Annotated in this window: 52 protein-coding genes (2 of these 52 running past the window's edge); 27 read left to right on the top strand and 25 right to left on the bottom strand. The window is 55.0% G+C overall.

Annotated features, from left to right (window positions below; genetic code table 11):
• Positions 1–677 carry the 5' portion of a nucleotidyltransferase domain-containing protein gene (locus tag ACP9M6_RS05830; RefSeq protein ID WP_427454355.1) on the bottom strand. Its footprint begins 139 nt before the window's first position, so only the first 677 of its 816 coding nucleotides appear in the window; the start codon lies at positions 675–677; its stop codon lies beyond the left edge, outside the window.
• Between the two features lie 47 nt (positions 678–724).
• Here ACP9M6_RS05830 and coaBC point away from each other — a divergent pair, with 47 nt between their 5' ends.
• From coaBC to ACP9M6_RS05800, 6 genes are read left to right on the top strand one after another with little or no spacing between them, the layout of a single operon-like run.
• Positions 725–1,936, top strand: a complete 1,212-nt coding sequence (gene coaBC / locus ACP9M6_RS05825; protein WP_427454353.1) for a bifunctional phosphopantothenoylcysteine decarboxylase/phosphopantothenate--cysteine ligase CoaBC — start codon at positions 725–727, stop codon at positions 1,934–1,936.
• Positions 1,933–2,625: a hypothetical protein gene (locus ACP9M6_RS05820; RefSeq protein WP_427454351.1), complete on the top strand. Its 693-nt coding sequence runs from the start codon at positions 1,933–1,935 to the stop codon at positions 2,623–2,625. Before coaBC ends, ACP9M6_RS05820 begins: the two co-directional genes overlap by 4 nt.
• Positions 2,622–3,077 carry a dUTP diphosphatase gene (gene dut / locus ACP9M6_RS05815; RefSeq protein ID WP_427454349.1) on the top strand — a complete coding sequence of 152 codons (456 nt, stop codon included), beginning with the start codon at positions 2,622–2,624 and terminating at the stop codon, positions 3,075–3,077. Before ACP9M6_RS05820 ends, dut begins: the two co-directional genes overlap by 4 nt.
• 17 nt (positions 3,078–3,094) lie before the next feature.
• The gene (locus ACP9M6_RS05810) at positions 3,095–4,084 is read left to right on the top strand and encodes a glycoside hydrolase family 5 protein (RefSeq protein WP_427454347.1); all 990 of its coding nucleotides are present in this window, start codon (positions 3,095–3,097) and stop codon (positions 4,082–4,084) included.
• Between the two features lie 51 nt (positions 4,085–4,135).
• A complete protein-coding gene (cysK, locus tag ACP9M6_RS05805) occupies positions 4,136–5,119 on the top strand; it encodes a cysteine synthase A (protein WP_427454345.1) in 984 nt (327 codons plus the stop codon).
• Between the two features lie 10 nt (positions 5,120–5,129).
• Positions 5,130–5,873, top strand: coding sequence for a HesA/MoeB/ThiF family protein (locus ACP9M6_RS05800; RefSeq protein WP_427454343.1), 744 nt, complete (start codon positions 5,130–5,132; stop codon positions 5,871–5,873).
• Here ACP9M6_RS05800 and ACP9M6_RS05795 read toward each other — a convergent pair.
• The 5 genes from ACP9M6_RS05795 to ACP9M6_RS05775 form a co-directional block, all read right to left on the bottom strand.
• Positions 5,870–6,277, bottom strand: a complete 408-nt coding sequence (locus ACP9M6_RS05795; protein WP_427454341.1) for a hypothetical protein — start codon at positions 6,275–6,277, stop codon at positions 5,870–5,872. The genes ACP9M6_RS05800 and ACP9M6_RS05795 overlap by 4 nt on opposite strands.
• 92 nt (positions 6,278–6,369) lie before the next feature.
• A complete protein-coding gene (locus tag ACP9M6_RS05790) occupies positions 6,370–7,071 on the bottom strand; it encodes an HAD family hydrolase (RefSeq protein WP_427454339.1) in 702 nt (233 codons plus the stop codon).
• Entirely contained in the window at positions 7,068–7,982 is a 915-nt protein-coding gene (locus ACP9M6_RS05785; protein WP_427454337.1) for an aminotransferase class IV, read from the bottom strand. The genes ACP9M6_RS05790 and ACP9M6_RS05785 overlap by 4 nt, the downstream gene beginning before the upstream one ends.
• A 4-nt stretch (positions 7,983–7,986) precedes the next feature.
• Positions 7,987–8,910, bottom strand: a complete 924-nt coding sequence (locus tag ACP9M6_RS05780; RefSeq protein ID WP_427454335.1) for an MBL fold metallo-hydrolase — start codon at positions 8,908–8,910, stop codon at positions 7,987–7,989.
• A gap of 12 nt (positions 8,911–8,922) precedes the next feature.
• Entirely contained in the window at positions 8,923–9,924 is a 1,002-nt protein-coding gene (locus ACP9M6_RS05775; protein ID WP_427454333.1) for a 2-hydroxyacid dehydrogenase, read from the bottom strand.
• A 93-nt stretch (positions 9,925–10,017) separates the two neighbouring features.
• Between ACP9M6_RS05775 and ACP9M6_RS05770 the strand changes: the two genes are divergently transcribed.
• Entirely contained in the window at positions 10,018–10,569 is a 552-nt protein-coding gene (locus ACP9M6_RS05770; protein WP_427454331.1) for an SH3 domain-containing protein, read from the top strand.
• 97 nt (positions 10,570–10,666) lie between these two features.
• Here ACP9M6_RS05770 and ACP9M6_RS05765 read toward each other — a convergent pair whose 3' ends face one another.
• From ACP9M6_RS05765 to petA (ACP9M6_RS05740), 6 genes are all read right to left on the bottom strand, one after another.
• A complete protein-coding gene (locus tag ACP9M6_RS05765; RefSeq protein ID WP_427454329.1) occupies positions 10,667–11,575 on the bottom strand; it encodes an S-methyl-5'-thioadenosine phosphorylase in 909 nt (302 codons plus the stop codon).
• 38 nt (positions 11,576–11,613) lie between these two features.
• A complete protein-coding gene (locus ACP9M6_RS05760) occupies positions 11,614–12,132 on the bottom strand; it encodes a CBS domain-containing protein (protein WP_427454327.1) in 519 nt (172 codons plus the stop codon).
• A gap of 127 nt (positions 12,133–12,259) precedes the next feature.
• Positions 12,260–13,123 (bottom strand): cytochrome c1, encoded by an 864-nt coding sequence (locus ACP9M6_RS05755; RefSeq protein WP_427454326.1) that lies wholly within the window; start codon positions 13,121–13,123, stop codon positions 12,260–12,262.
• Between the two features lie 33 nt (positions 13,124–13,156).
• Positions 13,157–14,443: a cytochrome b gene (locus tag ACP9M6_RS05750; RefSeq protein ID WP_427454325.1), complete on the bottom strand. Its 1,287-nt coding sequence runs from the start codon at positions 14,441–14,443 to the stop codon at positions 13,157–13,159.
• A 3-nt stretch (positions 14,444–14,446) separates the two neighbouring features.
• Positions 14,447–14,986 carry a ubiquinol-cytochrome c reductase iron-sulfur subunit gene (petA, locus tag ACP9M6_RS05745; RefSeq protein WP_427454324.1) on the bottom strand — a complete coding sequence of 180 codons (540 nt, stop codon included), beginning with the start codon at positions 14,984–14,986 and terminating at the stop codon, positions 14,447–14,449.
• A gap of 164 nt (positions 14,987–15,150) precedes the next feature.
• The gene (petA, locus tag ACP9M6_RS05740; protein WP_427454322.1) at positions 15,151–15,681 is read right to left on the bottom strand and encodes a ubiquinol-cytochrome c reductase iron-sulfur subunit; all 531 of its coding nucleotides are present in this window, start codon (positions 15,679–15,681) and stop codon (positions 15,151–15,153) included.
• A 77-nt stretch (positions 15,682–15,758) separates the two neighbouring features.
• On the opposite strand from petA (ACP9M6_RS05740), the gene ACP9M6_RS05735 reads away from it, so the two are divergent.
• The 4 genes from ACP9M6_RS05735 to hemF are packed head-to-tail and all read left to right on the top strand — an operon-like array spanning position 15,759 to position 18,834.
• Entirely contained in the window at positions 15,759–16,205 is a 447-nt protein-coding gene (locus ACP9M6_RS05735) for a tRNA (cytidine(34)-2'-O)-methyltransferase (RefSeq protein WP_427454320.1), read from the top strand.
• Positions 16,206–16,212: 7 nt separating this feature from the next.
• Complete coding sequence (locus ACP9M6_RS05730) at positions 16,213–17,352, top strand: DUF2891 domain-containing protein (RefSeq protein WP_427454318.1); 1,140 nt, start codon at positions 16,213–16,215, stop codon at positions 17,350–17,352.
• A complete protein-coding gene (locus tag ACP9M6_RS05725) occupies positions 17,345–17,965 on the top strand; it encodes a hypothetical protein (protein WP_427454316.1) in 621 nt (206 codons plus the stop codon). The genes ACP9M6_RS05730 and ACP9M6_RS05725 overlap by 8 nt, the downstream gene beginning before the upstream one ends.
• Positions 17,962–18,834, top strand: coding sequence for an oxygen-dependent coproporphyrinogen oxidase (hemF, locus tag ACP9M6_RS05720; protein WP_427454314.1), 873 nt, complete (start codon positions 17,962–17,964; stop codon positions 18,832–18,834). The genes ACP9M6_RS05725 and hemF overlap by 4 nt, the downstream gene beginning before the upstream one ends.
• Before the next feature lie 816 nt (positions 18,835–19,650).
• Here the strand turns inward: hemF and ACP9M6_RS05715 are convergent.
• The 4 genes from ACP9M6_RS05715 to ACP9M6_RS05700 form a co-directional block, all read right to left on the bottom strand.
• Positions 19,651–20,511 (bottom strand): class I SAM-dependent methyltransferase, encoded by an 861-nt coding sequence (locus ACP9M6_RS05715; RefSeq protein WP_427454312.1) that lies wholly within the window; start codon positions 20,509–20,511, stop codon positions 19,651–19,653.
• Positions 20,512–20,628: 117 nt separating this feature from the next.
• Positions 20,629–21,606, bottom strand: coding sequence for a complex I NDUFA9 subunit family protein (locus ACP9M6_RS05710; RefSeq protein ID WP_427454310.1), 978 nt, complete (start codon positions 21,604–21,606; stop codon positions 20,629–20,631).
• 74 nt (positions 21,607–21,680) lie between these two features.
• Positions 21,681–23,267 carry a tetratricopeptide repeat protein gene (locus tag ACP9M6_RS05705; RefSeq protein ID WP_427454308.1) on the bottom strand — a complete coding sequence of 529 codons (1,587 nt, stop codon included), beginning with the start codon at positions 23,265–23,267 and terminating at the stop codon, positions 21,681–21,683.
• Positions 23,268–23,282: 15 nt separating this feature from the next.
• Positions 23,283–23,726 carry a low molecular weight protein-tyrosine-phosphatase gene (locus tag ACP9M6_RS05700; RefSeq protein ID WP_427454306.1) on the bottom strand — a complete coding sequence of 148 codons (444 nt, stop codon included), beginning with the start codon at positions 23,724–23,726 and terminating at the stop codon, positions 23,283–23,285.
• Positions 23,727–23,734: 8 nt separating this feature from the next.
• Here ACP9M6_RS05700 and ACP9M6_RS05695 point away from each other — a divergent pair, with 8 nt between their 5' ends.
• Complete coding sequence (locus ACP9M6_RS05695) at positions 23,735–24,436, top strand: NAD-dependent deacylase (protein WP_427454305.1); 702 nt, start codon at positions 23,735–23,737, stop codon at positions 24,434–24,436.
• Here ACP9M6_RS05695 and ACP9M6_RS05690 read toward each other — a convergent pair.
• A complete protein-coding gene (locus ACP9M6_RS05690; protein ID WP_427454303.1) occupies positions 24,433–25,677 on the bottom strand; it encodes an MFS transporter in 1,245 nt (414 codons plus the stop codon). The genes ACP9M6_RS05695 and ACP9M6_RS05690 overlap by 4 nt on opposite strands.
• A 36-nt stretch (positions 25,678–25,713) precedes the next feature.
• Positions 25,714–26,373 (bottom strand): thioredoxin family protein, encoded by a 660-nt coding sequence (locus ACP9M6_RS05685; RefSeq protein WP_427454301.1) that lies wholly within the window; start codon positions 26,371–26,373, stop codon positions 25,714–25,716.
• Positions 26,374–26,449: 76 nt separating this feature from the next.
• On the opposite strand from ACP9M6_RS05685, the gene ACP9M6_RS05680 reads away from it, so the two are divergent.
• The 4 genes from ACP9M6_RS05680 (at position 26,450) to ACP9M6_RS05665 (ending at position 29,801) form a co-directional block, all read left to right on the top strand.
• The gene (locus ACP9M6_RS05680; RefSeq protein ID WP_427454300.1) at positions 26,450–26,896 is read left to right on the top strand and encodes a YaiI/YqxD family protein; all 447 of its coding nucleotides are present in this window, start codon (positions 26,450–26,452) and stop codon (positions 26,894–26,896) included.
• Entirely contained in the window at positions 26,893–27,696 is an 804-nt protein-coding gene (locus ACP9M6_RS05675) for a hypothetical protein (RefSeq protein WP_427454298.1), read from the top strand. Before ACP9M6_RS05680 ends, ACP9M6_RS05675 begins: the two co-directional genes overlap by 4 nt.
• 65 nt (positions 27,697–27,761) lie before the next feature.
• Complete coding sequence (gene dapD / locus ACP9M6_RS05670; RefSeq protein ID WP_427454296.1) at positions 27,762–28,592, top strand: 2,3,4,5-tetrahydropyridine-2,6-dicarboxylate N-succinyltransferase; 831 nt, start codon at positions 27,762–27,764, stop codon at positions 28,590–28,592.
• Between the two features lie 72 nt (positions 28,593–28,664).
• Positions 28,665–29,801: a DegT/DnrJ/EryC1/StrS family aminotransferase gene (locus ACP9M6_RS05665; protein ID WP_427454294.1), complete on the top strand. Its 1,137-nt coding sequence runs from the start codon at positions 28,665–28,667 to the stop codon at positions 29,799–29,801.
• Here ACP9M6_RS05665 and ACP9M6_RS05660 read toward each other — a convergent pair.
• Together ACP9M6_RS05660 and ACP9M6_RS05655 are read right to left on the bottom strand one after the other, a co-directional pair.
• A complete protein-coding gene (locus tag ACP9M6_RS05660; protein ID WP_427454292.1) occupies positions 29,782–30,966 on the bottom strand; it encodes a serine hydrolase domain-containing protein in 1,185 nt (394 codons plus the stop codon). The two genes, ACP9M6_RS05665 and ACP9M6_RS05660, sit on opposite strands and share 20 nt — an antisense overlap.
• Before the next feature lie 64 nt (positions 30,967–31,030).
• Positions 31,031–31,843: an undecaprenyl-diphosphate phosphatase gene (locus tag ACP9M6_RS05655; RefSeq protein ID WP_427454287.1), complete on the bottom strand. Its 813-nt coding sequence runs from the start codon at positions 31,841–31,843 to the stop codon at positions 31,031–31,033.
• 863 nt (positions 31,844–32,706) lie between these two features.
• Here ACP9M6_RS05655 and ACP9M6_RS05650 point away from each other — a divergent pair.
• The 3 genes from ACP9M6_RS05650 to gltB are packed head-to-tail and all read left to right on the top strand — an operon-like array spanning position 32,707 to position 39,130.
• Positions 32,707–34,164, top strand: coding sequence for an NAD(P)-dependent oxidoreductase (locus tag ACP9M6_RS05650; protein ID WP_427454284.1), 1,458 nt, complete (start codon positions 32,707–32,709; stop codon positions 34,162–34,164).
• Positions 34,161–34,616 carry a GFA family protein gene (locus tag ACP9M6_RS05645; RefSeq protein ID WP_427454283.1) on the top strand — a complete coding sequence of 152 codons (456 nt, stop codon included), beginning with the start codon at positions 34,161–34,163 and terminating at the stop codon, positions 34,614–34,616. The genes ACP9M6_RS05650 and ACP9M6_RS05645 overlap by 4 nt, the downstream gene beginning before the upstream one ends.
• Complete coding sequence (gene gltB, locus ACP9M6_RS05640; protein ID WP_427454281.1) at positions 34,613–39,130, top strand: glutamate synthase large subunit; 4,518 nt, start codon at positions 34,613–34,615, stop codon at positions 39,128–39,130. Before ACP9M6_RS05645 ends, gltB begins: the two co-directional genes overlap by 4 nt.
• A 37-nt stretch (positions 39,131–39,167) precedes the next feature.
• Here the strand turns inward: gltB and ACP9M6_RS05635 are convergent, their stop codons facing one another.
• Positions 39,168–39,323, bottom strand: coding sequence for a hypothetical protein (locus tag ACP9M6_RS05635; protein WP_427454279.1), 156 nt, complete (start codon positions 39,321–39,323; stop codon positions 39,168–39,170).
• A 257-nt stretch (positions 39,324–39,580) separates the two neighbouring features.
• On the opposite strand from ACP9M6_RS05635, the gene ACP9M6_RS05630 reads away from it, so the two are divergent.
• Both ACP9M6_RS05630 and ACP9M6_RS05625 read left to right on the top strand, forming a co-directional pair.
• Positions 39,581–40,303 carry a gluconate 2-dehydrogenase subunit 3 family protein gene (locus ACP9M6_RS05630; protein WP_427454277.1) on the top strand — a complete coding sequence of 241 codons (723 nt, stop codon included), beginning with the start codon at positions 39,581–39,583 and terminating at the stop codon, positions 40,301–40,303.
• Positions 40,300–42,003, top strand: coding sequence for a GMC oxidoreductase (locus ACP9M6_RS05625; protein WP_427454275.1), 1,704 nt, complete (start codon positions 40,300–40,302; stop codon positions 42,001–42,003). Before ACP9M6_RS05630 ends, ACP9M6_RS05625 begins: the two co-directional genes overlap by 4 nt.
• A gap of 5 nt (positions 42,004–42,008) precedes the next feature.
• Here ACP9M6_RS05625 and ACP9M6_RS05620 read toward each other — a convergent pair whose 3' ends face one another.
• A complete protein-coding gene (locus tag ACP9M6_RS05620; protein WP_427454273.1) occupies positions 42,009–44,759 on the bottom strand; it encodes a M1 family metallopeptidase in 2,751 nt (916 codons plus the stop codon).
• 130 nt (positions 44,760–44,889) lie between these two features.
• Between ACP9M6_RS05620 and ACP9M6_RS05615 the strand changes: the two genes are divergently transcribed.
• The 6 genes from ACP9M6_RS05615 (at position 44,890) to ACP9M6_RS05590 (ending at position 50,514) form a co-directional block, all read left to right on the top strand.
• On the top strand, positions 44,890–45,909 hold the full coding sequence (locus ACP9M6_RS05615) for a cation diffusion facilitator family transporter (protein ID WP_427454271.1): 1,020 nt from the start codon (positions 44,890–44,892) through the stop codon (positions 45,907–45,909).
• A 60-nt stretch (positions 45,910–45,969) separates the two neighbouring features.
• Positions 45,970–46,662 (top strand): glutathione S-transferase family protein, encoded by a 693-nt coding sequence (locus ACP9M6_RS05610; RefSeq protein WP_427454269.1) that lies wholly within the window; start codon positions 45,970–45,972, stop codon positions 46,660–46,662.
• 59 nt (positions 46,663–46,721) lie between these two features.
• Entirely contained in the window at positions 46,722–47,765 is a 1,044-nt protein-coding gene (locus tag ACP9M6_RS05605; protein WP_427454267.1) for a hypothetical protein, read from the top strand.
• A 2-nt stretch (positions 47,766–47,767) separates the two neighbouring features.
• Positions 47,768–48,817, top strand: coding sequence for a tRNA epoxyqueuosine(34) reductase QueG (gene queG / locus ACP9M6_RS05600; protein ID WP_427454266.1), 1,050 nt, complete (start codon positions 47,768–47,770; stop codon positions 48,815–48,817).
• Positions 48,818–48,878: 61 nt separating this feature from the next.
• Entirely contained in the window at positions 48,879–50,327 is a 1,449-nt protein-coding gene (locus ACP9M6_RS05595) for a glycosyltransferase family 2 protein (protein WP_427454264.1), read from the top strand.
• Positions 50,299–50,514, top strand: a complete 216-nt coding sequence (locus ACP9M6_RS05590; RefSeq protein ID WP_427454262.1) for a hypothetical protein — start codon at positions 50,299–50,301, stop codon at positions 50,512–50,514. The genes ACP9M6_RS05595 and ACP9M6_RS05590 overlap by 29 nt, the downstream gene beginning before the upstream one ends.
• Here the strand turns inward: ACP9M6_RS05590 and ACP9M6_RS05585 are convergent.
• The 3 genes from ACP9M6_RS05585 to ACP9M6_RS05575 all read right to left on the bottom strand — a co-directional run.
• Positions 50,511–51,992: a sodium:solute symporter family transporter gene (locus ACP9M6_RS05585; RefSeq protein ID WP_427454260.1), complete on the bottom strand. Its 1,482-nt coding sequence runs from the start codon at positions 51,990–51,992 to the stop codon at positions 50,511–50,513. The two genes, ACP9M6_RS05590 and ACP9M6_RS05585, sit on opposite strands and share 4 nt — an antisense overlap.
• Before the next feature lie 44 nt (positions 51,993–52,036).
• Positions 52,037–54,256: an alpha-galactosidase gene (locus ACP9M6_RS05580; RefSeq protein ID WP_427454258.1), complete on the bottom strand. Its 2,220-nt coding sequence runs from the start codon at positions 54,254–54,256 to the stop codon at positions 52,037–52,039.
• A gap of 86 nt (positions 54,257–54,342) precedes the next feature.
• On the bottom strand, positions 54,343–56,781 hold the 3' portion of the coding sequence (locus ACP9M6_RS05575) for a TonB-dependent receptor (RefSeq protein WP_427454256.1). 420 nt of this gene lie beyond the right edge of the window; 2,439 of the gene's 2,859 nt are visible here — the last part of the coding sequence; its start codon lies off the right edge, out of view — the gene reads right to left on this strand; its stop codon occupies positions 54,343–54,345.

The raw sequence follows: 56,781 nt of genomic DNA, 5'->3' as shown, positions 1-56,781 counted from the left end.
ACAGTCACGCGTGGCGCAAGGCCGATTTCCTTTGCTCGACTTTTTGCTTCAATCAGTGCTTGAATTTCGGACTTCAGTTCGTTGGTAAGGTCGAGACCGTTCATCAAAGCTTGAAAATTCATAGGCGGAATAATGTCGGGATGAGTCCTCAACCAACAAATATTCATGGCAGGGCGAGTTGCATAAAAATACTTTTTCAATTTCACATTGGATTGGCCTTCAATGTGCTTCTCCCATTGCTGCAACGTTAAACTGAGATAGTGATTGAGACAGGCCGTCTCGTGCGAAACTCCGCGGGAGAAGTCTTCAAGTTTCCCGCATATTTCAGAACTCCATCTGTATCGAATGGGACTCGACAACCATTCAAGCATCACCGGATTCGGTTTCAACATAAGATTCAAGGCTTTCCGAATATCCCAGCCATTTATGTCCAGCTCATCATCAATTGGTAGTTCGATAACATCTCGACCCGGCGTTAATGAGAGATACCAATCCGGATCGTGAGCATAAACAAATCTCACATCATAATCGCTATCAGGCGAAGGAAACCCCCATGCCCGACTGCCGCTTTCAACCGCGAATAAAATTTCTACTTTGTGATCTCTTTCAATCCCCTCAAGTTGCGAGAGGATTTCTGTCCGAACAGAGTCAGAGATAGAGGATTTGAATTCGGCCATGGGACATATAGCTTTGCACAAGGTTATTGAGCGCGTAAACCACCTCTATGACCAAACACGTTCTCCTCATCATCGGTGGCGGCATTGCCGCTTATAAATCGCTGCTCCTCATCCGGGAGCTCGCGCGGCGTGGGATTTCTTCGCAAATCATCCTGACCAAGGGCGGGACGGAATTCGTCACAGCGCTTTCCGCCGGAGCGCTGTCGGGCAAGCCCGTTTATACTGATCTTTGGGAATTGGATGAGCAGGCCGAGATGGGTCATATTGAGCTGTCCCGCTCCGCCGATATGATTGTTGTCGCGCCCGCAACCGCGAACCTCATGTCCCGTGCGGCGCATGGGGTGGCGGATGATTTGGCCACGACGACGCTGCTCGCCACAGATAAACGCGTGCTCTACGCCCCCGCGATGAATGTCCGCATGTGGGAAGCGTCGGCGACGCAGCGCAATGTCGAGACGCTCCGGCAAGACGGTGCCCTCTTCATAGGACCGGATGTCGGCGATATGGCCTGCGGCGAATTTGGTGCAGGCCGTATGGCCGAACCCGATGCGATTGCCGATGCCGTCCAAGGCGCGTTAATGGGGGATATGACGCTGGACGGATTGCGCGGGGACAAACCGCTTAAGGGTCGCAAAGCCCTCGTCACAGCGGGCCCGACCCGCGAACCAATTGACCCCGTCCGCTATATTTCTAACCATTCCAGCGGCAAGCAAGGCTATGCCATTGCGCAGGCGCTGGCTGATCAGGGCGCAGAGGTCACGCTCATCTCCGGCCCGACCGCCTTGCCAGCGCCGCAGGGTGTGACACGTGTGGATGTCGAAACCGCGCGGGAAATGTTGAGTGCGTCTGAGTCCGTTCTGCCCGCAGACATTTTTGTCTCCGTCGCCGCCGTCGCAGATTGGCGTCCCGCGAAGTCTTATGACAAGAAAGCGCCGAAACCCGTCGGCAAAACGCCTGCACTTGAGATGGCGGAAAACCCCGATATCCTCGCGACGATTTGCAACTCTGACCGGCGCCCAATCCTCTGTATCGGTTTTGCCGCGCAAACACATGACGTGGTCGAACTGGCCCGCGCCAAACGCCTCCGCAAAGGCTGCGACTGGATTGTCGCCAATGATGTGTCGGGCGACGTGATGGGCGGAGACAAAAATGCTGTCACGATTGTAATGCAAAAGGGTGAAACACAGTGGCCGCAAGCGTCTAAAAGCGCGATAGCCCGCAAGCTCGCGCGGGAAATTGCAAAGGTGTTTTCATCATGAAGAACTTAGCCCGTTTTATCGCCCTCACCGGATTGCTCTGCGCCGGAACAGCTGTGGCCAACGACCTTCCGGATAATCTCGCAGATTGCGAAGTCCTGATGATGCGCTTTGTGGCGGATGAAGCGGGCAATGGCGGGATGCAGGTTTCGACCTATGGCCCGGCCGAAGACTATATTGCGTCTGTTTATGATGACGAAGACGGACATTTGAAAAAGCTCATGGGCGACCCGATCCGCGCGCTGCTCTGTGAACGCGATGATGTCATTCCCGTCGAGACAGATTACGCCCTCATGGCAACGGGCATTCCATTTATCCTCTCGCAGGATTTCGACGATACCGAAACGGACAGTCTGACAATCTATTGGCGACACGACCATTTTGATTATGTCTATAAAGGATACCCGCTTTCAGAAGACACGGAAGGCTTGCTCAAAGATCGACTCGCCGATTTCGCAGGACGCGATCACGGATTGAACGTGAAAAAGAAAAAAGGACCGGACGTGATTTCCACCCAATCCGTTCGGCTTGATGAAGAACCTGACCTCAAAAACGCTGAACCTCAGCCTGAAACGGTTGAAAAAGATGTCGGAAACAGCGCGTCTGCGCTGGAAGCCATGGACATTAAAACGGACGACAGTCTGGTAGACGCAGAAGACACGGAACTTGATACGGAAGAATCCAAAAAATGACCCTGACCCTTGAATTCAAAGCATTGGATCATTTCGAAGGCCTGCAACTTCCTGCCTATGAAACCGAACTTGCGGCGGGTGCAGACCTCCGCGCAGCGGTTGCGGAAGATGCGCCGCTCAAACTCTCCCCCGGACATCGGGCCCTCGTCCCGACGGGACTCTGCATGGCAATCCCTGCCGGCTATGAGGTGCAAATCCGGCCACGTTCGGGTTTGGCATATAAACACGGCATCACCTGTCTCAACACGCCGGGAACCATCGACGCGGATTATCGCGGCGAGGTCAAAGTCCTGCTGATCAATCACGGGCATGATGATTTCATCATCCGACGGGGTGAACGCATCGCACAAATGATCGTCGCCCCGATTACGCAGCCAACATTCAAACTCGTCGAAGAATTGGATGACACCGCACGTGGTGCGGGTGGCTTTGGCTCGACGGGAACGACATAACTTTAAATTAAATAATTATGACACACCTCTTTCGAATTCTTATATTGATTCTACTCGCCGCAATTCCGACGGCGGCCCACGCCCAAGACCGTCCCATCACACCCGTCTCAGAACACGGACAGCTCTCCGTTTCCGGCCCTCATATCACGGATCAAAGCGACAATATCATCTCCCTCGCAGGGCCGAGCTTTTTCTGGTCCAACACGGGTTGGCAGCAAGAGCGGTTTTACACCAAAGGCACAGTGGCGACTTTCGCCAAAGATTGGAACGCCGGCATCATTCGCGTCGCAATGGGCGCACAGGGCAATGGAAGTTACCTCGACGATGAGGACGGAAATATTGACCGTGTCGTAACGGTCGTGAACGCCGCAATCAAAAACGGGCTCTATGTCATTGTCGATTGGCATTCCCATCAAGCGGAGCAGGATATTGAGGAGGCCAAGCTCTTCTTCACGGCCCTTGCGGAAGCTTACGGCGAAACACCAAACCTGATTTATGAAATCTATAATGAGCCGCTGGACACAACGGATTGGGACACAGTCGTCAAACCCTATGCTGAGGAGCTCATAGAAACGATCCGTGCGGTGGACCCGGACAACCTCATCATTGTCGGCACGCAGAGCTGGGCACAGGATGTCGATAAGGCGGCGGACAATCCAATCACCGGCCACGCCAACATTCTCTACGCGCTCCACTTCTACGCGGCGTCACATAAGGCAGAGCTGCGTAAGAAAGCGCAATATGCGATTGATAAAGGTCTGCCGCTCATCATCTCGGAATGGGGGACGGTGACCTATAATGGTGATGGGTATATGGATGCTAAATCGACCCGAAAATGGATGGAATTCGCCAAGAAGAATAATCTCAGCCATCTCAACTGGTCCGTCAGTGACAAGAATGAGACCGCCTCTATGTTTAAACCCGGAGCCTCTTCTGAGGGCGGTTGGACGGATGAGGATCTAACACCTTCAGGGTTGCTCGCCCGAGATATTATGCGCGACTGGTAGAAACCCGTTCATAAAACGCCTACATGAGGGCGACATTTATCGGAGTTTACCATGACAGATCTTATTCGCGGTCGCATCTACGACAATATCGCCCAGACCATGGGGAACACACCCCTCGTGCGCTTTCCACGGATTAGCGAAGGCGTTCCGGCGGACCTCTGTTTCAAGCTGGAATTTTTCAACCCCATCGCTTCCGTGAAGGACCGTATCGGCCTCGCCATGATCGAAGACCTTGAGCGCTCCGGAAAGCTTAAACCCGGCGGAACCATTGTCGAACCGACCTCCGGCAATACGGGTATCGGTGTCGCATTCGCAGCCGCGGCCAAGGGTTATAAAGCTATCCTCGTCATGCCGGAACAAATGTCGATGGAACGACGCAAAATGATGAAACTCCTCGGCGCGGAACTCGTCCTGACCGAAGCGTCCGGCGGTATTCCACTCGCCATTGAAGTCGCGAATGAGATCGTCGCGGAAACGCCCGGCGCAGTACAGGCGGGGCAATTCGTCAATCCCGCCAATCCACAAATTCATTATGATACGACGGGACCTGAAATCTGGAATGATTGCGGCGGTCAAGTCGATGCCTTTATCGCGGGCGTTGGGACGGGCGGAACGCTCTCCGGTGCCGGTAAGTTCCTGAAAGAGAAAAATCCCGATTGTCAGATCATAGCTGTCGAACCCATTGGCTCGCCCATGATTTCCAAAGGCGAAAAAGGCCCGCATAAAATCCAAGGCATTGGGGCAGGCTTCATCCCTGACAATTTGGATACAGACCTCGTCGACGACGTCGTAACAATTGATAATGACGCCGCCTTTGGCACAGCTAAACATGTCGCAGCAGAAGACGGCGTTCCGATTGGTATTTCGTCAGGTGCGGCGGTTGCGGCCGCGCTTCTCGTCGGTGCACGCCCGAATATGCGCGGCAAACGCATCGTCACGATCATTCCGAGCTTCGCGGAACGCTATCTTTCCACGCCATTATTTGATGGGGACTACGCACCGGAAGTGCGCGGGAAAACGGTTACGGCACCCTAGCCTCAACCTAATGCCCCTCACCCCCAATCAAGTTCAACGCTATGCCCGTCATATCGTCCTGCGCGAGGTCGGTGGCCCCGGACAAAACGCTTTGCTGTCGGCCAGTGTCGCCATCATTGGCGCGGGCGGATTAGGTGGTCCTGCTGCAATGTATCTTGCCGCGGCGGGCGTAGGACAGTTGACGATCATTGATGATGACGCGGTAGAAATATCCAATCTGCAAAGGCAGGTTCAGTTTGTTGATGCTGATATCGAAAAAGGCAAAGCCCAAACCTTGGCCGACCGATTACAGGCCCAAAACCCTGACTGTGATGTGACCGTTCACAATCTGCGCTTAACCGAAGAAAATGCGGAAGCTCGCCTCGCCTCGCATGACGTCATTCTGGATGGAACGGACAATTTCGCGACGCGCCTGACCGTCAATAAAGCGTCGTATGCGTTGAAAACACCGCTCATCTCCGGAGCTTTGGGTCGCTTTGATATGCAACTTGGCGTGTTTAACACGGGTGCAGAAAGCCCCTGTTACCGTTGTTTTGTTGGCGATGTCCCGGATACGGATCGAAACTGCGCAACGGAAGGCGTTCTCGGCGCGTTGGCAGGCATGTGCGGTTCAATGATGGCGATGGAGGCTGTGAAATCAATCACGGGCGCGGGCGAGCCTTTATCGGGAAGGCTCTATATGTACGACGCTCTTCGCGCTGAAGGACGAACGCTACGCCTGAATAAAGACCCGGCCTGTCCCGTTTGCGCTTAGTGTAACGTGCGGACGGTCACGGGCCGTGCCAATTGGAAGCCCCCGCCGTAAAACCCGTTACTAAATCCATAGCCTCTGGCAATCCGCAACCGGCGCGCATTTTCGATCCGGTTGCGATAGCGCTCATTCTCGATTTCCTGACGCCGCAATTCAGCCTGTTCAGCCTGCCCCTGACGGTCCGCCGCAATTCGTTGTTGCGCGGTTTGCTGACGCAGTTTCGCGATTTCGAGTTGGATCTGCGCAGAAGTCGGACCTGCAGGTAGAGAGGACGGCGCATTATGGCGGAAGACTTTGACGCCACTTTCACAGGTCACGGCAAAGCTACCCTGTGTCGCGCCGCAATGGGCGCTCGCAACGCCCGGCAGGGCTAAAATCGCAAGTGTTAGAATTCCGGCACGGATCATGGCAAACTCCTGTTAGGTCTTTACCTTTGATTAACCATACGAAATTCGCAATGCCTTACAAGTGCGACGCGAAAACCTCCGAAAGGCTACCCCTAAATTTGTAAGGCAGACCCAGCCAGCCCCATGTAATCCGGCAGGCAGGCGTCGAGCATGGCGTGATAGTGCGGCGCAATCTCCGGCATCGCTTTCGGCGGCGCACCAAACCCGGTCGAGGCCCAAACGCCCTTATACCACCACGGTGCCCAAGGACCATCTTCCGGTCGTTTACCCGCTTCCCAGGACAGCATGGCGGGGTCGAAGGGAATGTCTATCGCCGCGCAGAGTGCTCGGAGTGCCGCACTAGGATTTTGCAGGATTGTTTCACTATGAATGACGGGCGGACGACCTAAATCTTCCCAAAGCCGTCTTTGCGGTGCGAAGCCCAAATCTCCCACCTCAAAATCACCGCGCTCTTTGGCATAGCTCGCGATGACCCGTTGCGGATGACGGATGAGCAAGAAATGCTTTGCATCTTTCGCCCAATCCATCGGAAAGCCGTCCAACATGTGATGCGGCATATGTTTCTGAAAGAAATAGTCCTGCGCAACTGGGGCTGTGCAGAGTTCTGCAACCCTGTCCGGATCGGTCTCATTCTGCGCCAAAGTCTCTTTTCGCCCCGGATGAGGTTTACCGGATACAGCCAGATAGGGGGCAAAAAACGGCTCGTCCATCACGGTGCAATCCGCCCGCGACCCGAAGCTGCGCATCATGGCCGTGGACAGGTTCCGCGGCCCCGACCACATTGCGATGATCATGCAGACGTGTCTTTATGGATGAGATCGAGATAGAGCTTTTGCAGACGCTCAACCATCGGCCCGCGTTTACCGTCACCAATCTTGCGGCCGTCAATGTCACCGACAGGTGCGAGGCCTGCAAAGGTCCCCGTCGTAAAGGCCTCATCCGCGCTGTAACATTTCATCAGGCTGAAATTTTTCTCAAAAACCGGAATATCATTGGCTTTGCAAAGGTCGACGATCTTGCCGCGTGTAATCCCGCCGAGGCAGTAATCGCCCGACGAGGTCCAGACTTCGCCTTTGCGCACGATGAAGAAATGCGTGGAGTTGCAGGTCGCCACAAACCCCTGCGGGTCGAGCATGAGTCCTTCATCCGCACCCGCCTTGATCGCCTGAATACAGGCCGTGACGCAGTTGATTTTCGAATGCGAGTTCAGGCCCGGATCCTGCACGTCGGATCGACCGCGCCGTACGGAAACGGTATAGAGGCGGAGCGGGTTGACGGCTGTCGCGGGATTGGCTTTTTTAAATTCCGGCGCAATGACGATGGTCGCATCAGAGATAATGACACGCGGGTCTTGGTACGGTGTCGAGCGTAATCCGCGTGTCAGCATGAGTCGGATATGGACATCTTCCACCATCTCATTGGCAGACAGCGTCTCGTAAATTCGCGTCGTGAGCGCGGCCTTCGTCAAGCCAATATCAATGTCGAGCGCGGCTGCGCCTTCCCAGAGGCGCTCGAGATGATCGTCTAGAAAAGCAACCCGTCCGCCATGGACCCGCAGACCTTCCCACACGCCGTCGCCCAACATGAAACCCGAATCGAAAACATTCACGACGGCTTTATCCCGCCGGACCAACTCACCATTTACATTAAAGAGAACTGAGGCGTTCCGATCATCAGGTACGTAAGCGTGAGAGCCATAGGACATAGAGTTAGATATCGCCGCCAAGCGAACGCCATGTCGCCATGATAATCGCGTCTTTTGTGATGAAGCTTTCGAGATCCGTCATATCGGCCAGTGGGTCTGCTGCTGTGATTGCGGCCAGACTCTCGCCTGCATCTTTCCGTGCTTTCACACGATCATGGATAGCCTGCAGACGTTTGATACTCTCACCCAATTCAGCTTTCGTTGTCGTGGCTGCACCGTGTCCCGGAATAATCACGGTCTCCGCATCCGCCCCATCATAAGCTATCTGTTGCGCGGCAATCATACCTTGGATGGACCCACCGGAATCGACATCAACAAAGGGCAGCATGTTATAGAAAAAATTATCACCCAAATGCATGATATTCGCGCCTACGAAATGAACAATCGTATCCCCATCCGTATGCCCGGATGGCACATGGATGGCGCGAACCTCGTCGCCATTAAACCAGAGCGTCATATTCTCGGAATAAGTCAGGGTCGGCCAAAGCGAGGCATCCCGCGCATCCTGCTGGCGACCAAAGGCCTCATTCATATATGTGATGCCCATTCTTTTTCGGACATTTTCATGCGCCATAATCGTGGCGCCAACGGCCTTCATTTCGGCATTTGCGCCCGTATGGTCGCCGTGATGATGCGTGTTCAAGACATAGGTAATGGGCTGGTCAGAAAGCGTCCCGATAACATCAATAATCTCCTGACCAAATCGTGCAAATTTATCATCAATCACATAAACGCCGTCTTCGCCCGTACTGACGCCAATATTGCCGCCAGGCCCGAGAAGAACATAGATCCCACCGCCCAAATCCTGACTCGTAATATTGGGCTTGGCCGGAGCTTCCGCCGCATCCTGTGGCGCAGCATTAGCGTCAATTTCAGCCTGTGAACACGCCGCGAGGAGAAGTGTAGAGGCGAGTAAAATACGTTTCATGTTGGCAATCCTTTAAGAGGCAATTTGAAATGACGCGCCGGGCGGCAGCACGCGATTAGGGCAAGCGTGATGATCCATCATCGCGCGAATATTGATCAGCACGAGTTCCCCCATCTCGCGACGGGACTCGAACGTGGCGGACCCGATATGGGGCGCCAGGATCACATTCGGCAAATTCAGCAAAGCCGGATGAGGTGACGGTTCATCTTCATACACGTCCAGACCTGCGCCTGAAATCGTACCCGCCTGTAATGCAGTGGCGAGGGCGGCTTCGTCAATGATTTCGCCGCGCGCCGTGTTCACAATATAGCTATCAGGCCGCATCAATTTCAGACGATCCGCATTGATGAGATGATGCGTATCAGGCGTGGACGGACAATGGAGCGAGACAAAATTCACTTGCCCCAACATCTCGTCGAGATTTTCATGCCATGTCGCGCCGAGGCTGTCCTCAATCCCCTTCGGGATGCGGCGACGGTTGTGATAATGGACATCGAGACCAAAAGCATGCGCGCGTCTTGCGAGCGCCTGACCAATGCGGCCCATGCCGACAATCCCGAGTGCCCCGCCGCGCACACGGTGGCCCAGCATATGGGTTGGGCTCCAGCCTTTGAACTCCCCCGCCCGTAAACGGCGATCACCTTCGACGAGACGGCGCGGGACGGCGAGCAGCAAAGCCATGGCGAGATCTGCCGTATCCTCGGTCAGCACACCCGGCGTATTGGAAACGGCGATGCCTTTCTTATGGGCAGCGGCCACATCAATGTGATCGGTCCCCGCGCCGAAATTCGCGATGAGCTTTAGCCGCGGAGACGCCGCCGCAATGATTTCCGCATCAATTCTATCCGTCACCGTCGGGACGAAGACATCGCAATCGGCAATGGCGGTCAAGAGTTGTTCCCGCGTCGCATGCAAATCATCCGTGCGCAATTCCGTCTCGAACAAATCCGTCAGACGGCTTTCAATCTCGGCGGGGAGACGACGGGTGACGACAACTTTGGGACTCTTCTTCATAAAGCGTTGATGCGGGAATCTTTGCACAAAAGCAATGCGCGACGCGCCCTGTATTAGGAATGGATTAACCAAATCGCGTGCACATCAAGGCCTATGCGCAAACTCTCTATCTCTCTTCTCATTTCCGTTCTTTTCGTGAGCCCGGCTCTGGCTCAGGACCGCACGACGCGTGTTGTTGAACCCTTACCCGCGGCGGCGTCCATTCAAAATCTTTACCGCGTGAGTGCGGACCAGACGCCGTCAGGCTTTATCGTGCCCCGTTTTGTCTCGCTGAAATTTACCAAGGTCAATGCGCGGACGGGTCCGAGTCGCGATCACGCCATTGCTTATCAATATCAACGTCGGGGATTACCGCTGCTCATCGTGGCGGAAACCGAAATGTGGCGGAAAGTCCGGGATATTTCCGGGGACGAAGCCTGGGTCCGCAAGCCTGCCCTGTCCGGTGCGAGAACCGTCATCGCCCTGCGCGAGACGAGCCTGCGCAGTAAACCAAAACCCGAAGCTCGCGAAGTCGCGCGCACGGACGTCCAAGCCGTCATGCGGCTGGAGAGCTGCGACGGGAATGGCTGGTGTCAGGTGAAGGCGGAAAACGGACTGAAAGGTTGGGCCAAAAAACAAGACCTGTGGGGCGCTTCGCGCCCGTGAGGGGTCCGGGGAACCCATCGCAGCGAAGCGCCGAACCGCGATAGCGGTGAGGATGCGATGATTGTAATTTGATACCTCTCCTCGGGGAGAGGTGTTTTTATGTCTTCAAAACCCGACCCGCCACTGCATCCAACATCCTCATACGCTTTGGGTCCCGCGCCTCAGGCGGCGTGATTATTGCGACATCAAGATTTGTCTCAATTCCGCTGGGACACGGCGTCCGGTCCATCTCGGCCAATCTCTCGACCAGCCCCAAAACCGCCTTCGCCGCAACGGCTGAATTCTGGCGCATGATCGCAATTACACTCGCGACATCGACACTGCCGTGACCGTCATGCCAGCAATCATAATCCGTCACCATGGCCATGGTCGCGTAAGGCAGTTCGGCTTCACGGGCGAGTTTGGCTTCGGGCATATTTGTCATCCCAATGACATCGCATCCCCAGCCGCGATACATATGCGACTCTGATTTGGTGGAAAATTGCGGCCCCTCCATCGCGAGATAGGTCAGGCTCTCGCCGGATTGCGGGCGATGGACCGTCGCGCCCGCCGCCTCTGCCGCATCCCCGGCCAGCGCGGACAGCCGTTCACAAATCGGATCAGCGACACTGACATGGGCGACGCAGCCTTTACCGAAAAATGATTTTTCACGTTTGAAAGTCCGGTCAATGAACTGATCGACCATCACGAAATCACCGGGCGCATAGGCCTCTTGCAAACTGCCTACAGCGGATATCGACAGGATATCGGTACAGCCCGCCCGTTTCAACGCATCGATATTGGCGCGGTAATTTACGTCAGACGGCGAGAGTGCGTGACCCCGCCCGTGACGCGGGAGAAACCGCAGGCGTACACCATTCATCTCAGCGAATAATATCTCGTCAGATGGCTCACCCCAAGGCGTCGAAATCGACACCCATTCCGGGTTTTCCAATCCGGGTATATCGTAAAGACCGGATCCCCCGAGAATACCGATTGTCCAGTGTGAGGCAGATTTATGTTTCATAATCCCGCTCTAGCGAGCGAGACCGCTCGAGGCAAAGCCTAACGCAGGCTGACGACCACGAGCGTCAAAGTAATCAGGGCGTAGGCGATAATGCCAAAAACAATCAGGCTTTGCTGCGAGTTCTTACTCACAGTGGATTTAGCGAGGGTCGAGACCTGATTGAGAAGCTGCGGCCATGTATAGGAGACGAAGTCACCCTGACTCATCACGGAAACGAGGCGGTCTTCATTATCAACGACCGGCAAGCGACGAAATCTTTCATTCGACATAATCCGCAACCAATCCGTCAGGTCATCTTCTTCATTGGCTTTTCGGAGTTCGGTCGACATCACCTGCTCAACTTTAGTCGTCGCAGGATCAAGTTCGGGTGCCATGACGCGTTTGAAAATATCCCGTTCCGTCATGAGGCCGAGAACACGGCGTTCCGCGTCGACCACGATGATAGACCCGAAGTTTTTTTCCGCCATGAGTTTGACAGCCGCGAGAACGGTCATGTCAGGGCCACAGGTAAGCGGGACGGGTTTATTACCATATTCCGGACGATTTTTGATTTTCATAATTAATCCCTATTCTCTTCTCAGGAGTAGCTACGCGCGAAAAGGTCGCAGAGTTCGAAAACAGGAGCGGATATAAAAAAACCCGACCAAAGGGCCGGGTTTTAAAAGTCGTAATTTTTGAACGAGCCTAGTGCTCTACGTTACGCCAAACGCGCTTATAGGACGCGAATAGAAGCGCAGATAAGATCAGCAAATAAACGAGCGTCATGATACCAATCGACTTGCGTTGTTCCAGTTTTGGATCGGCTGTCCAGGCGAGGAATTGTGTGACGTCATAGGCCATCTGTTCGACAGTCGCTTCCGGTGCGTCGACCATCTTGCTCTCGCCGTGATCAATGATCTCCGTCGGTTCATAATCGACGAGGCCTTCTGAGAGTTGTGGCGGCATGGCGATCTTTCCGCCTTCCATCACGGGGTTCCAATAGAGCCCCGGTGTCAGCTCAACTTCGTCAGGCTTTGGCACATCATAGGCGATGAGCAGATTATAGACATAATCCGCCCCGCCCGTCCGGGCTTTGACCATGCTGGACAGATCCGGCGGAAGCGCACCGCCATTGGAGGCGCGGGCCGCCGCATCATTCGGGAAGATTGGCGGGAAATAATCTGCCGGAATACCGGAACGATCGATCGTATCACCTGTCTCGCTATCGATATCTTCAATCGTCCAGTCCGCTGCGAAATTTTTCACATAGGGATTGTCGTTCGGGTTCGGAAAATCGTCGAGATAATATGGGCCATCTTCATCGCCGAGATGGCGGAAAGCGACATATTTCAAACCATGACAGGCCGCACAAACTTCGCGGTAGACTTGGTAGCCACGCTGCATTGCTGCGCGGTCATATTGACCGAAAGCCCCGTTAAAGGACCAGTCAACATATTTCATTTTATAGTCACCAACGGGTCCGCCGCCTGCCGCATAAGCGATCCCGGCAACGGAAGCGGTGGCGATAACGCCACCTAGCATCAGTGTTTTGAGTGTCTTGAACGCCATGTCTACGCTCTCCAATTCGAAATGTGTGTCGCGCTATTCAGCAGGCACGAGGCCGGCACCGCGTTTCTGATCACCGAGGACGGCTTTGGTGATCGAGTCCGGTCGTTTGACGGGTTTCTCAATCAAGCCGAGGACGGGCAGAATTACGAGGAAATAAGCGAAGTAATAGAGCGTCGCAGCCTGGCCGAGACGGTAGAATGTAATGCCTGCATCTTTGCCCAGTGGGATTGCGATATCATCCGGCACACCGGCACCACACCAACCGAGGATGAAACACATCACGATAAAGATGAGGAAGAACCAACGGGCGACCGGACGGAAGCGCATGGAACGGACCTTATGCGTATCTAGCCATGGCAAGACGAAGAGTACAACAATCGCGCCGAGCATGAGCAGGATACCAAAGAGTTTGGACGGCACAGCCCGCAAAATCGCGTAGAAGGGCAGGAAGTACCATTCCGGCACAATATGCGCAGGGGTCTTCATCGCATCCGCTTCAATATAGTTATCCGCGTGGCCGAGGGCATCCGGCAGATAGAAGAGGAAGAAGGCGAAGATAAACAGGAAGACCGCAATCGCGAAGGCGTCCTTGACCGTGTAGAACGGGTGGAAGGAGAGCGTATCGGATTTGGTTTTTTCTGTAATCCCGATCGGGTTGTTCTGACCCACATGATGCAGGGCCCAGACGTGGAGACCGACAAGCGCGGCAATCACGAAAGGCAACAGATAGTGCAGCGCGAAGAAGCGCGTCAGGGTCGCGTTATCAACGGCATATCCGCCGAGAAGCCATTGTTGCAGGGCTTCACCGACGACCGGAACGGCGCCAAAGAAACCCGTAATCACGGTCGCACCCCAGAAGGACATCTGTCCCCATGGCAATGTATAGCCGAGGAAAGCCGTCGCCATCATGACGAGGTAAATCAAACAGCCGATAATCCAAAGGACTTCACGTGGCGCTTTATAAGACCCGTAATAAAGCCCCCGGAACATGTGCATGTAAACGGCGAGGAAGAACATGGACGCGCCCACGGCATGCATACTTTGCAGCAGCCAACCAAATGGAACGTCACGACGGATACGCTGCACAGAGGCAAAAGCGCTGTCGACGTCAGCGACATAATGCATGGCCAAAATCACGCCGGAAATGATCTGCACGACGAGGCACAGGGCGAGAATGCCGCCAAATGTGTACCAATAGTTCAGGTTCCGTGGGGACGGAAACGTCATGAAATCCGCACCCATGCGAACGATCGGCAAACGCTGATCCAACCACTTGGACGCGGCGTATTTGGGCTCATAGGTTGAAGGATGTCCGGACATAATCTAGCCTACCTTAATTGTGGTTTCATTGACGAAACTATATGGCGGAATGGCCATATTCGTCGGGGCCGGACCCTTACGGATACGGCCGGATGTATCATAGTGAGAGCCATGGCACGGGCAGTACCAGCCCTCGTAATCGCCGGCTTCGCCGACCGGTACGCAGCCGAAATGCGTACAGACGCCGACCATGACGAGATATTTCGGATCCACTTCGCCGGATGTGCCGGGGACCAAACGTTCGGCATCGGTTGCGGGATCTTTTAAATCAGCGAGTTCAACGGCCTCGGCTTTCGCGATTTCTTCGGCCGTCCGGTGACGCACAAATACGGGCTTGCCGCGCCAGAGCATCTTGAGCTGTTGCCCTTCGGCAATCTTGGACAGGTCGATTTCAATCGAGCCTGCTGCGAGTGTATCGGCGGCTTTGCCCATTTGTGCAACAAGCGGCCAGCCAATCGCGGCGACGCCCGCCGCGGCGGCGGCACCGGTCGCTAAAAAGATAAAATCGCGCTTTGATCCGTCTTCGGGTTGGTTGTCGGACATAGCCTGCGTCCACTCCTTCTTGGCCGGGTGATCCGGCGAGTCTGATTAATCGGGCGGTTCTTAGAAGGATATAGGAAGGATTGCCAGTGGGGATTCGCGGCATTGCGACGCAATTTTCATGGAGATTACAGTTCCTCGGCCCATTTTGCGGCAGGGGAACATCGTTATCTCAAATTTATGGCCGTCTCTGATATCCAACGATAGTTGGGAATCTCCATATTTATGGGCGCAGGCCCCTTCCGCACCCGCCCGGATGTGTCAAAATGCGCCCCGTGACAGGGGCAATACCAGCCGTCAAAATCCCCCGCTTCACCGACCACAACACAGCCAAAATGCGTACAAATCGGCGTAAAGACGAGAAATCGCGGATCAATTGTTCCATCGGGCTTTGGCCGCAATCGCGACAGATCTGTTTCTTTATGCCTTAGTGCAACCTGATCATCAGAAAGTGCCGTCGCAATTTCGAGGGCTGTGCGGTATCGAATGGCCACCGGTCTTCCCAAAAAGGTGACAGTCAATTGCTGCCCTTCTTCCAATTTAGACAGATCGACATCTAAACCTATGACGCCCAAATTGTCTGCTGCGGGTGACATCTGATGAATCAGCGGACGCGCTGCCACGGCTGCCCCCCCTGCGATCACGGCGCCCGTAGCCACAAAGATAAAGTCGCGGCGGCTTTTTTCATTTTCAGCCATACGGAACTCTAACATCAGAAGCCCGTGCCGCAATGTCTTTACTTTGCAACCCTTCGTCACAGGGCTAAAGCCTCGCCATGAACATCATTCTCTACCAACCGGAAATCGCGGGAAATGTTGGCGCGGTGATGCGGTCCTGTGCCTGTTTCGGTGCGGGGCTGACATTGATCGGACCTTGTGGCTTTCCGCTGGGCGATAAACGCATGCGGCGGGCGGCGATGGATTACGCTGTTCCGGGCGGTTTGCAGGTCGCGGGGAGCTGGGACGAGGTTGTTGCGGCGAAAACCGGACGACTCGTCCTGTTGACGACCAAAGGCGCGACGCCCCTGCCCGACTTTGAATTTAGTGCAGATGACACGCTGGTTTTCGGCGCGGAAGGGTCCGGTGTGCCGGAGGCTGTTCACGAGAGTGTAGATGCGCGAGTCGTGATTCCCATGGTCGCGAATGCGCGGTCGCTCAATCTGTCCAACTCTGTGGCCGTGACGTTGTTCGAAGCCTTGCGGCAGACGGCCAGCCTGCCATAACGCTTTTATGAAAAAACTTGCCCTCCTTCTGACCGCCGCCCTGCTCTCAGGATGTGGCGACCCTCAATCCGATGTGACCCTGCCCGGTCCGGAGGCCTATCCGTCCCAGATTTCACCGGAACTCGCGGATCGCTTCTCCCGTCTCGCGCTGGACTGCGTGCAGAAGGAATTTCCGAATAAAATCTCCCGCACGACGGACACGGCGGAAGAGATTGGCGCACCGCGCGAACTCTTCCCCGTTTTTTACGGGTGTTTCGATTGGCACAGCGCCGTGCATGGCCATTGGCTACTCGTGCGGTTGCTGCGCGAAGGCCCGCAGGACGCCCCTTGGCGAGAGGAAGCCATCGCCAAACTGAACACGAATTTCACGACGGAGAATGTCGCGGGCGAACTCGCCAATTTCCGCCGTGCTGCGCGGGGGTCCTGGGAACGGCCATATGGCTGGGCGTGGGTCTTGCAATTAACGGCGGAGCTGCGGGAATTGGCCCAGGAAACAAATGACCCGCAGGCAAAAGCCTGGCTGGACATCCTCGAACCCCTAGAATCCGATATCGTCGCTGCGACGAAAGACTGGATCCCGAAACTCGCTTATCCCATCCGGTTGGGGACACATAATCAAACGTCCTTTGCCTTCACACTTATGCTCGATTGGGCTGAGGTCGCGGGCGACGCGGAATTCGCGACATTAATCAGAATGAGGGCCGGGGATTTTCACGCAAATGATGTGGATTGCCCCCTCGCCTATGAGCCGTCCGGCGAAGACTTCTTGTCGCCCTGCCTGATGACGGCCGACCTCATGCGGCGCGTAACAGGTAATGCAGAAACATTTTCATATTGGCTGACGCGATATCTTCCTGAAATCCCGACGGACGGCTCCGCCGACTGGCTCGCCCCCGCCATTGTGAAAGACGCCAGCGACGGCAAGCTCGTCCATCTCGACGGTGTCAACTCCTCTCGTGCGTGGAACCTTTATAATATCGCACGTGCCCTGCCCGAAGGTGACGCCCGCCGCGCCAGCCTTGTCGCCGCCGCCGACATCCACCGCGATGCAGGCGTTGCTGCCGTGAGTGACAAACATTATTCCGGCAGTCATTGGCTGGCCAGTTTCGCAACTTACCTGATGACGGATCGCGGTTGGAATGACTGAAGTTGAGCCCAACAAAGCCGAGCGGCAACGCGAGATACTCGCGCGGCAGAAAGCATTACGGCCTTCCATCATCGTCGACATCTCTTTCGGCATCCTCTTCTTCTTTATCGCGCGGGAATTCGGGCTGGTGACAGCCGCCCTGACGGGGGCAGGTGCGACGGCAGTTCTGTTCATGGTCCAGCCTTTTGTTAAGTGGGACCTGCTGGGCGGGTTCGCCGTCTTCGGCGCAGCCATGTCCCTCATCAGTGCAGGATTGGCGCTCGGCTTTCAGACAGACCTCGCCGTGAAATTAAAAGGCACATGGATGGCGATAATCGGCGCGGGTTTTTCCCTGTTTGACGCGATCGTCCTGAATGGCGGATATCTCGGCAAACGCATGGCGATGTATATGGAGGGGCTCGGGCGACTGAACCCAAAACGGGCATCTTTCGCATTGGCGGGCGCGACGCTCTTGCTCATGGGCATAGACACGCCGCTGGCCTTCATCCTGACGACGGATCAATGGATTTGGTATAATTCGGTCTTCGATATGTTTATCGCCATTCCCATTATATTGGGGGCGATGTATCTCGCCCGCGAACGCCCTGACGATCAACAAACCGAGCCAGAATGACCGACCCGTTTGCAGAAAAGAAAATCACCGCCGCCGATTGGTTCAAGAACCTGCGCAATAAAATTTGCGCCGAGTTTGAAACGCTGGAACGCGAGGCCCCGGCAGACCTCTATCCCGGCGAGCCCGGAACATTCGAATTCGAGGACTGGCAGCGCAAGGTCGAGAATGGCGGCGGCGGGACGGGCGGCATGTTACGCGGGCGTTTGTTCGAAAAATGCGGCGTCCATATCAGTGTCGTCCAAGGCGAGTTCACACCGGAAATGGCGGCCCGCACACCGGGTGCAGCGGATGACCCCCGCTTTTGGGCGGCGGGCGTCTCTCTCATCGCGCATATGACCAACCCCCGCGTCCCCGCCGTGCATATGAACACGCGCTATATTGTGACAACAAAAGATTGGTTTGGCGGCGGTGCAGACCTGACTCCGACCCAAGCGGTGGACCGGACACAGGACTCTCCCGATGCAAAAGCGTTTCACGCAGGCATGAAAGCCTCCTGTGACGATCACGCGGTTGCAGACTATCCACGCTATAAAGACTGGTGCGACGAATATTTCCACCTCCATCACCGCGATGAACCGCGCGGCATTGGCGGCATTTTTTATGACCGATTAAATAGTGGAGATTGGGACGCAGACTTCGCCTTTACAAAAGATGTCGGACGGCACTTCCTCTCGACATATGCAGACATCGTGCGCGGTCGGATGCATGAGCCATGGACGGAAGACGAACGCGAAGAACAGCTCATCACGCGCGGGCGATATGTAGAGTTCAACCTCCTCTGGGATCGCGGGACGACGTTTGGGTTGAAGACAGGCGGGAATGTGAAAACGATTTTGAGTAGTATGCCGCCTGTGGTGAAGTGGCCTTAGAGAGTAGTGAAATCGCGGCGATGAAAACTTAATCCTCTTATGTGGGGAGATTAATCCGCATATAAGCCGATATTAATCCTCGCTTTCGAAACTTCACTTCACTGTCACCCCGCACTTGATGCGGGGCCTAACGATTACAGAACGTTAGCTTGGGTTTTTATGCGATAGGTCCCGCATCTCCACTGCGTTGCGTGCGGGATGACAATTGTTAGTTCCCGCAAACTTCAGCGGCCAACCCACGTTTATAAAAAACATAATCCTCACTTATAGGACCCGTGTCATATTCAAGATGTTCTTTCGGACATGGGACAGGCAAGTGATCGTTGACCGGTGCAATTTGCTGTAAGCAAAATGCACGGGTGCTGAAGGACGGTGTGCTTAGAAGCATCTGGTAACGTAGATGTGGAGGAACCCAGCCGCGAGCGCCTGACGGATTGAAACATTCGCAGTCAAGTAAGGCCGCCGTTGGAGAAACACCGCCGCGTTGGTTCGTGCAATTGGCGTCAGTCAAATGCGCAGGGTGCAAGAAGTTGGCCGTCTTACAATCGGGCAATTTCGAGATTTGGATGATGTAACGGTATCGCCGACTAAGTTGATTTTTCTATTAGAAAATTCAACGACCCGAACCTCACGCGCTTGGCCCTTGCGTAAAAACTTTTTCTTTTGGTTTCCCCATCTCGTGCATTTTTCTTTCAGAAAATTGCACTAGGAGCCACCACGCGGACGTCCCGCTTATTATGGACAATCGCCTTCCCCGCCGTTCCCGATGATGGGCGGCAAGCGTCTCCGCTTGCCAGATTGATTATGGTCTTCTTTTTAAATCTTACGAAATTTCAGCGTCATGCGGTCGCTTTCGCCAATCGCCATCCGTTTAACTTTCAGCGCTTCGTCATCACCGACACCGTTCAGAGACGGAGGCAAACGCCAGACGACATCATCCGCGCCCGGCTTATCCAGCGGATTAGCGTTAATTTCAGAGGCTTCGACAAGTTCGAAACCACCCGCTTCAAACTTCGCAATCACAGCGCTCTGCTTCAGATAACCTTTGCTGCCATCCGCCCAGGCATCCGGCGCGGTTTCCGGCGCGCGATGTTGCACGACGCCGACGACGCCGCCGGGTTTGAGCATATCATGGGCCAACTCAACCGCTTGGGTCATGTAACCGCCATCGTCTTCGAACCGATTGAAATTGTGCAGCGCGCGGATGAACAGAACCGCGTCCATGTCGCCATCCGGTGCGCCGACGCCGTCAAAGGTCAGGGCGGAAACGGGCGCGCCGCCCTCGACCCAGTCATTGGCTTTCGCGGACCATTCCTCGGCCCAACCTTCCTTGGATTCGATAAATTCAGGAGTCGCGAAGCTGAACTCACCCCACATGTCGGGAGAATAATCGATCCCGACCAATTCGCCTTCCGGCCCAAGATAAGGAATCAAAATTTTGGAATACCAGCCGCCACCCGGCAGGGCTTCGGCGACGTTCATGCCCGGTGCAATTCCGAAGAACGCCAACGTCTCGTCCGGATTACGGGCGTCATAGCGGGCTTGCGCGTCTTCGGGTTGGGCCTCGAGCACTGTGGCCAGAGCGGTTGTATCGACAGCGGGCGGTTTGGAATAAGGACCACCGACACAGGCGGTGAGAAGGATTGCAGTCGCAGAGAGGGCGAGAAGTTTGCGCATTTGGGGGAGTCTCCTTTTAAATTATCGTTTTCCGATAACAGAAAAAAAGACCGCTGTCCAAATGGACCTAATAGGTGGGTATCACCATCTTGTGACTGCGAACGCGTCGCGTCGAGATTAATCCTCAATCGCCTCACGCTTTTCGTAAAACTCACCATATTTGCGGTATTTCGCGAGATATGTCGGGACAATCGCTTCCACCGTTTTCGGTTGAATATCAAAAGCCTCAAACCCGACAGCGTCTTCGGCGACGACATTATCGACTTTCAAATTTTTGACCTGATCACGCGTGAGGAAAGGTTCCACAAATGGCAGAGCGCCGGAGAGCTCGCCGCAAAATCCCATCATATTCGCCGCAAACCACGGCATGGGCAGAAGAAGGCGTTTTTTGTCAATCGTGTCGAGCATGAAACGCAAAAGCTCTTTGAATGTATAGGTCTTTGGACCGCCCAATTCATAGGTCATGCCCGTTGTTCCCCGCGTCACAGATTCCGCAACGGCTTTGGCGACATCCTCGACAAAGACGGGTTGGAATTTTGTCTGACCGCCACCAATCAGAGGCAGTGCAGGTGCAAAAGCAGACATTTTCGCGAAACGGTTAAAAAACTCATCCTCTGTGCCAAAAACGATAGAGGGACGCAGAATATCCGCCGTCGGGATCAGGGCCCGCAAGTTCGCTTCGCCTTCGCCTTTCGTGCGGGCATAATCGCTCTCGCTGTTCACATCTGCTCCGATGGCGGAAACATGGGCAACATTGGTGATATTCGCAGCGGTACAGGCCGCTCCGATTGTGTCGGGGGCGGTGGCGTGAAGCGCTTCAAAGCTCTGACGCCCGGCCTCGAACAACACGCCAACAAGATTGATGACCGCATCCGCGCCCTCGACTGCACGGGCAACGGACGTCGGAAAGCGCAGGTTCGCCTGCATCAGTTGGACCTGGCCGACATCGCCGATAACTTTCAGCTCATGTGCGGTATGCGGATTGCGCACGGCCGCCCGCACGCGCCAGCCATTGGCGACAAGCGCGCGGATGACGTAGCGACCGAGAAAACCTGAACCGCCAAAGACGGTGACGAGATTGGATGTGGGAGTCATGATGACGAGACCCTGGCTAAATGAGTGTATTGCGCGCGGATTAGGCCCGCGGGCGCGATGTGTCTACAGGCAAATTAACCTGTACAAGTCTCAGCGTACTCCCCGTCAAAGTAAGAAAGCCGGGCTTCGAGATCGCTCTTATAGGTGGATTTTTCCGATTTGGCCTGTGCTTTAGCAGCTTTCAGATAATCGCAACCGCGAACGGTCTTTCCGTCGCGCAGATGAATATTGGCAAGATGCAACATCGCGTGTGGATTCTTACCTTGGAATATCGTGCCCTCATAATACTGCACGGCTTTGCGCGCATCGTCTGTCAGGGTTTCATTGGAGCGTCCGTAAATCCGGACGACGGCGCGCACAGTTCGGTCATCTTTCGCGTTCATTTTCAAGACCGACCCGTAATGTTGCAACGCTGTTTGGAGGTCCGCATTGCTCTCATAATGATGAAGGTCGGTTTCCTTTAAATCCTGAAACCGCGTCATCTGGCTCTGTCCCAAATAGGCATCACCCAAAAGGCGTAAAATTTCGATCTTATTTGGCGTTGATGCGTTCAAACTTTCAGCCGCCGCGACAGCCGCATCAAATTCGTCCTCCAAAACAGACAGTCCCGCACTCGCCATCAAAATACGTTCCGAATCACCGAGCCCCTCACGCGCGGCTTCTAAGCGTTTGCGGTAATCCTTCTTATTATCCTCTGACAGGATATTGCTCTGCCCCGTCAGCATTTCCAGATCGAGTTCAGCTTCGCTCAATTCGTATGTCACCATGTCCACGGTCAAAAATTCGGCTTCGGCTTTGAACTGTACAACGGGAAAAGCGTTGGCGCCGAAATATTTTTTAGCACGATTATGGAAGTCTTTGACGGAAATGCCAAACGCGCCCTCGAAAGCCTCCAACGGATCCGCATTGCGTTTTAGTCGTGCGAGATAATCCGGCAGGGCGGAGCCAAATTCCGGATTATTCTGCATGTAATGGACATATAGCCAGCTCTGCGCATAGAAAGAATTGACCAGTTGACTCCGACCCTCTCCTTTCTTGGCCCAAGGATAAAGCCTGACACTGCGCAGCACATCTTCGGGTGACATCCAGCGCTGCCGCTCCAGAGCTCCGCCATGTCCAATGGTTGGCGCGCCGATGGAAATGACATCCTCTTCAATTTTAAAGGTGGAGAGATAATTGGCGAAGCCTTCATCATACCAACGGGGGAAATCATCTGCGACGATTTTATGTAAAACATGATGCGAAAACTCATGCTTGGCGACCTGCTCCTCAAACGTGTCATCCCGATAAGATTTTTTTATAGAGGTGAAAAAAATCGGACCGTCAGTGCCCGTCGTGTAAAGGCCTGCCGTGCCCTTATTCCCGAAATATTTTGCGAGAGGGCGGGAGGAATCAAAACTGTAAATCGTGAGCTTCGTCTCGGACGGCTGTGGCTTTTTTTTCACTAAGGCAAAGATTGTCCGGCGGTAGATTTCCAATTCCCGGACAATGTCGCGCGCCGCACCTTCGTCAACATCGCCATAAAGCACAATGTTTTCAGATTCGATTTTGAGCGGTTTGGCCCAAGCCAACTGAGCCGTAAAAGCCAAAAGTATCAGACCCGTAAAGATAAACCGCAGCATTAATTCTCCCTTAGACAGGTCATGCGGGAGATAGGGCATTCAGGTCAATATCCGTTATGAGTCTGCGGAAATAATTGACAGCCAGTGATCTGCTGCGCCTTCAATGAGATCAACAACATCCCGGAACCCGTCCGGTCCGCCGTAATAAGGGTCGGGCACATCCTGCCCGTCGGGGAGAAACAATGAGAGTTTTGCCGTCATATGCTGGGGCGCGATCTCGGCAAGATCCCGCAAGTTCGCCGCATCCATAGCGAGGATGTAATCAAATTCCGTGAAATCGCTGCGCCGGACTTTACGCGCGGCTTGTCCCGCAAAACTGTAACCCCGGCTTTCTCCCTCAGCCCGGCTGCGCGGGTCAGGCCCCTCGCCCGCATGCCACGCGCCCGTACCAGCGCTGTCTATGATAATATCGGTTCCCGCAGCTTTTGTCCGAAAGACGGCCTCCGCTGTGGGGGACCGACAAATATTTCCGAGACAAACGAAGAGAACAGATGGCATAGGGGCCTATGGCACATCCAAAACATATCGTCATCCTGACAGGCGCAGGCATTTCAGCGGAAAGCGGGATTGATACATTTCGCGACGCAGGCGGGTTGTGGGAGAACCATCCGATTGAACAGGTCGCGACGCCGCAGGCCTTTGCCGCAGACCCGGTCCTCGTCCACCGCTTCTATAATCTACGGCGGGCGGCGTTGAAAAAGGTGGAGCCGAATGCAGCGCATCTCGCATTGGGACGGTTACAGGATGAATTTGATGGCGAGGTGACGCTGATCACGCAGAATGTCGATGACCTCCATGAGCGCGGCGGGTTCCGGAACGTCATTCATATGCACGGTGAATTAAATTCCGCGCTCTGTTCCGCCTGCGGGCATCGCTGGGAGTACCGCGAAGACCTGTCCATCACGTCGATTTGCCCGGCCTGTCAGACGGCGGGCGGGCCGCGCCCCGATATCGTCTGGTTCGGGGAAATGCCTTACGCCATGAATTCAATCGAACGCGCCGTCAAAGCCTGCGACCTGTTCGTGTCCATCGGGACGTCGGGTGCCGTCTATCCGGCGGCAGGCTTTGTCCAACTCGCCCATGCCTACCGTGCGAAGACATTGGAATTGAATCTGGAGCCTTCGCAAGGCTCAGCCATGTTCGCGGAAAGCCGCCTTGGACCTGCCACACAGTTAGTGCCGGATTGGGTCGCAGAAATGCTCGATTAATCCTGTAATTCCGGCGCTTCCAATTTGCGCGTCTTTGACATTTTCGGAAATAGAAACCGCCATGCGCCCGCAACGCCAACAGCTGCGACCCCCCCTGCGGCAACGGTAAAAACTGCCCCGTAAACGGCCGCCATCGCGCCCGCGCGAAACTCGCCCAGTTCATTGCTCGCGCCGAGGAAGATCGCGTTCACCGCATTGACCCGACCGCGCACCCTGTCCGGCGTCCAAAGCTGGATCATAATCTCGCGGATATAAACGCTGACCATGTCAAATGCGCCGAGCAAGGCGAGCGCGAGAATGGAGAGCCACGCGAGTTTGGACACACCGAAAACAGCCGTCGCGGCACCGAAGCCTGCCACGGAAAGTAGAAGAATTGTCCCCGCATGGTCGCGCACCGGAAAGCGGATGAGAATCGCGACCATGACAAGCGCGCCGATTCCGGGCGCAGCACGCAGAAAGCCATTTCCGATCGCGCCCACATTCAAAATATCTTCAGCATAGATTGGCAAAAGAGCGACAGCGCCACCCAGAAGAATAGCAAAGAGGTCCAGTGAGATCGCGCCGAGCACGATCTTCTCTTTCCAAATATATTGAAATCCGCCGACCAATGTCTGCCAATTCGTTGGCGCGGTTTCCATTTCCTGATTGGGTTTTTCGAGTGAGAAAATCAGCGTGGCCGAGGTCGCGAAAATTGCGACAGCTGACGAATAGGCGAGCGTCGCGGAGAGATAATAGAGCACACCGCCAATGGCTGGCCCGACGATGGAGGCGAGCTGCCAGCTGGAGGTAATCCACCCCACAGCATTGGCGAAATCTTTGCGCGGGACCACATTGACGACGAGCGAACTGGAAGCCGGCGTGTGAAATGCACGGGCAACGCCGAAGAGCATCAGAGCGCTGAGGACGAGAACGGGCAGGAATTGCTCCGTCACAGACAGCGTGAGAATGCCTATCGCGCAGGTCATCTTTAACAGAATTGCCAAGCCCATGACTTTTCGGCGGCCATATCTGTCAGCCGCCAAACCCGTCACGAGAACAAGAATGAGCGCGGGCAGAAATTGCACGAGACCAATCAGACCCAGCAACCACGCATCCTTGGTCAGCGTCCAGAGTTGAAACCCAACAGCCGTCGCAACAATCTGTGTCGCCGTCGCCGTCAGGAACCGCGCCCAGAAATAGCGCTGAAACGCGCTATGCCGAAAGGCGGCGAAGCGGTCTTCATCTGGGGCGGTTGTGGACATATTGCGGCTTAGACCGCAGGTCCAGTGAAAGCCAGTCTAGGTTTTCGGGCACCGGGCGCGACGGAGCTGTGGCGTCCCGCGGTCGACATAGCGTATATTTTCTAAATTGACGGCGAGGTTTGCAGCGTAATCACAATGGATTTCCTTCGCTTCCCAAAGGCTCTCAGACGCCATCGCGCCCGTCTCCGGATTGACCATGACGACGAAGGGTGACCAAACACGGTGCCATCCCCGCGCCCGTGCCATACGGGTGACGCCGAGATCATTGGCTAATTTCAATCCATGTTCAGAGCGGGCGTGTAGACGCACAGTCGAGATTTTCCGGTCACCAAATTCTGCTGCGGCCTCTCCTGAGAGATATTGCGTCACATCTTCGGACGTCACTGGATTTTTTGGATCATAAATCTCGGCTTCCAATACAGCGCAATAGGGACAGGTATTGAATCCGAATGTCACCATGAGCGGCTGGTTCTTGGCTTTGGCCGATGCCAAAGCCGCCTCATAAATATCGCGGGAATTACGACAGGCGTGATATTTGACCTCGCGCACATTTTCTTCCGCGCAATTTTCTATCATGGGGAAGACGGTATAATCCACGGCAGGTTCGAAGACACTCTCGCCACCCCCTCCGCTTCCACCGGAACAGGCGGACAGGATGAGGGCGAAGATTGGAAGAATAAAAGACTTGATTTTCATGCCTCGCCCCTATCACTCTCAGAATGAAGAAGGATACACATTTGCGTGAGGCGATCATCCGACTTAAGTCCATCCTATGAACCTTCACATCTATATTGACGCCGATGCCTGTCCCGTGCGGGAGGAGACTTATACCGTCGCGCGGCGTCACAACATTCCCGTCACCGTCGTCTCCAATTCTTATATCCGCACGCCGAAGGATATGACATTCAAACTGGTCGATGACAGTTTTGATGCCGCAGATGATTACATTGCGGAGACAGTTAAGCCGAATGACATTGTCATCACATCCGACATCCTGCTGGCGGAGCGTGTTTTGAAATCAAACGCCCGCGTCCTGGCTCCGACGGGCAAACCCATGACGACTGACACAATCGGCAGTCAGATCGCCGTCCGTGCGATTATGGCGGACCTACGGGCGGGGGCAGAACAACCTAATATTGGCGGTCCTGCCGCTTTCACGCAACGCGACCGTTCGAGATTTCTAGAAGCCCTGCATTTGATGGCGGAGCGCACGAAATGAGGGTTTGGCTTGCGCTTATCTCGGCTTTCATTCTGACAGCCTGTACGGATTCAAATTGGGTTTTGGTTGACGACTTCGAGCGACCGGGTGCCATGACGGCGTGGGCCCGCTTGGATGTCGACAATCAAACCGATCCTTTCATTTCCGACCCGCAAATCAGCGAAATCAAATCCGCCAATGGCAATCGCTTCATGTTACGTAAACCCGCCGCCGACGGGGTGGTCGGGAACCGCAAAGCGATCGGACGCCGTGATCTCCCTCGCCCCATTGAAATAGGTGAGGTCGCGACGCTTTACCTGAGATTTAATGTCGAACGCTTTCCAAATAATCATTCTTTCGGGCTGACCAATCAGACCGCGTCCGCGATTGAGGAACTTGGCTATGACGCGTTCGAACCCATGTTCCGCATCACGGATAAGGCGGAAAGTGACGGGACGAAAAATGACGGAACATTGATGGTCCTGACCGGGGAGAAGACCTATTCCAAAATCATCAATCCCGCGACAGGCCAAAGCGCCAAACCCTTGGAATCTGGTCTCTGGTACGAGATGTGGGGTGTGATCAATAATGCAGCCTCGGAAGACGATGGCCAAACTTATGACCTCTATCTGCGTGGCGGAGAGTTTGCCGAGGTCACACAAGTCTTCACAGGTGCAAAATTTCGCATCGGCCGTGGTGAGCCACTGACGGGATTTGTGGCAATCTCCAATACGGGGCCAAAGCGTGCGCCTTATGGCAATGGCGGTGTGCGCTATGATGATATTTATCTGGCCTCCGGCACAGTCCTCACAACGCCCTAAACAGTGGCTTGACGCGGCAGGGGGTCGCCCTATGTTGCGCGCGCTTTCCCAAACAGGATTCCGATATGACCATCACTTCGCTCGAAACCACGATTAACGCCTCATGGGAGGACCGCGCGTCGCTCTCTCCCGAGACAACGGGCGAAACGCGTGATGCCGTCGAGGCGGCAATTGCGGGTCTGGATAATGGCGCACTCCGCGTGGCCGAGAAATCCGGCAATGGGGATTGGGTTGTTCATCAATGGCTGAAGAAGGCCGTGCTGCTCGGCTTCCGCCTGCACCCGAATGCCATGATGACGGGCGGTCCGCAGGACGGGCATTTCTACGATAAGGTTCCGTCCAAATTCGAAGGCTGGACCGAGCGCGATTTTGCAGATGCCGCCTTCCGCGTCGTCCCGCCCGCCACAGTCCGTCGCGGCAGCTATATTGCGCCGAATGCGGTGTTGATGCCGTCTTATGTCAATATCGGCGCGCGCGTCGGGTCCGGTACAATGGTCGATACGTGGGCGACGGTTGGGTCTTGCGCACAGATCGGCGAGAATGTTCATCTGTCCGGCGGTGTTGGTATTGGCGGCGTGCTGGAACCGCTGCAAGCCAACCCGACGATTATTGAGGATAATTGCTTTATTGGCGCGCGGTCCGAAGTCGTCGAAGGCGTCATCGTCCGCGAAGGCGCAGTCCTCGCTATGGGCGTCTTCCTCAGCCAGTCGACAAAGATCTATAACCGCGCGACAGGCGAGATTTCCTATGGCGAAGTCCCGGCCTATTCCGTTGTCGTGCCGGGGACACTCCCGTCCAAGGATGGCAGCCACTCGCTAGCCTGTGCCGTGATTGTCAAAACGGTCGACGCCAAGACACGCGCCAAGACGGGCGTGAATGAGTTGCTCCGCGACTAAGCGTAACGCCGTGTGACGAAAGGTTAGACCTTTCTCACTTGCCTTTCCGTCCGCCATTGGCACAAGGCGGATATGGAACGCCCGAATAAACATGCCCCTGTCCCGTTTATCGATTTGGCCGCACAATATGCACGGCTGAAATCCGATATTGATGCGCGAATTCAGACGGTCCTGAATCATAATCGCTATATCCTCGGTGATGAAGTCAAGGAACTCGAAGCGGCACTCGCGACCTATTGCGGCGCTGCGGAGACCGTCTCCTGCGCGAACGGCACCGATGCGCTCATCCTGCCGCTCAAGGCGTGGGGCGTGAGTGCGGGCGACGCAGTTTTCGTTCCGAGTTGGAGCTATTGCGCCAGTGCGGAAGCGATTGCCCTATTGCGCGCGACGCCGGTTTTCGTCGATGTCGATCCGCTGACTTACAATATGGACCCCGCGAGTTTGCGCGCCGCGATTGAGGGTTGTCCGTCGGATCTGACCCCGAAAGTTGTTATGAGTGTCGACCTGTTCGGACAATGCGCAGACTATGATACCCTCACCCCAATTGTCCGCGAACACGGCCTGAAACTCCTCGCCGATTCCGCGCAGGGCTTTGGCTCGACCCTGAACGGCCAGCATCCCATCCACTGGGCCGATGCCGCGACGACCAGTTTTTTCCCCGCCAAGCCTCTGGGCTGTTACGGTGATGGTGGCGCGATTTTTACCGATGACGCGGAACTCGCCGATACGCTCCGCTCGCTGCGGATGCATGGTTCCGGCACGGATAAATATGACAATGTCCGCATCGGTTTGAACTCCCGTTTAGACACGATGCAGGCGGCTATTCTTCTGTCCAAGCTCTCCGTCTTTGAGGACGAAATCGCCGCCCGCAATCGGGTCGCAGACCGCTATAATGCGGGCCTCGCGCAATATGTGCAGGTCCCGCAGGTGATGGACGGCGTCCGTCCAATTTGGGCGATCTACACGATTGAGACCGACGAGCCTGACGCCCTGCAAGCTGCATTAGGCGAGGTCGGGATTCCCGCCCCGCGTTATTACCCGAAACCCATTCACCGCCAGACCGCCTATGCCGATTACCCGACGGGCGCGGGCGGGATGGCGGTCACGGATGCGGCGCGGCTTCGCGCGATCAGCCTGCCTATGCATCCCTATCTGGACGTCGCGACGCAGGACCGAATTATCGAGACCGTTAAAGCCGCCCTTCATTAAGGCGCAGCCAGTCCTTTTTCGGTTGGCCGTGCAATTGGTCGAGAAATTCCATCTGCAATCCAATAGGCCGCGTGTGGGGCGAATTCCACATTAGCGCGATGCCCGCCTTCGCCTCAGGATCAAACAGGACGAGCGAGCGGTACCCATCGACGCCGCCGCGATGGCCCACAATCTTGTGCCCGTGGAAATCATAGACGCGCCAGCCGAGGCCGTAATGGGCCTGTTTCAAATCGCCGAACCGCCGATTGAGAAAGCGCTGTTCCCCCCGCGTGGAAATCACCGGAGTCTGCATGGCGTCCAACCGTTCCAACGGGATTTGTCCGCTTTCCGGGAATTGGGCGGTCATCCATTTAGCGAGATCTTTGACGGAGGAATTCACGCCCGCCGCCGCCGGGACGCGGTAATAGGTTGGTTTGACCGAACTAATCTTCTTTCCAAACCGTCCATGCGGCCGCGCCCAACGTTTATTGCGGGTTAGTCCTTCCAACGTCATTGACGCCGTGTCCATCCCGAGCGGATCGAAGACGCGTTCCTGTACGACGGTTTTATAGGGCAAGCCCGTCTTGCCTTCGATAATTTCCGCCGCCGCGTCATAGGCGACATTCTGGTAGGTGTGACAGGTTCCGGGTTCGCAAAGTATGCCCAATTTCCCGAGCGAAGTCCGCGTCGGTTTCGCCGCCTTCCCGCCCTCAATCCGGTCATCATAGGCATTGCGGACGATGCCCGTTTGATGGGAGAGCAGATGGACGAGGTTCACCTGTTTTTCTTCGCCGGGCAGGTCCAGTGACGGGGCCAAATCCTCGGCCATGTCCGCCAGCGTAATGTCGCCGTCTTCGACGAGGGAGAGCAGCGTATTCGCCGCAACGCCTTTGGACACGGACGCCCAGCGGAAGACCGTATCTTCCGTGACGAACATCCCGCTATCGCGCAGTTCTTCGCCATAGCCTTTGGCGAAAACAGTTTTCCCGTCTTCGACAATGGCCATGGCCATGCCCGTCATCTCGAGTTGCTGCATGAGCAGCGACGCGCGACGGTCGAGTTCTTCCACGTCGAGTTTGGACACGGTTTTTGTCGGAGCGGCGGGCAGCGGCAATCCGGTTTGCACCGCGCTCTGCGCGATGGCAGCCGCCGGAAGACTGAGCGCCAGAACGAATGAGAGAAGCATTTTCACCATCGGGCTCTAGCCATCGTTTAATTTCGGGACAATTGGGTCGCGCATTACAATTTCATCATCCCGCGAAAATCCAGAGGAGTAATCCTGCGCCAAGCGCGAGACGGTAGAGCATGAAGGGCAGGAACCCAATCCGCCCGACCCATTTCATAAACAGCGCGATACAGGCATAGGCGGCCACGAAGGACAGACCCGCGACGACGAGGCCGTTCGCCAAGGTAGCGGTTTGCTCGCCCGCCTCGGCAGAGAATAATTTCAGCGTCGCATAGAGGCCGCCTGCCCCGATGATCGGCAAGCTCATCAACATCGAAAACCGTGCGGCGGCTTCGCGTGACAATCCCAGAGCCCGCCCTGCCGTCATCGTAATGCCGGACCGCGATGTGCCCGGAATGAGCGCGAGGGATTGTGCGAGACCAAGACCAACCGCTCCGCGCCATGTCAGATCAGAAACGGGCTTATCCTCTTTCGCCGTGACATCTGAGAGCCATAGCAACACGCCAAAAACAATCGTCGTCATCGCGATGATGAGGGGAGACCGAATAGCCTCGTCCAACTCCGTGACCGAGAGCGTGAAGCCCAGAAGAAGTGCGGGCGGCGTGGAGAGGATGAGGTTCAAGGCCAGCGCGGAATTCACATTCAACTTGCGCTGCAGAAGGTCCCCGACCCCTTTCAAAATATCGACAACATCTTTTCGGAAATAAGCCAGCACCGCGAAGAGGGACCCGAAATGCGCCATGACGTCAATCAATGGTCCCTGATCCTGCCACTCCAGAATTTGCGGCAGAAGAATGAGATGGGCAGACGAACTGATCGGAAGAAATTCCGTCAGACCCTGTATCAGGGCAATGAGAATCAGTTGGAGCCACGTCATGGGAGAGCCTTAGGGAAACAGGGTTAATGACGCGTAACAGTTCACAGGCGTGCGGAAGCTGCGACCGACGATCTGCGCGTGCGGCGGGGCAGTCTAATGATAAGCGGGACAGCCCGCAGGGTCAGCACTCGCGACGGAGTACCGAAAGTTTAGTTTTATTTTACGCGGGTGTGACCCTGCGGCGGTGGTTTATATCACGACGGCCCGTATTATGCCCCCGGAGTCAGTGCCTGACCAAACGAATTGTGTTGTAAATACAATACGTAAGGCCCGACCTGCCGGTCGGCTCTCGAACAGTGATAGGTCCGGCACAGGCTTGGGGCTTAAATCCAAGCTGCTCAACCCCACCGTCCTTCAGACCGATCAGAAAGCGCTAATCTGTCCCGTGTCTGAAAGAACAGCTTGAATATGACATAGGTTCGATAAGTGGGGATCATTCTCTTCATAAATGCGGGTTGGTCACCAAACCTTCTGTCAATTCTCCTACTGTCATCCCGCGCGTAGCGAAGCGGAGATGCGGGACCTGTCGTCTGCAAACCCAAGCTAAGGCCCTGAAAACGTTTGGCCCCGCATCTGCGCCCTGCGGGCTGGTGCGGGGTGACAGAGCTATGTGGTTTCGGGAATTGTTACAGTCGCGATAGCGAGGATTAAGTTTCTCATAAACGTGGATAATCTAAAATTATGATAAAAATACATTTTTCAAAAATAGGAAAATTATGAACAAATACCAATAAAACATTTTATTTCAGAACTTTACACCCACTTTATTTTTAAAATTATACCCCAACTTGACAAATTGTCGCATCTTGCGGAACTCCGATTCTCTCTCTATAGGGCAGGTCTGATTTAAAGGACCTGCCACCATGGCCAAACGCACCACAACCAATCCGCCGCTCGAAAAGCGTCAAATGCTGCAATTCGTGACGACGCCGCGCGATATGCCGGAAAAGCGGGAGGCCGATGTTCGGAACGAGGATTTTCTGGAAATTTACGGCGATTACATTGACCAAAAGGCGCAGGAGCAGTCTTCGCGCTGTTCACAATGCGGCGTGCCGTTTTGTCAAAATCACTGTCCGCTCGAAAATAACATCCCCGACTGGCTGAAACTCACCGCCGAGGGCCGGACGGAAGAGGCTTGGGAAGTGTCCAACGCGACCAATAATATGCCGGAGATTTGCGGCCGAATCTGCCCACAGGACCGTCTTTGCGAAGGGTCCTGCGTCATTGAACAATCCGGTCATGGCACGGTCACAATCGGCTCGGTCGAGCGTTATCTCTCTGATACCGCGTGGCAGGAAGGCTGGATCAAACCGATCAAACCGCGTCGCGAACGGGCTCTGTCTGTGGGTATTATCGGCGCGGGTCCGGCAGGCCTCGCGACGGCAGAGCAGATGCGCGAGCAGGGCTGGCAAGTGACCGTCTATGACCGTCATGACCGTGCGGGTGGTTTGCTCGTATACGGCATCCCGAATTTTAAATTGGATAAATCCATCGTCGCCCGGCGCGTGAAACGGCTCGAAGAAGGCGGAATTGAATTTGTCCTGAATTGCGATGTCGGCACGGATATCAGTTTCGAGAAATTACGCGAGAAACACCAGGCTGTCCTGATTTCCACGGGCGTCTATGCGGCGCGGGACCTGACAGTGCCGGGCGCAGGTGCGGACGGGGTCTCCCCCGCCCTCGACTTTCTGATCGATTCAAACAAACGCGGCCTCGGTGATGATGTCGGCGCTGAACCTGCCAAGGGTAAGAAAGTTGTTGTCATTGGCGGCGGCGACACGGCCATGGATTGCGTCCGGACCGCCGTGCGCCAGGGCGCGGAGTCCGTGACCTGCCTCTATCGCCGCGACCACGCCAATATGCCCGGCTCCCGCCGCGAAACCGCCAATGCGCAGGAAGAAGGCGTGACATTTGAATGGCTCGCCTCGCCCAAAGCTGTCCATGACGAGAATGGTCGCGCGACGAAAGTCCGCACAGACCGGATGCGCCTCGGCCCAAAAGATGCGTCGGGGCGTCAATCGCCCGAAACAACAGGCGAAGAATTCGATGTCGACGCGGATCTCGTGATTAAAGCGCTCGGCTTCACGCCGGAGGATATGAAAGTCCTGTCCCCGCAACTCACCGTCACGCGCTGGGGCACCTTGCGTGTGAACCCGCTGACCTTTGAGACGAACCTTCCGGGCGTTTACGCCGCGGGAGATATCGTCCGCGGGGCGAGCCTCGTCGTTTGGGCCATCCGCGAAGGGCGCGATGCCGCCGCGCATATGCACAAATATTTACGCGGGTTGGAGCGGGCCGAGATGTTGGAGGCGGCAGAGTGACCGAACGCACCGGACAATGCCTCTGCGGGGGCGTGAGTTTCACGACCCATGGCGAGGTCAAAGAAGCCGATGCCTGCCACTGTTCCATGTGCCGGCGTCAGGGCGGCGGTGGTCCCTATTTCGCGGTGCAGTTCAAGGGCGGCGTGACATTGGATAAGACTGACACGCTGGCTTGGTATCGCGGGTCGGACCATGGCGAGCGCGGATTTTGCACGGCCTGCGGCGCGTCCATTGCGTGGCGTTTGCAGAGCCAGCCTGAGAGTATGGGCGTGAGCCTCGGCGCGTTGGATGACACGTCCGGAATCACACTCGACTCTCACATCTTCACGGATAGCGCGCCCGATTATTACACTGTGCCGACCGACGCGCCGCACAAGACCGAAGCGCAGGTCATTCAGGAATTCATGGAGCGAATGGAAAAAGCCGCTCAAAAAGAAGCAGATAACTCATGACAAATTGGCTCACCGATTACGAAGCAAAACGCGACGCGTTGATAGACGCGAATGCCTATGACCCTGCCGATGAACACGCCAATTGCGGCGTTGGACTCGTCGCCTCTGTCGACGGCTCACCCCGCCGGGATGTCGTGGAGAAATCCATTCAGGCGCTGAAAAATGTCTGGCATCGCGGGGCGGTGGACGCGGACGGCAAGACCGGTGACGGCGCGGGGATCCGCCTCGATATTCCACAGAAATTTTTCCGCGCGCAGGTCGAACGCACGGGTCACAAACCGTCCAACGTGAAAATCGCCGTCGGGATGATCTTCCTGCCACGCACGGATTTCAACGCGCAGGAAGCCGCGCGGACCATCGTGGAAACGGAACTCCTCAAAGAAGGCTTCTATATCTATGGCTGGCGGCAAGTGCCGATCGATGTCTCCATCATCGGCGACAAAGCCCGCGCGACCCGTCCCGCGATTGAACAGGTCATGTTCCGCGACCCGAAAGGCCGCAAAGGCAATACGTTGGAGCGCGAGCTTTATATCGTCCGTCGCCGGATCGAAAAACGCGTGATCGAGGCCGCCATCCCGAGCTTCTATGTTTGCTCGCTTTCCGTTCAGACCATTATTTACAAGGGCATGTTCCTCGCGGAGGACATTGATAATTTCTATCCTGACCTGAAGGATGAGCGCTTTATCTCCCGCGCGGCGATTTATCATCAGCGCTTCTCGACCAATACGTTCCCGTCCTGGCAACTCGCGCAGCCCTTCCGCATGTTGGCCCATAATGGCGAAATCAATACGCTAAAAGCCAATGTGAATCTGATGAAAAGCCACGAGATCAAGATGGCGAGTTCTGCCTTTTCTGACCGGGCGGAAGACGTCAAACCCGTCATTCAAAAAGGCAGTTCTGATTCTGCCGCGCTGGACGCTGTGTTCGAACTCCTCGTCCGGGCGGGCCGAACAGCGCCCATGGCGAAAACACTCCTGGTGCCCGAAGCCTATTCCAAACGTGGCGACCTCATGCCGGAGTCTTGGCGCTCGCTTTATGAATATTGCAACGCCGTGATGGAACCATGGGACGGTCCTGCCGCCCTCGCCGCCTATGACGGGCGTTGGGTCATGGCGGGTCTGGACCGCAACGGTCTGCGCCCCCTGCGGTATTCCCTGTCTTCTAACGGTATCCTCGCCGTCGGGTCAGAGACGGGCATGTGCCCGATGGACGAAGCCGACATTGTGCAGCGCGGCGCGTTGAAGCCGGGCCGGATGATTGCCGTCGATCTGGAAGAAGGCCGTTTCTATAATTCCACGGAAATCATCGACGAATTGGCGAATAAAAAGCCGTATAAAAAATGGCTCGAAAAATCGATTGATTTGGACGAAAAACTGGCCGGCCCGGAAGCGATCACCCTCAAAGGCGAAGAGCTCGCGCGGCGTCAAATGTCCTGCGGTCAAACGCTGGAAGATCTGGAACTCATTCTCTCGCCCATGGCCGAAACGGGTAAGGAATCGATTGGCTCTATGGGCGATGACACGCCGCTGGCCGTGCTGTCCGATATCTATCGCCCGCTGTCGCATTATTTCCGTCAGAATTTCAGTCAGGTCACGAACCCGCCGATTGACCCGCTTCGCGAAACCCGCGTTATGGGCTTGAAGACGCGGTTCCGCAATCTTCGCAATATCCTCGCCGAGGCCGGCACGCAGACGAAGGAAATGCTCGTCCTCGACAGTCCCGTCATGACGACGGGCATGTATGAGCGTTTCGTCAAACTGGTCGGGAAAAAGAAAGTCAAAGTCATCGACTGTACCTTTGACCCCGAAGCCGCCCTGCGCAAACCGGGCGGGCGAACGCTGAAAGCCATGCTCGCGCGGATCAAATCCGAGGCCGAAGACGCCGTGAAAGCGGGCGCTGAGAATATTGTATTGTCTGATGAGTTCACATCTGAGGGCAAAGCCGCCGCGCCCATGATCCTCTGCGTCGGGGCTGTTCAAACGCATCTTGTTGAACAAGGGCTGCGCTCCTCGTGCTCCATCATCGTGCGTTCTGCTGAATGTCTCGACACACATTATTTCGCCGTTCTGATTGGGGCAGGCGCAACGGCGGTCAACGCCTATATGGCGCAGGATTTGCTCTCGGACCGTGTCCGTCGCGGCCTGCTGGATATGTCGACAGATGAAGCCGTCGCACAATATAAGAAAGCCATCGAAGGCGGTCTGCTGAAGATCATTTCCAAAATCGGCATTTCGGTCATCTCCTCCTATCGCGGTGGGAATAATTTTGAAGCGCTCGGCCTCTCCCGCGCGCTTGTCGGTGAAAATTTCCCGGGCATGAAATCCCGTATTTCCGGCATCGGACTTGCGGGTCTGGAGATAAAAATTCTCGACGCGCATGAACGCGCCTATGATTCCAACGTCGTGCGCCTGCCTGTCGGTGGTCTCTACCGCGTACGGGCCAAGGGTGAACGTCATGCCTATCAGGCCGAGATGATCCACATGTTGCAGGAAGCGACGACTCGGGAGGATTACGAACTTTATCGTAAATATGCGAAAGTCGTGAACGGCCAAGCCCCGATTCAAATCCGCGATCTGCTGGACATTAAACCCGCAGAAGACGCCCTCCCCATGAGCCGCATTCAATCGGTGAATGAAATCCGCCGTCGCTTCTGCACGCCGGGCATGTCGCTGGGGGCGCTATCGCCGGAAGCCCACGGCACATTGAATATTGCCATGAACCGCATCGGCGCAAAATCGGTTTCCGGCGAAGGCGGCGAAGACCGGTCGCGTTATATTCCACTGCCCAATGGCGACAATATGAACTCTGCCGTGAAGCAGATTGCGTCAGGGCGTTTCGGCGTCAATGCGGAATATTTAAACCAATGTCGCGAGATTGAAATCAAGGTCGCCCAAGGTGCCAAGCCCGGCGAAGGCGGGCAATTGCCCGGCTTTAAAGTCACGGAACTCATCGCGAAATTCCGCAATGCGACTCCGGGTGTGACGCTCATCTCACCCCCGCCGCATCACGATATTTATTCCATCGAAGATCTGGCGCAATTAATTTACGATCTCAAACAGATTAATCCAACGGCCCGCGTCGCGGTCAAACTCGTCGCCAGTTCCGGCGTCGGGACAATTGCGGCGGGTGTGGCAAAAGCGAAAGCTGACACAATCCTGATCGCCGGTCATAATGGCGGGACGGGTGCGTCACCCAATACGTCGCTTAAATATGCGGGTATTCCTTGGGAGCTTGGCCTATCAGAGGCACATCAGGTTCTGACGCTCAATAACCTACGAGACAAAGTTACGCTCCGCACCGATGGTGGGTTGAAGACGGGCCGTGACATCGTGATAGCTGCGCTGCTCGGCGCGGAAGAATACGGTATCGGGACGCTCTCGCTCGTCGCGATGGGCTGTATCATGGTGCGGCAGTGCCACTCTAACACCTGCCCCGTTGGGGTCTGCGTGCAGGACCCTGCCCTGCGTGAGAAATTCACGGGCACGCCGGAGAAAGTCATCAATCTGATGACCTTCATTGCCGAAGATGTGCGCGAAATTCTCGCGCAGATGGGCTTTGAGACTCTGGATGAAATTATTGGCCGCACAGATCTGTTGGCACAGGTCAGCCGCGGCGCGGAAAATCTCGATGATCTTGATCTCAACCCTGTTCTCGCGCAGGTCGACAGCCTGCGTGTGATGGATAGTCGTGAGGGTCGCGTCGCGGTTCCTGATACGCTCGACCCACAGATTGTGGCGGATGCCAAACAACTCTTTGAGCGCGGCGAGAAAACCTATCTGACTTACGCCGTACAGAATGTGCACCGTGCGGTTGGGACGCGGACCTCCAGCCATATTTATCAGAAATTTGGCGCGGAAGGCTTGCCCGCCGGACATTTGACTGTGCGTCTGCGCGGCAGTGCAGGACAATCTCTCGGCGCCTTCGGGATGCACGGTCTGCGCCTCGTCGTGGACGGTGATGCCAATGATTATGTCGGCAAGGGTCTGTCAGGCGCGGAGATTATCGTCTCGCCGCAGGGCCGTACGCCGATTGATCCGCATGTCTCCGCCATTGTTGGCAATACCTGTCTCTACGGCGCGACCAAAGGGACGCTCATGGCGGCAGGTCGCGCGGGGGAACGTTTCGCTGTTCGAAATTCAGGTGCAGACGCCGTGGTCGAAGGACTCGGCACCAATGGCTGCGAATATATGACGGGCGGCACAGTCGTCGTACTCGGTTCTGTCGGCGATAATTTCGGCGCGGGCATGACGGGTGGCATGGCCTATCTCTATGACGAGGAAGACGCATTCGAAAAAGCCGTCAATCCGGACAGCGTCGTGTGGCAGCGGTTCGGTTCGGAGTTCTATGAGGAACAGTGCAAAGACTTGATCCGCAAACATGCGAGCCAGACAGGTTCAGAGTTTTCGAAGAAGATTCTGGCGGAATGGGATTTCGCACGGGGTAAGTTCTGGCAGGTCATTCCGAAGGAAATGCTGACTCGTCTGGATGTCCCGTTACAAGACGCGGCAGAATAGAATAAAAAACCCGCCTCGAGGCGGGTTTTTCTTTGAATTAGTTCGTTTCGATTTTGATACCGTCATCGAGGTCGATGGCCAAATCCGGTTGCTCACTCGGCGCGAACAGGAAATAGGCCAGAACGGCCACGGCAACCACAAGGCCACCTACGATAAGATAGAGGCCTTTTCCGCCTCCTGAATTGTCTGCCATATTATATATCCCCCTTATGGAATGTTTGGGCATATTCGTAACGCCGTATCCCACCTTAGGTTCCCCAAAGCTTGAAACAATCATAAATCAAGAAATGACAACCTTGTCATTTTTAATTCTCTCGCCTAGTCTTCCCGATAGAATGCCCATCAAGCCTGAATGGCGCGGGCGGATTGGAAGGGGACCTTTTGACACTATTACCCATTGGTAGACCTCCACGACGCGCAATCAAAATATCACGCAGGCGGATGTTGCAGATGGCTGCGGCGCTTTCCGTAGTGAGTGGCTGCGCGCCAAAGTCGACCAAGACTGCGGCGGTAGATGGGATTGCACCTTGGCCGTCTAACATAGCAGTACCTGAAGTCGACCATGCGGGTTACGGTCAATTCCCCGATTATTTTGAGATCGGAGAAGTCGGGCCGTGGCCGAAAATTCTATCCAATCAACATAAGCGGCAATTGGAGAAATTCGCCGATCTCATCCTGCCAGCAACAGAAACGGCCCCCGCGCCGTCGGACGTAGGGATAGCGGAATTCTTTGATGACTGGGTCTCCGCGCCCTACCCTTGGATGACGGATACGCGGCGGACGGTGCATCACGGCTTTGCGTGGTTAGATGCACAAGCGGAGTTGATGTTCAAAACTAAGTGGCTGGACCTATCGGACGCACAGGCCACTGAAATTCTGACCATGATGAGCGAATCCTCGCGCGAGAGCGGGCCCCTGACCCAGCCCGCCTGGATGTATAAGAACCTGCGTGAGCTGACGATTGGGGCCTATTACACGACGCCGGAAGGTGAAGTCGATTTGGGCCATGTCGCGGCGCAACCGCTGACAGGGGATTATCCCGGCCCGACGGGAGAGGCGCTGGATCATATGCGCGACCTTATTTTGTCATTGGATTTGGAGTGGGAGGATCTGCCCGTGGGACCTCCGCCCTATGACACATCCTATGCCTTCACGGGGGATGAGCCCAAATGACTAATGTCGTGAATGAAGACTATGATGTTGTTGTCGTAGGGTCCGGCGGCGGGGGTGGTATGGCGGCTTACCGTTTGACCGCATTGGGCGTGAAAGTCTGCCTCGTCGAACAAGGCCCGAACCAAGCCCCCGAAGACATCCCGATGTTCCAACGCAATGACGAAGCGCCACTGCGCGCGATTGGGACACCGGATAAAAATTGGGGTTATTTCGATAATGGCATTTGCGGCACGTGGCTGCCGGACCAACCTTATACGTCGGATGAAGGCGTGGATTTCTCATGGTATCGCGCGCAAGTGGTGGGCGGCCGCACAAACCATTATGCGCGCCACAGTCCACGCATGGGGCCATATGATTTTATTCAGGGCGACCTCGACGGTCTCTCCCCCAATTGGCCTGTCGCATATGACGAGATGAAACCCTATTATGACGCGACAGAAGCCGTGGTCGGGATTAGCGGCGTGAATACGGGGATGTTTAATCATCCCGGAACGCCGGAGGATATTCTCCAACCCGCTATCGCGCCCCGCGCCTATGAGCTTCTCATGATGGCGTCTGCGCGGAAAGTCGGCGTGCCCGCTTTCCAGCGTCATAATGCTATTCTAACGCGGAACCTCGGTGACCGCTTGGCCTGTTTTTATGCGACGCCCTGTATGCGCGGCTGTTCCATTGGCGCGGCGTTTTCCAGCTCGACCTCCCTCATCCCGTTGGCGGATAAGACGGGCAAACTGACCATCGTGACGCGGGCCAAGGTCTGCACGGTGGAAACGGGTGCAGATGGTAAGGCGACGGGCGTGACCTTTGTCGACACGCAGACGGGCGTGGAGGGTCGCATAAAAGCGCGGGCCGTCGTCCTCGCCGCGAGTGCCTGCGCAACGGCGCAAATCCTGCTGACCTCTGGTAAGGCCGGTTCAAAAGACGGGCTGGCCAACAACTCCGGGCAAGTCGGTCGCAACCTGACCGATACACCAGCCGTGCGCGTGACGGGGAAGTTTGCAAGCTTGGAAAACCGTCCACGCTATGACGAGTTTGGCGCGAATATGGACCACGTCTATATGCCGTGGTGGGGATATGAAGCGCAGAAAAAAGGCGTCATGGATTTCCCGCGTGGCTATCATATCGAAGTCGGACAGGGCTTCCGCGACGCGCCGGAGCTCAATGCCATGCAGCAATATTCCGACCGGAACGGCTTGGCCTTTGGCGCGGGACTGCGCGACGACATCCGCCGCCATTGGGGTAGCTTTGTCTATCTGGACGGGCGTGGGGAGATGGTCGCGAATGAAAAGTCCTATTGCGCGTTAGATTCCGAGATGAAGAATAAATGGGGCTATCCCGTCCTGCGCTTTTCCTTCGAGTGGTCTGATTACGAATATAATCAGATCGAACATATGCAGGAGACATTCTCAACCATTATCGAACGGGCGGGCGGCGAGGTCGTCTCCGGCCTCGGCGCACCGAAAGACGAGATCAGCAAACCCGGCGGAATGGTGCATGAAGTCGGCACGACACGGATGGGGACAGACCCCGACGCGACTGTTTGTAATCCGTTCGGCCAATGTTGGGATGTGGACAATCTTTACGTCATGGATGGGGGCGTCCTGCCGACAAACCCCCATAAAAATCCAACGCTGCATATTATGGCGCTGGCTTACCGGAACAGTGAAAATCTCGCCGAACGTCTCCGCAATGGCGAGATTTAATTAATTTAGCGCGCCTTTAACGCCGCTGCGAGGTCGTCCGCTTTCGCCTCTTTCAAGGCCGCGCAGAGCTCAATCGACTCCAGCGTTTGCATCAGCGAGCGCTCATAACCTGGCATGAGTTCCGCATTGGCCGTCATGAAGTCACGGACCTCATTGCGCCCCTCAATCGAGCAGAAATTACGACCCGCACCCGGCAGGCCGCCCTTGCGGACATCCGGCACTTTTGCGACGTAAGTTGAAAGGTTCGCCTTGAACCAATCCCACGTCCGATCACCGAATTTATCGGAGGCGAGCAAGCCGTTCAGCACAGTTCCCGCCTGACGACCCGTCAGGGGGCTGTCTTCCGCGAGGACGACATCGGCCAGCAACATTTCATAAACAGCTTCATCCTGCGTCGAGGCGAGCGCACCAGCTGCCGCGCCTTTTTCCAGCGAAGACCCATTCTTCGCCATGTTGAGCAAGGGCTCATAGGCAGGCTTGCCGATCTTACGCATCGTTTCGCGTAAGGACAGACCCAACATATTCGGCGCGAGTTTGGATTTATCCGCCTCGCCTTCCAGACCCAGATATTGAATGCCGCGCTTGACCATAAGGTTCTGGATTTCCTGATCCTTGCCGGTGCGCGCGAGGAGGCTGGCAAGGGTCGGCGCGAGGAGATTGCCCTCCACCGTATCCGTGCCGACAATGCGTTTATAGCGGTCCTTATACATCGCCCGCACATTGCGCGCGACATCATCGCGGCTGCCCTCCGGCAGCTCTGACGCCATGAACCCAATCAGACGTGTGGAACCCGACGCGACGTCATATTCGGGATGGGCGGCAAAGGCCGCCATACCGTCGAGGAAGACATCCGCTTCGACCTCGCCTGCACGGAAAGCGGCGACGAGACTGTCGAGTGTGACGAGGGCTTCGCGTGTATTTAATTGATCGAGATTGTCGATAAGCGCCGCCCAGCCCGCTGTGTCCAATGTGAAACGGTAATAACCCGCACCATCGGCATTCGGCATGATATAGGCGGGACAGGTTTTATAACGGTTTGGAACCGTCATCACACTGGAGGTGTCTTTGACAAGGTCACATGACTTAGCCTTGGCTTCGCCTTGCGTTGTGGACAGGCAAACGGGAATTTGCCAACTCTGCCCCTGTTTCGTCGCAGACCCAAGCGGGGCATAACGCGATTGCGAAATTTCGACTTTCGTATCAGAATTTCCATCCTCACATGTGGCTTCGACTTTAATCAACGGCAATCCCGGCTGATCAACAAAGCTCTTCATCGCGTCGACGACATCCGCATTGCCGGACCCATCCGCGATGGATTGGAAGAAATCATCGCCTGTGGCGACATCATCGGCATAGCGGTCCATGTGCAGGCGGACGCCTTTTTGGAACGCCTCTTCACCGAGATAGCTCTCAAACATGGACAGCACGCCGCCGCCCTTGCGGTAGGTAATGCCGTCAAATTGATCCATGACATTTTCAGATCGGGCCAGCGGTTCGCGGACTTTGCGGGTCGTGGACAGCGTGTCAATATTCATCGCGCCTAGGGATGCATTGAGGGTCACGCGGTCATAATTCGCCTCCGGATAGGCAATATCGATCGCCTTATTCCCCATCCACGTCGCGAAGGCCTCATTCAACCAGATGTCTTCCCACCAAACGGGGGTGACGAGATTACCGAACCATTGATGCGCAAGTTCGTGAGAATGCACACGGTCATAGGCGCGGCGTTGGGAAAGCGGGGAATCCTCATCCATGAGGAGCAGATATTCACGGTAAACAATCGCGCCCGGGTTTTCCATCGCGCCAAAGGCATATTCCGGCGCAGCAATCAGATCGAGTTTCTCATAGGGATAAGGAATCCCGAAATATTCCTCCAGCGCCGTCAGAATGGGTTCTGTGCCAGCGAGTGCGAAGTCGAGATTTTCACCCTCGCCCTTTGCCGCAATCGCGCGCAGCGCCAGCGGTGTCTTGCGCACTGAATTTGGCGGGATCGTGCCGAAATCATTCATCTCATATGGACCAACGGCGAAAGCAATCAAATATGTCGGCAGCGGACGGGTTTGCGCAAAATTATGCGTCGTCCAGGCCCGGCCATCCTCGCCTTCACCATCCGCGACGCCCGTTTTCGGTGTGTTGGAAATGACGACATTGTCCGACGGCGACGTGATAGAGAGCGTGAACGGGACTTTGAATTTCGGTTCATCAAAACTCGGGAAAGCTTCACGTGCGCCGAGTGGTTCGAACTGCGTGACGATATAGGCATCATCGCCGCGCTTGACCTGATAGGCGGAATTTAAGTTCTGGTTATAGGGCGTCTCGTAATTCAGCGTGATGGTCGCCATACCATTCGGCAGTGCCTCTGCGGAAATGAGTTTCGCAAGACCGGACGGCGCATCTTCCAACGGAACCGCCTCGAATGTCAGGTCCATCGTCGTGCCATCTGTATAGGCGATAGAGGCGGAGGAAACCGTCATTTCCTTGGCGTGAATCCAGACCTGCTCACCCGCATCTTTCATCTCGACATCAATCGCGACGGTGCCGGACATCGTGTCCGCTTGCGGATCAATCGTCATGTCGATGCGATATTCGCGCGGGATGGCCGTTTCGGGGAGCTGAGCATGCGGAATCTCCGTACCCGCTTTCGTCACAATCTCGGTGACCTCGGGTGTCTTCACCTCCGGTGCATCCGAGGCGGGCTGGCAGGCCAATAAGAGCACGGCTGTACTGGCCGCCGCCAATAATTTAGAAAGTCGCATGGTCAAATTCCCGATTTGTCAATTTTCTCGCGCCTAACCTATTTCAACAGGCAAGACATTCCAATTCGCAAGCACATTCCGACAAAAATCAATCTCGCCTTTACAAAAGTTATGCTATAACACTATCCGAATGAGTGCGAATGGCGACATATCAGAGGCGGACCTCAAGGTCACTGCAGACGACCGCTTTGACCAGCCCAACCGGCGTGGGCGTCCCGGTCGTCTGCCGCCGGATCATTCTGCCATTATCACACGCCGGATCACAGCCCTCGCCGTGGGCTTGGGGCTTTTCATGGCGGTCGGGAAATTCTGGCTTTGGGGACAGACGGGATCTGTCGGTATTCTCGCATCCCTCGTGCATTCCGCGCTGGATATTTTCGGAGCGGTTGCAAGTTTCATTGCCGTGCGGTTTGCCGTGCGGAAACCCAACGGGAAATACCGGTTTGGCTTTGGCAAGGCGGAAAGTTTTTCCGCCGTCTTCCAAGTTTGCCTGATCGTCTTTGCAGCCTTCCACCTTCTGGAGGAAGTCGTCGGCCATATCGGGCATAGCCACGGCGTCACGCAATCCGGTCCCGCCATTATGGTGCTCGTCGTCTTTATTGCCCTCACACTCTGGCTGATTATCGCGCAGAGCTGGGCCATTCGTGCGACGGGGTCGATAGCCGTGCGCGGTGATCGCGCGCATTATATGGCGGACCTTCTCGCCAATATTTTCGTCATTATCGGTATCGCACTGGCCAGTTATACAACGCTGACTTGGGCAGACTCCGTTGTCGGTGGATTGATGGCGATCTGGCTGCTCTTCACAGCGGTGCAAATTGCCCGACTCGCCTGGGCGCAATTGATGGACCGTGAGTTAAATGAGGATGAGCGCCGCACGATTGCCCGCCTCGCCATGTCGAATAAGGCCGTTCGCGCCGTGACAGAGTTGCGGACCCGTGCCTCAGGCCCACATTTGCACATACAGATGCGTCTGGATTTGGACGAAACACTCTCCTTGTCAGACGCTCATGATATTATTCTGGCCGTAGAGAAAGATATTATGACGGAATTTCCGGCGGCGGATATTCTTATCCATCCTCATCCGGCAGGGTGTGGGCATAGTCACGGAAACAAGCGATTCCAGAAACTGGGCGAAGTCTCCCCGTAACTTCCAATTAACCACGCGTCTTAAAGATTCATTTGCCATGTTTCGACTAAGACCTGTCGGATGCGTACGCTTTACCATTTTCCACTCCACCCGCCCTCCCGCATGGCGCGGATCGCCTTGGCTGAAAAAAAGCTAAAGGTGAAAGAGATCATCATTGATCCGTGGTCACCTGAGCCTGAATTTTTAAACCTGACGGCAGAAGGCGCACCGCCCGTTCTTGTCGACCTGACGCAACACGGAACACTCACGATTAGCGGGGCGCGGTCTATTACTGAATATGCGAATGACGGATCGAAACGAAACCCTCTCCTCTCAGAGGACCCGTTTGAACGTGCCGAGGCCCGCCGCCTCTGCGCGTGGTTTGACACGCGGTTCACGGAGGAAGTGGACAGCTACATTCTGGCCGAGAAAATCGAACGGGCCGTCCTGTCACAAACGCAGTTTGATGTGGGGGCCGCAGATCCGGACGTCCTGCGCGAGGGTCGGGCGAATCTGGATGATCACCTGACATACCTTACAACCCTATTGGAAAAGCGGGACTGGCTGGCCGGACGTCGCTATTCCCTCGGCGATATTGCGGCAGCGGCACATCTCTCCTGTCTTGATTTTTTAGGGGAGATTAGCTGGCGGGACCGGCCGATTTTGAAAGAGTGGTACCAAAAAGTTAAATCCCGCCCGGCCCTGCGTGGCCTGCTTGGGGATCGGGTCGCGGGGCTGCGCCCACCGCGGCATTATACCGATCTAGATTTCTGATTTGGGTTTCGGGAGACGGAGTGTTAGGCAGACATTCTAACTCAACAGGGCTTTATTTCGTGAAATCTTTACTTGCTTCCGCCGTCATCGCAACGGGTCTTTCATTTGCAACACTAGCGCCCTCTCCCGCCTGGGCGCAGTCTTCGACAAATGCACAGATCGAAGCCCTCAATGAGATGGTCGCGTGGACGCAGGCGTCTGCGCAAATTCAAACGGACCTGATGTCTCTTTTCAGTGCCGATATGATGGGCGAAATGTATGCTGTGCTCAATGCCGGTGATATGGACGAAATCGCGCGGTTTGGGCAACGGTTTGAAGCGCAACGCCAAGCGGTTCTCACACGCGCGGAACAACAGATGAATGCGCTGCCGAAACCTGAAAGATGGAATATCGACCCCAGCCTCTTCTCGCGTCAGGAAAGTGCGACTTACCGCGCGGCGCTGGGGCAATATAATTCCATGCAAGAGACCTATGACGAATATGCCAAGATGTCGGGCGGTATGTCAGACATGTTCATCAATCTCGAAACAATGGATGAGGATGCCCTTTTGCAGCTGCAGCAGGTTCAAGTACGAAGTTCCATCCGTATGATCGAAATCGAAAACCGCCAAATTGACGGCTATCTCATTGCAATTGAGCCTGAAAACCCGAACCACCAATTCCAGAAGGTCGTCAAACAATTTAATATTGCCACGATTCCGGAAATCGAATGGTCAGCGGAAGCCAATACTGACCTGGCCACACGCCAGAGCTATGGCCGGGAGATGCGGGATGCACTCCTTCCTATCGGTCCCCTGATTCGCCAAGGCCGCGCCAACATGGTGCGCCAAATTGCAGATTTGGAAGCGGCGGGGCGTGGTGCACTTTCGCCTGCGGATGCAGAGCTTTTGCCTAAAGTGATTCGGCTCTATGAGAGTTTTGAGGAGACGTTCGATATTGAAGAAAAAATCCTGACCTCTTCGATGAGCAGTGCGCGGCTCTATTTATCCGATGAAAGCGATGACGCGATTTCCGCGCGGATTGACGAAAATGATCTGGCCTTTTTCGCACTCTTGGAAGATCGCGCCAGAATATTCGACGCCCGCCTCTCTATGCTTGAATAGACGTGGCGTCCGGGCTTCCGAATAACCCACTGAAAAGACTAACGCAGCGCGCCGAAAAGCTTGGCTTCACGCGCCCGTATATCGTTGATCTCGACAGGTTTGGTGAGCAGCCCGGGCAGCATCTGCAAGAGGCGATTGCGCGAGGCCATCATGCCTCCATGACCTGGATGGAGGAGACGGCCTTTCGTCGGTCCCACCCACGAAACCTCTGGCCGGAGGCGCAATCGGCGATCGTGCTCGGTATGAATTACGGACCGGAAACAGATCCAATGGCGAGTCTTTCGCAGCGTGACTGTGGTACAATTTCGGTTTATGCGCGCGGCCGTGATTATCATGATGTGATGAAGGGCCGGCTGAAAGAACTAGCGGGTCTGCTCGCGCGGGATACTGGCGAGGATGTTAAAATTTTTGTTGATACCGCGCCTCTCATGGAGAAGCCCCTCGCCATGGCGGCGGGCCTCGGCTGGCAGGGAAAACATACAAATTTGGTAAGCCGTGAATTTGGCTCTTGGCTCTTTATCGGGTCTATATTGAGCGCAGCGAAACTTGCGCCGACACCGCCCGAACTTGATCATTGTGGCTCTTGCCGGGCCTGTTTGGATATTTGTCCGACAGACGCGTTTCCAAGCGCTTATCGACTGGATGCGCGGCGCTGCATCTCCTACCTGACGATTGAACATGAGGGTCCGATTGAAGAAGGACTTCGCGCTAGGATGGGCAACCGTATCTATGGCTGTGATGACTGTCTCGCGGTCTGTCCTTGGAATAAATTCGCCCAAGTCGGGCGGGAAACTAAACTCGCCGCACGGGAGGATTTGAACGCCCCTAATCTGGCAGAGCTTTCCCGTCTTGGGGAAGACCGTTTTCGCTCAATGTTTTCGGCTTCTCCAATCAAGCGGATTGGCTGGACACGATTTTTACGAAACGTACTCTATGCGATTGGGAATAGCGGACAGCGTGATCTGGTCACTTTAGCCAAAGATTATTCTGGTGACGAAAGGCCTGTTATTCGCGACGCGGCGAGTTGGGCCATCTCGCAGTTAAATAAATAAATTTATAAATTACAATCTTGGGTTAGTTTCCCCCAGAGGTTGAATTCGCCACACGCTTGGGATGCGTGAGAGCAAAGTAACACCTCAACCAAAATTGAAGAGCAGGGAAAAGCTCGGCTTTGCCGATAAGCCCGCAACCCGTCCCCTTTCCAAATCCATGATCCGGCTGTGTATCTTTGGATATTTAATTTGGCTCTGCTTGGATGTCCGAGACGCCGTTACCGGATTATTTGCAACAATGGCCTGGGTCAGCGTGGTATTCGCCCTGTTCAGGGTTGCGGCAGTCATCACACCGAAACCGAAATCAGCGGGTCTGGCAGAACTCACCTCTGACCTACCGCATTACTCTGTGCTCGTGCCCCTGTTCCATGAGGCACAGATGGTCCCGCACCTGATGGCCAGCCTCGCGCGGTTAAAATATCCGATTCATAAACTCGATATTGTTTTAATTACGGAAGCTGTCGACCCTTTTACAACGACGGCTGTTGCGAAAGCCCTCCACCCGCCATTCCGCCAAGTCGTCGTTCCAAAGGGCACACCGCAGACCAAACCGCGGGCCTTGAATTATGCGTTTCAATCCTGCCGCGGCGAATATGTGACAATTTACGATGCAGAAGATCGTCCCCATCCCGATCAACTTCTCGCCGCGATTGGCGCCTTTCGGGTCCGACCCGACTGGGCGGCCGTTCAGGCACCGCTGGATTATTTCAACGATCGGGATAATTGGCTGACGCGCCAATTTGCTTTGGAATATGCGGCGCTGTTTCACGTCTGGGTCCCGTTCCTGACACGGCTTGGGCTCCCCTTCCCATTGGGCGGAACATCCAACCATATGCGTCGCGCCCCTTTGGATGCTGCCGGCGGGTGGGACGCCCATAATGTGACCGAGGATGCGGACCTGTCTTTTCGCCTCGCCGCGCACGGTCATAAAATCGGTTATATCCATCCGCCGACACAGGAAGAAGCCGTCTCTATCCTGCGCGATTGGCGATATCAGCGCGCACGGTGGATTAAAGGTTACATCCAGACCTGGGATGTTCATATGGCCTGCGCCTTTGCGCCGGGTGGCTGGGCGGGATTGAAGCGATTCTTCACGCTCCAACTCACCCTCGGCCTGACTCTTTTATGCGTTTTATTCTATACACCGGTCGTCGTCGGGCTGGCTCTGCTAGCCGCCGTCATGTGGTGGATCGGGACACCGATTGAGATTGGTCCCATTTATGGCGGAACCTTTTTCGTCTCCATTACGATTGGCTGCCTCATCGGAGCCGTTGGCGCCATTCGTAGCGGAAAGGATCACCTGATTGCATCTTCGCTTTTCATGCCTATTTACTGGACACTTCTGTTTGAGCCCACATTGCGTGCGTTTAGGGAGATGCGAACAAAGCGATTCCACTGGCACAAAACCCGACACGGGGTCAGTCGAACCGTTCCCGAAGATCAAACGCAGATTGCGCAGCAAGAGGCCATACAGACTCATCATGACACCCGCTCAAGATCTCACGATTAGTCTGATTGCCGTTGCCGTCTGTGCGGGACTAGCCATTTTGGGCATGCGCAATAATTTCAAGGAAAAGCACGATATCCGACCGCATCGTCCGCCTTGGATGGTGATCTCCCTCGGCTCTATTGCGGTCGGATTCATGGTTGTGGTTCACATCGCCAATCTCTTGGGATTTGAAACGGGTAACCGTTAGTCAATCGGCGTCATGGCTTCTTTCGAACGGGAGAACACATTATGCGCATCCCAGACCGGCTTCCGGCCCATCAGGACTGAGAGCAAGAGCGAGAGAGCCACACCGGAGATCAAGGTGATCGCCATCATGTGAATATAGTGCAGATCAATATTCGCCTCACCGAACGGGTTGGTTGCCCAACCGTAGAATGCGACGCCATAGAGAACGCCCAAGATCATGGCGTAAGGATTTACATTGCGGAATAACAGCCCGACGATAAAGGCCGAGAGGATCGGCATGGACAGCAACCCATAAAGACGCTGGACCAAATCAATAATCGAATTTTCAGGATTATTGAAAATCGGGATCATCGCAAACCCGAGCAGCACCATGGCGATTGACACCCAGAGGGACAATTTGCGCACATTTGGTTTCTTATTCACATAGGTCTCGTGAATATCCATAACCCAGAGCGCCGCAGACGCGTTGAGGATGGAGTTAAATGTCGTCAACACCGCCGCCGCAATGGCAGCTGCGAATGCACCCGACAGGAAGGTCGGCAGGATATCGCCAACTAGACGGCCATAGGTCGTATCGCCAATATCGCCATAGAGCTTAAATGCCACGATCCCCGGCAAAACAATGATCGGTGGAATGATGAGCAAGCGAATGCCTGCAGCGGCCAGAATACCCTTTTGCGCCTCCTTAACCGAAGGCGACGCCATAGCGCGTTGGGTAATGGTCTGGTTTGTCGACCAATAAAACATCTGGATGAACAACATGCCGGTAAAGAGCGTCGCAAAGGGAATATCACTCTCCGGAGACCCGATCAGGGTCAGTCGTTCTTTCGGAATACCCGAGAAATCCCAGCCAATTGTATTGAGCGCAATAATGGTAACGGTGATCGCCAAACCCAATAGGAGAATACCTGAGAATGTGTCCGAAACCGCGACCGCTCTCAACCCGCCAAAAATCGCATAGGCAGAGCCCACAATCGCAAACAGCGCCGCGACGATATAAAGATTTATATCTAAACCAAAAAGGTTGAGCATAAAGAGCGAGCCGCCATAAAGGATCGCGGGCAGGAAGATGAAAATATTCCCGAGTAGGAAGAGAATGGAAATCAACGCCCGAATATGTGGGTTGTTAAAGCGTCTCTCCAACAATTCCGTCGTCGTCGTACAATTATATTTATAATAGACCGGAATGAAGATGAAAGTCAGCATCATCAATCCGACGACGGCGGCCAATTCCCACCAGGCCAGCAGCGCCATTTGCGCGCCGTTCATACCGACAAGTTGATCTGTAGAAAGGTTGGTAAGTGTGATCGAGCCTGCCACAAAATACCATTTCAGGCCGCCCCCCGCGAGGAAATATTCCTGCTCACCATTTGTGCCTTCGCCGCGCGTGCCGCTGCCCCGGCAGAACCACCATGTGAGAAAACCGATTAGCGCGCTGATGCCGAAAAACACCGCAAACTGCGTTACATTTAATTCCATCGGTTTCCCCTTTGCTTCGTTTTCGAAGTCGTTGAATAAATTGGTTAGCCGTCCGCCCTGCGAAATACAAATAGGTGAGAACTGAAATCCCCATCATCCATATATCGCACGCCCGGTGTTTTCTCGCCCACGGCCACTTGGGGCATAGGCATCCCGCTCTGCATGAGGGCATCCCCGCGGTAATTTTCGTCGCTATCTTCCAGATGGTAATCGGCGGACGGGTCCAAACCGACGAGGTGGGCGCGACGGAAGGGCAGGTTCGGCGCGGAGAGAATATGGAAATAGGCGAGATAGATAGTGCTCCCATCGCGCGTCGTATATTGCCACGCGACTTCATTTGCGGTCTTTTTGACGCGGTCAAAGGTCCCGCCGATCATGTCATCGGCTGTCGCCTTGGCGAAGGCCATATAATCTATGACCTCGTCTTTATGCGTTTCAATATCCGCTTCTGACAAAGAGACGCCGCGGGCGGCGCAGAATACACCTGCCATGAAACGGGTCTTCACCGATGTCACGCGCCCATTTTGATGGTTGGGGGATGGCCCGATATAGGCGGCCGTGACATCCAGCGGGAAGAGATGTGACGCCCCGCCAATAATGGACAGACGCGCAATCGGATCGCACATATCGGAAATCCATCCCTGCGGCATGTAGGACAACATACCGAGATCAAAACGGTTGCCGCCGGAGGCACAGTTCTCAAACAGGACATCCGGATAAGCAGTCGTCAGACGGTCGAGCAATTTATATAGGCCCAACATATAACGATGCGAGGTTTCGCGTTGGCGGTTTCGGGGAAGCGCCGCGCTCCCAACCTCCGTCATATTGCGGTTCATATCCCATTTTACATAATCCACATCGCCGCAGGACAGGATCGCATCGATTTCATTATAGAGGTAATCCTGAACATCTGACCGTGAGAGATCAAGCGTCAGTTGATTGCGTCCCAAGGATGAAACCCGGTCCGGCACGTGTAAAATCCAATCGGGATGTTTTTCAAATAATTGACTGCGGGGATTGACCATTTCCGGCTCAAACCAAATCCCGAATTTCAGTCCTTTGGCTTTCACTTTCGCCGCCAGCGCGGGAATACCGGAGGGGAAGCGAGCCTTATCCGCCCGCCAATCACCCAGCGATGTCGTGTCATCCTGCCGGCCTTCGAACCAGCCATCATCGAGGACCAACATATCGACGCCGATCTCTACGGCCTTATCCGCAAGATCGAGGACTTTGTCCTCATCCACATCGAAATAAGCGGCTTCCCATGTATTTAAATAGGTCGGACGCGGCACGTCGCGGAACCGCTCAGGCGTCACACACGCGCGAATAAATCTATGCCAATGATGGGAGAGCTTACGCAAACCCTCACCGGAATAGGCGTGTAGGGCCTCCGGCGTACAGAAATTTTTTCCGGGTTTGAGACGCCAGTGGAAATTAAACGGATTAATACCTGCCAGAACGCGAGCATCTTCAAACTCGCCCTTCTCAACGGAAATCGCAAAATTCCCGGAATAGAGCAGCGTCGTACCGTAACACTTTCCGTAATCCTCAGTCGCCCCTTTTTGAAGGACCGCAACATAAGGATTATGCGCCGCGCTGGATGTCCCGCGCGCACTGTCGGAGACGAACCGTCCCTGCGGGAGGTCGATACGTTCCTCATTAAATTCACGCGCCCAAGTCCCGTGGAAATGTTGAATTTCGTAATCACCCGAGGGAAGATCCAACGCGGAAGAAAACGCGTGCTGCAACTGTATTTCTTGTTTGCCCAAATTCCTGAATTTCGCGGATCGCGCGATCACGCCATGATCCGCCCAGATCGTGTAATAAAGCTCGACGCGTAGCTTATGGAGACGATCTTGCAATGTGATGATAAGCGTCTCTGACTCGCCTCCTCTGGCAGACGGGAGCTTTTTTAGGCGGGGTTTCTCTTTGACGATTTTATGCTTTTTATAATGCAGGGAAAAAATCGTATTCCCATGCGCATTCCGACCATGGACGGCGGGAAACCGATAATCCGATGTTCCAAAGCCCGGATATTCCTGCGGCGTATCCGAAAGGGAATAATGTTTCCCCCCCTGAAAGGTCGAGGCCACATGCCGGATTGTGCGGCGGTGATGAACCGCCACATTTAACGGGTCAGAGAGCGCACCGCCAAAATGGAGGTGTTCTAATATTCCTTCGGCGGAGACACGAAAGACATAGGATAAATGTGCATTTGAGAGCGCAAATGTCAGATCATCGGAAACAGTAATCAGGGCTGTCATGATTTAGCGGTCAACCTCAATATCTAGCGGGCAAAAAAAGAGCGGCTTACCGCCGCTCTTCGCATATTAGAGTGTGACGTGTCAGCTTAGAAAGCTGCGCGTGCACCGATTGTGAAGCGGCTGCCTGTATCTTCATATGTCAGGAGGCGGTTCTCAAAGCGCGAGAAGTCACGTGTGTCTTCGTCGAGAATATTGATACCCTCTGCAAAGATTTGGAATGTGTCATTGATGTCATAGGCAGCAGACGCATCCAACTGACCATAAGCTTCACGCTCACGCGGTTCGCCCTGATCTGAGAAGGCTGCGACCAAGAACTCATCACGGTAGTTATAGGTCACACGTGCCTGGATCGGGCCTTTTTCATAGAAACCACTAATGTTGAAAGAGTGGGGTGACAATCCGTTATAATCCAGATCGGAATTTCCTGAACCTTCGGCACGGTCAATAGAGCTATCAACATATGTGTAGTTAATGGCCGCACCGAAGCCGTTCTCAAAAGCTTTTTGCAAGGCCGCTTCAATACCAACAATGCTACCGGTCTCGCCGTTACGTGTCCGTGTATCGAGGAAGGTGACATCACGTGTGACATCGGTTCCACCCGGGTTGGAGGCGTTACCTGCCGGGAAGACGACTTGTCCCGGAACAGGTAGAGTTTGCGATTCCAAGAAATTATCGAAACTTTTGTAGAAACCCGTCACACCAAAGAAGCTGAGGTCATCCATATACCATTCAAAGGCTGCATCGAAGTTTGTGGATTCGAAAGCTTCGAGGTTCGGGTTACCACCTGTTGATGTCGGTGCATTTGCACGTCCCCCAAACTGGTTCGCGACACCCAGCGCCGTCAGCGTTGGACGCGTAACAGTTTTAGACGCTGCGAAACGCACAATCTTATCTTCCGTGACATCAAATTTGATATTCGCGGATGGCAAGACATTCGTGTAGCTGTTCTCGATCGTGATATTTGTTGGATCGGCAAAAATCGGAATAAGTTGTGTATCGCCATCAGATTCACGGAACTGGGTCACGGGCTGATCCACACCGGAACTGGATGTTTCAGTATGCGTCACACGGAGGCCGAAATTTGCGGAGAAAGGAATGGCGCCCAATTGCTTGTCGAGCCATGCCGTATTGAAGAAGACGGATGTGACTTCTTCATCAACCGCAAAACTACCCGCCGGGTTAAATTCCGGATCATAGAAACCAAGGAATGAGTCCGTCGCGTCGCGCCGCGCGCGAAGCTCTGCGTCCGACAGAGCCCCGCGACCGGACCGGTTCGGATCAGAAATCGCCGCATCAGAATTAAGCTGACCAAAGGCATCTTCGAATGTCGCCGTTAGGAAATTAAGGGGAATACCGTCACGCCCACTGACACCGCTTAGGAAACCGTCCAGATTAACCTGACGCAGAATGCTGTCATCAAAATCTGTCGCATATCCACAATAGGCACAGAACACGCCGCCACCTTGGGTCGGGGAGAAGTTGTCAAACAAGTCGCGGGACTTTGTACGATCCGAATAGGACGCGCCAACAGTGATAATTTCCTCACCGGTTTTGGACTCCCAGTCCAATTTCCCTTTGGCTTCAAAAACCTCGTCATCAATGACTGTCCGGTTGACGTTCACAAAGTGAAGGCGTTGGATGGAGGGGTTTAGTGTATTTGTGAGGTTTGTAATCGTTGTCAGGTCATCACCATCAGGCAGTTGAATCAGAGGTGATGTCGGCGCAAGGGCACCCAAAACAACAAATGGGTTGATACCGTCACGTTCGGCTTTTGACGTCGAAACATCAAAATTCGCAGTGAGGCGATCATTTAATTCCCAATCCAGATTAGCACCGATAAGATAAGTTTCCGCTTCGCGATTAGCTGATGTCAGCACGTTATCGTTCTGTGACGGACCTGTCGTCAACCCGGGGTTACGACCCAAGAAATCCAATCCCGGACGAGAGAAAGATGTGACTGTACCGTTCGCATCAACGACCGGATCAATGAATGGCGGGCTGAAAAAGCCGGAGAACTGACGATCAAAAGAGCTGACATTAAATTCTGTGTAGAGACCATCAACCGTTAAAGTGACAGCGTCTGTCGGTGCAAACTGAACGGTACCATTGGCTGTCAGACGTTCACGCTCTTGCGTGTCACGGCTAACAATTGCTTGTTGTTGAACACGCGTACCGGCCGGCAGCGACTCAACATTGTCAGCATCAGTCAAGCCTGTTGCACCCGCAGTTCCTGCACCACCTGTATTGATGAATGGTGCACCGGAACGCTCAGAGAAACCACCTGTCAGGACACGGTCGCGTTGTGAACGGCGGTCTGAATAAGACAAACCACCTGCAACACCGATTGTGTTATCTTCGTTTGTCCAAGAGCCAACTAAAGACCCTTCTGGTGAAATTTGATCACGTAGCGTGTCATAAGTACCGGAGAGAGACGCTGCGAAATTCGTACCCGGACGCTCTAGCGGACGGTTCGTTACGATATTAACCAAAGCGCCAATCCCACCTGACTGACGGGACGCATCCGG

This window comes from Litorimonas sp. WD9-15, from assembly GCF_050271975.1.
In the GTDB taxonomy this organism is placed as follows: Bacteria; Pseudomonadota; Alphaproteobacteria; order Caulobacterales; family Maricaulaceae; genus Litorimonas.
Note: the sequence above shows the minus strand (reverse complement) of the source record. Positions and strands in the feature narration are given on the sequence as shown.

What these genes read in the sequence shown, in the direction of transcription:
- coaBC (WP_427454353.1), top strand. Translation starts at nt 725, where the DNA reads ATGACCAAACACGTTCTCCTCATCATCGGTGGCGGCATTGCCGCTTAT.
- ACP9M6_RS05820 (WP_427454351.1), top strand. Translation starts at nt 1,933, where the DNA reads ATGAAGAACTTAGCCCGTTTTATCGCCCTCACCGGATTGCTCTGCGCC.
- dut (WP_427454349.1), top strand. Translation starts at nt 2,622, where the DNA reads ATGACCCTGACCCTTGAATTCAAAGCATTGGATCATTTCGAAGGCCTG.
- ACP9M6_RS05810 (WP_427454347.1), top strand. Translation starts at nt 3,095, where the DNA reads ATGACACACCTCTTTCGAATTCTTATATTGATTCTACTCGCCGCAATT.
- cysK (WP_427454345.1), top strand. Translation starts at nt 4,136, where the DNA reads ATGACAGATCTTATTCGCGGTCGCATCTACGACAATATCGCCCAGACC.
- ACP9M6_RS05800 (WP_427454343.1), top strand. Translation starts at nt 5,130, where the DNA reads ATGCCCCTCACCCCCAATCAAGTTCAACGCTATGCCCGTCATATCGTC.
- ACP9M6_RS05795 (WP_427454341.1), bottom strand. Translation starts at nt 6,277, where the DNA reads ATGATCCGTGCCGGAATTCTAACACTTGCGATTTTAGCCCTGCCGGGC.
- ACP9M6_RS05790 (WP_427454339.1), bottom strand. Translation starts at nt 7,071, where the DNA reads ATGATCATCGCAATGTGGTCGGGGCCGCGGAACCTGTCCACGGCCATG.
- ACP9M6_RS05785 (WP_427454337.1), bottom strand. Translation starts at nt 7,982, where the DNA reads ATGTCCTATGGCTCTCACGCTTACGTACCTGATGATCGGAACGCCTCA.
- ACP9M6_RS05780 (WP_427454335.1), bottom strand. Translation starts at nt 8,910, where the DNA reads ATGAAACGTATTTTACTCGCCTCTACACTTCTCCTCGCGGCGTGTTCA.
- ACP9M6_RS05775 (WP_427454333.1), bottom strand. Translation starts at nt 9,924, where the DNA reads ATGAAGAAGAGTCCCAAAGTTGTCGTCACCCGTCGTCTCCCCGCCGAG.
- ACP9M6_RS05770 (WP_427454331.1), top strand. Translation starts at nt 10,018, where the DNA reads ATGCGCAAACTCTCTATCTCTCTTCTCATTTCCGTTCTTTTCGTGAGC.
- ACP9M6_RS05765 (WP_427454329.1), bottom strand. Translation starts at nt 11,575, where the DNA reads ATGAAACATAAATCTGCCTCACACTGGACAATCGGTATTCTCGGGGGA.
- ACP9M6_RS05760 (WP_427454327.1), bottom strand. Translation starts at nt 12,132, where the DNA reads ATGAAAATCAAAAATCGTCCGGAATATGGTAATAAACCCGTCCCGCTT.
- ACP9M6_RS05755 (WP_427454326.1), bottom strand. Translation starts at nt 13,123, where the DNA reads ATGGCGTTCAAGACACTCAAAACACTGATGCTAGGTGGCGTTATCGCC.
- ACP9M6_RS05750 (WP_427454325.1), bottom strand. Translation starts at nt 14,443, where the DNA reads ATGTCCGGACATCCTTCAACCTATGAGCCCAAATACGCCGCGTCCAAG.
- petA (WP_427454324.1), bottom strand. Translation starts at nt 14,986, where the DNA reads ATGTCCGACAACCAACCCGAAGACGGATCAAAGCGCGATTTTATCTTT.
- petA (WP_427454322.1), bottom strand. Translation starts at nt 15,681, where the DNA reads ATGGCTGAAAATGAAAAAAGCCGCCGCGACTTTATCTTTGTGGCTACG.
- ACP9M6_RS05735 (WP_427454320.1), top strand. Translation starts at nt 15,759, where the DNA reads ATGAACATCATTCTCTACCAACCGGAAATCGCGGGAAATGTTGGCGCG.
- ACP9M6_RS05730 (WP_427454318.1), top strand. Translation starts at nt 16,213, where the DNA reads ATGAAAAAACTTGCCCTCCTTCTGACCGCCGCCCTGCTCTCAGGATGT.
- ACP9M6_RS05725 (WP_427454316.1), top strand. Translation starts at nt 17,345, where the DNA reads ATGACTGAAGTTGAGCCCAACAAAGCCGAGCGGCAACGCGAGATACTC.
- hemF (WP_427454314.1), top strand. Translation starts at nt 17,962, where the DNA reads ATGACCGACCCGTTTGCAGAAAAGAAAATCACCGCCGCCGATTGGTTC.
- ACP9M6_RS05715 (WP_427454312.1), bottom strand. Translation starts at nt 20,511, where the DNA reads ATGCGCAAACTTCTCGCCCTCTCTGCGACTGCAATCCTTCTCACCGCC.
- ACP9M6_RS05710 (WP_427454310.1), bottom strand. Translation starts at nt 21,606, where the DNA reads ATGACTCCCACATCCAATCTCGTCACCGTCTTTGGCGGTTCAGGTTTT.
- ACP9M6_RS05705 (WP_427454308.1), bottom strand. Translation starts at nt 23,267, where the DNA reads ATGCCCTATCTCCCGCATGACCTGTCTAAGGGAGAATTAATGCTGCGG.
- ACP9M6_RS05700 (WP_427454306.1), bottom strand. Translation starts at nt 23,726, where the DNA reads ATGCCATCTGTTCTCTTCGTTTGTCTCGGAAATATTTGTCGGTCCCCC.
- ACP9M6_RS05695 (WP_427454305.1), top strand. Translation starts at nt 23,735, where the DNA reads ATGGCACATCCAAAACATATCGTCATCCTGACAGGCGCAGGCATTTCA.
- ACP9M6_RS05690 (WP_427454303.1), bottom strand. Translation starts at nt 25,677, where the DNA reads ATGTCCACAACCGCCCCAGATGAAGACCGCTTCGCCGCCTTTCGGCAT.
- ACP9M6_RS05685 (WP_427454301.1), bottom strand. Translation starts at nt 26,373, where the DNA reads ATGAAAATCAAGTCTTTTATTCTTCCAATCTTCGCCCTCATCCTGTCC.
- ACP9M6_RS05680 (WP_427454300.1), top strand. Translation starts at nt 26,450, where the DNA reads ATGAACCTTCACATCTATATTGACGCCGATGCCTGTCCCGTGCGGGAG.
- ACP9M6_RS05675 (WP_427454298.1), top strand. Translation starts at nt 26,893, where the DNA reads ATGAGGGTTTGGCTTGCGCTTATCTCGGCTTTCATTCTGACAGCCTGT.
- dapD (WP_427454296.1), top strand. Translation starts at nt 27,762, where the DNA reads ATGACCATCACTTCGCTCGAAACCACGATTAACGCCTCATGGGAGGAC.
- ACP9M6_RS05665 (WP_427454294.1), top strand. Translation starts at nt 28,665, where the DNA reads ATGGAACGCCCGAATAAACATGCCCCTGTCCCGTTTATCGATTTGGCC.
- ACP9M6_RS05660 (WP_427454292.1), bottom strand. Translation starts at nt 30,966, where the DNA reads ATGCTTCTCTCATTCGTTCTGGCGCTCAGTCTTCCGGCGGCTGCCATC.
- ACP9M6_RS05655 (WP_427454287.1), bottom strand. Translation starts at nt 31,843, where the DNA reads ATGACGTGGCTCCAACTGATTCTCATTGCCCTGATACAGGGTCTGACG.
- ACP9M6_RS05650 (WP_427454284.1), top strand. Translation starts at nt 32,707, where the DNA reads ATGGCCAAACGCACCACAACCAATCCGCCGCTCGAAAAGCGTCAAATG.
- gltB (WP_427454281.1), top strand. Translation starts at nt 34,613, where the DNA reads ATGACAAATTGGCTCACCGATTACGAAGCAAAACGCGACGCGTTGATA.
- ACP9M6_RS05635 (WP_427454279.1), bottom strand. Translation starts at nt 39,323, where the DNA reads ATGGCAGACAATTCAGGAGGCGGAAAAGGCCTCTATCTTATCGTAGGT.
- ACP9M6_RS05630 (WP_427454277.1), top strand. Translation starts at nt 39,581, where the DNA reads ATGGCTGCGGCGCTTTCCGTAGTGAGTGGCTGCGCGCCAAAGTCGACC.
- ACP9M6_RS05625 (WP_427454275.1), top strand. Translation starts at nt 40,300, where the DNA reads ATGACTAATGTCGTGAATGAAGACTATGATGTTGTTGTCGTAGGGTCC.
- ACP9M6_RS05620 (WP_427454273.1), bottom strand. Translation starts at nt 44,759, where the DNA reads ATGCGACTTTCTAAATTATTGGCGGCGGCCAGTACAGCCGTGCTCTTA.
- ACP9M6_RS05615 (WP_427454271.1), top strand. Translation starts at nt 44,890, where the DNA reads ATGAGTGCGAATGGCGACATATCAGAGGCGGACCTCAAGGTCACTGCA.
- ACP9M6_RS05610 (WP_427454269.1), top strand. Translation starts at nt 45,970, where the DNA reads ATGCGTACGCTTTACCATTTTCCACTCCACCCGCCCTCCCGCATGGCG.
- ACP9M6_RS05595 (WP_427454264.1), top strand. Translation starts at nt 48,879, where the DNA reads ATGCGTGAGAGCAAAGTAACACCTCAACCAAAATTGAAGAGCAGGGAA.
- ACP9M6_RS05590 (WP_427454262.1), top strand. Translation starts at nt 50,299, where the DNA reads ATGACACCCGCTCAAGATCTCACGATTAGTCTGATTGCCGTTGCCGTC.
- ACP9M6_RS05585 (WP_427454260.1), bottom strand. Translation starts at nt 51,992, where the DNA reads ATGGAATTAAATGTAACGCAGTTTGCGGTGTTTTTCGGCATCAGCGCG.
- ACP9M6_RS05580 (WP_427454258.1), bottom strand. Translation starts at nt 54,256, where the DNA reads ATGACAGCCCTGATTACTGTTTCCGATGATCTGACATTTGCGCTCTCA.